This is a genomic window from Bacillus sp. 22475, assembly GCF_052044835.1.
GTDB lineage: Bacteria > Bacillota > Bacilli > Bacillales > Bacillaceae_G > Bacillus_A > Bacillus_A cereus.
This window is the reverse complement of the sequence record NZ_JBQENW010000023.1, coordinates 1-57,671: the sequence shown is the minus strand read 5'-3', so window position 1 is coordinate 57,671 and position 57,671 is coordinate 1. Positions and strand designations below refer to the sequence as shown.

Here is a 57,671-nt window from a genome sequence, read left to right as displayed (position 1 = left end):
CCGCGAGACTTTTTTGAAAAAACGATCTGCAGTCATATGATCTTTTCTTTTTTATTAGTAAAAGTTGATTGTATCCCCATCCCCTACTGACTCAGAGATACGACATAGATATTCCTCATTCCCTTAACTTTACATATGTTTCATCAAATCTTCAGGAATTTCTTCTTAATCTAAAATGGATATTGGTTAAAGCTTTTTCCATAAATCAATGCTTACTTACTTTATTTTTTGCATATAAAAGGTTAAGAAGCTGCATATATTCATCTTCTTGTCCAATATCAAATCGTTTACCCTCAATCATTTTTCCATATACTTTTTTAGTCATAATTAAAGAATGTATCGCATCTGTTAATTGATATTCCCCCCCAACACCAGGTTGAAGCTTTTTTAATAATGGAAAGATATCCGGTGTGAAAACATATCTACCAATTACTGCGAGATTAGATGGAGGGTTTACTTTTGGTTTTTCAACAATATTTGTAACATCTATACAATCTTCTCTTACAATATTCCCTTCAATAATACCATACTTTTCTACACATTCATTTGGTACCCTATGAATGCCTATTACACTATTTTTCTTCTCTTTATAAATTTTAATTAACTGGCTTAAAGCGTTTTCTTTATCAGAAACTACAATATCATCTGGTAAGAGTACAGCAAAAGGTTCATTACCAATAAATGTTTCACCTAATTTTATTGCTTCACCAAGCCCTTTCGCATATGGCTGTCTTATATAATGAATTTGAATCTTAGGAACAGTAAGCTCTTTTAACAGATGAGATTTTTTCTCTTTTTCCAAAAAAGCCTCCAATTCTAATGATTGATCAAAGTAATCAACTATTAAATCCTTTCTGCTAGAAAGTACAATTAATATTTGCTCAACACCTGACTTCACAGCCTCTTCCACAATATAATGAATTGCCGGTTTATTACCTATAGGAAACATTTCTTTTGGAATTACCTTTGTAATTGGAAGGCTCCTCGTGCCGTAACCAGCTGCTGGAATAATTGCTTTTTTAATCACTAATCTCTCTCCTTTAATTGTTTATAACAATGTATTCAGCACCCTCTGTACCTGCGCATAATGAAATTAAAAGAGGCCTTTACCTTCTGCCTACTTTCATTGCTTATATGAATAGGCCCTTTTACTTGTCACCAATTCAACTTGTCCATCAATATACTGTTACAACTAGTACTAAGTTTAGAAAGGTGATTAGCATATGAAGATATGTATTATAGGCTCTGGTTATGTTGGTATTACATCAGCAGCAGTATTAGCAGACTTAGGTCATGATGTTATATGCGTAGATAAAGATCAAGATAAAATTTACTCTCTCCAAAAGGGAGAATGCCCCATTTATGAACCAGATTTAAAAGACCTTATTCATAAAAATCGAAAACGATTACAATTTAGTTGTGATATTGATAGCACTATTCGACAATCGCCCATTATTTTTATTGCTGTAGGAACTCCTTCTACATCAAGTGGAAAGACGGATTTAAAATATATCTATTCTGTTATCGATCTACTAGTTCCAGCTATAACATCATATAAAACTATTATTACCAAAAGTACAGTTCCACCAGGTACAAATCAGCAAATATGTGAAAAGATTATTAAATCTGGTGTTTCATCATCCTTATTCAATATTGTTTCTAATCCTGAATTTCTTCGTGAAGGTTCTGCTGTTCGTGATATGCTCAACCCAGATAGAACTATTATAGGAACCCAAAAAGGTGACAAAAAGTCGTTAAAAATTATGCAGAATATATATAAAGGAATTAGTGCTCCTTTCGTTTGTACTGGTCTAAATGAAGCAGAGATGATTAAATATACATCCAATGCATTTTTAGCTACAAAAATATCATTTATAAATGAAATCGCTCGGATTTGTGATGCATATAACATTGACATTGTTGAGGTGGCAAAAGGAATTGGCCATGACTTTCGAATTAACCCTCATTTTCTTCAGGCGGGAATGGGATATGGAGGATCATGCTTTCCAAAAGATTTACATTCACTCATCTATACAGCAAGTGATAAGCACGTAGCGGTTCCTATTTTACAAGCTGTACAATCCATTAACTCCACACAAATAGACCTCTATGTTGAAAAGATTCAAAAAGCTATAAAAAATCCCTTTTCAAAAAAAATAACGGTGTTAGGAATTGCATTTAAGCCAAATACGGATGATATTCGTAGCTCCCTTGCCGTAATACTTCTTGAAAAATTAATTCCTCATGGCTATGATCTACATGCTTATGACCCCAAAGCTCTTCTTCCTCCACATTTAAAAAGACAAGTTACACAGCATGATAACCTAGAGTCTTCAATCACAAATTCCGATTGCATTATTATCGCAACGGAATGGGATGAATTTAAAACACTTAATTGGAAACAAGTCAAACAAGTTATGAAGGGACGCACAATCGTAGATGGACGCAATTGCATTGAAAAAGATGAAATAGAAAAATACGGATTACAATATATTGGAGTGGGTCGGTCATGAAAATACTTGTAACAGGAGCCGCTGGTTTCATTGGCTCACATTTGTGTCAAGCGTTACTTAAAAATAGTGCATATCATGTAGTTGGAATTGATCATTTCATCGGTCCTACTCCAGCCACTTTAAAGACAGATAATATACAATCTCTCGAATTGAATTCACGTTTTCAATTCATACAAGAAGATATTTTAAATATAGATTTATCAAAACTATTACAAGATATAGATGTTGTTTATCATCTAGCTGCTATTCCTGGTGTGAGAACAAGTTGGGGAAAAGATTTTCAGTCTTATGTTTCAAATAATATAATAGTTACACAGCAGTTGCTTGAATCCTGTAAACACATAAAATTAGATAAATTTATTCATATATCAACATCTTCTGTTTATGGTGAAAAATCTGGCGCAGTTTCTGAAGATTTATTACCTACCCCCCTATCTCCATACGGAGTTACCAAATTAAGTGGTGAACACTTATGTCATGTTTATCACAAAAATTTTCATATACCAATTGTTATTTTAAGATATTTTACAGTTTATGGGCCAAGACAACGTCCTGATATGGCATTTCATAGATTAATTAAACAACTGTTAGAAGATAAACCTCTCACAATATTTGGTGATGGAACACAAACACGCGATTTCACCTATATTGATGACTGTATACGAGGAACGGTGGCAGCTTTAGAGACAAAAAAAAGTATAATAGGTGAAGTTATCAATATCGGCGGAAAAGAACAAGCTTCCATTTTAGACATCATTTCTATTTTAGAAAAAATATCAGGGAAATCAGCAACCAAAAAATTTCTAAAATCAGTTCCTGGGGAACCGAAGCAAACATGGGCAGATATATCTAAAGCCAATACATTACTGCAATATTCTCCAACAGTTTCTCTATCCGATGGGTTGGAAGCAGAATTTCATTATATAAAACAACTATACAAAGGAGATTAGTTTATGAAAATTGCATATATATGTACAGAAAAATTACCATCTCCAGCAATTAAAGGTGGAGCAATTCAAATGATGATTGATGGGGTGTCCCCCTATATAAGTCAAGATTATGAACTTACTATTTTCTCTATTTCAGATCCAAGTCTTCCAAATCAAAAAACACAAGATAATGTCAATTACGTATATTTACCTCAAAAAGAATATGAACAGCATGTTATAAGAACACTCCAAACCAATACCTTTGATATTATACATGTCTTTAATCGCCCTAAAAATATACCTCTATATAAACAAGCTTCCCCACACAGTAAATTTGTATTAGGTCTTCATAACGATATGTTTGCTGAGCATAAACTATCCATTTATGAAGGCAATCTTATTCTTGAAATGGTTACCGCCATTGTGACCGTTAGCAACTACATTAAACAAACTGTGATTAAAAGATTTCCACAAGCTGAAGAAAAGATTTCTATTGTTTACTCTGGTGTAAATTTAAAACAATCCCCCTCCATCTGGACACCAACAGGTCAAAAGATAAGAAATGCATATCGTACAAAATACGGTATCCAAGATAAAAAGGTGATTCTATTTGTTGGCCGATTATGCAAAAATAAAGGACCTGACTTACTCATTCATGCTATGAAGAAAATTATTCAAACACATAAGGATACGGTACTTGTAATTGTTGGTGGTAAATGGTTTAGTGATAACCGAGTAAATAAATATGTTAAAAGGCTATATAAAATGGCTAGGCCAATTAAAGAACACGTAATTTTCACCAAATTTATTCCTGCAGATCAAATTCATAATATTTTTCTAATGGGGGATATATTTATATGTAGCTCACAATGGAACGAACCATTGGCACGTGTTCATTATGAAGCAATGGCTGCTGGAATCCCAATTATTACAACAAACCGTGGGGGAAATGCTGAAGTTATAACAGATGAATATAACGGCTGCCTAATAGAACAGTATAATAATCCAATGGAATTTACCAGACTTGTCCACGCTTTGCTATCCCAACGAGAATTTGCACAATGGATTGCTGAAAACGGAAGAAAGGTTGTAGAAGAAAACTTTACATTTAAACATACAGCCACAAAACTTGATCAGGTATATAAACAAGTCGCTGAATCTACAAATCAACCTTCTAAAAACTTATTACGCCCTCTCAAAATTCAAATCATTTAAACCACCATTATTATCCACTTTGTTTAGGTCCACAAAGTTTAAACATAGAGCTAAATAGAATTAAATATTTTTGATACAAATACACTTTTCTTTCCGTACAAAATTTTTTATAGGATAAACTCGATGGAGTAAGAATGCTGCGTTAATCTTTTCCACGTTTCTTTAACCAGATGATTTAATATAGCAAGGAAACGATAAAATACAAAATGACTACAAATAATTGTTCTCGCAATTAAGATTTTTTATCCTTGATTCGGCCAAATGAAAATTTATATACCTTATCGATTAATATGGATTGCATCTCCTTTCCTTGTGAAATTTCTGTACTATAAAATAAAAATATAGGCTAATGCCTACCTAGGGTCAACCTATTCCTATATTTAGAGGTTCACATTTTCACCTATTATATATGTAGAGGGAAAAAAACGCTTGGGGAAACCAAGCGTTTTTAAGTATCAATTATTTTATGCGTCTTCTTCTTCGCCCTCTTCGTCTTCCTCGTCTTCTTCGTCTTCGTCTTCCTCGTCTTCCTCGTCTTCTTCGTCTTCTTCGTCTTCTTCGTCTTCTTCGTCTTCTTCGTCTTCCTCGTCTTCTTCGTCTTCTTCGTCTTCCTCGTCTTCTTCGTCTTCTTCGTCTTCCTCGTCTTCTTCGTCTTCTTCGTCTTCTTCGTCTTCTTCGTCTTCTTCGTCTTCTTCGTCTTCCTCGTCTTCCTCGTCTTCTTCGTCTTCCTCGTCTTCTTCGTCTTCTTCGTCTTCTTCGTCTTCTTCGTCTTCCTCGTCTTCTTCGTCTTCGTCTTCTTCGTCTTCCTCTTCTTCTTCGTCTTCCTCTTCTTCTTCTTCGTCTTCCTCTTCTTCCTCTTCTTCTTCTTCTTCTTCTTCTTCTTCTTCTTCTTCTTCTTCCTCGTCTTCCTCGTCTTCTTTTTCGTCCTCCTCTTCATCTGTAAAAGTAATTTCTGTTTCATCAACATATTGAATTTCAACCTCTACACCATTATGCGTGCCTGATTGTATTACTTCAGCTAGAGATTTTAGAACTTCTTGTAAATCATCACCAGGATTAACACTAAAGCCATTCTCAACATCTAGTTTTATTTTTGCTCTTTTCACATCAGCCATTTACCTAACTCCTTTCATATAGATTTATATATACTATGTTGAAAGAGTATAAAAAGATTAATATATTTGCGGAAGTTTCATTAATCGTTCTCCTTAGCTTTATCTACCAATTTTGATACCCATGGACCTTTTAATGGATGATCCGGAGTAATAATAGTGACTTTTATTTTTGGCTTTTCTATTTGCGTTAAAACGATCTCATTTAATTCCTCACTTTGTTCTTCCAGCTCTATAACATCTTGAATCTCTTTATCTTGTACTTCATCAATCATTGTAGTTTTTGGTGGTAACTTCTCTTCTAAATCTAGCAATCCGATTTTGGGTAACTCCTCTAATTCCACTTCCTTAATAATCGCTAAATTCTCTAGTACCGAAGATTCATTTAGTACAATATTTTTTTGCTGCTCATACTCTGACAATTCCCATCCCATTGGCCCAGGTGGAGAAAATACAAATTTCTCTAAATCTAAAATAGGGATTACTATCTCTTCTTGTTCTGAACTCATTTTATTTCCCCCCACCATTGCTCTTGATTTCATGATAAATATCAGAAAAATTTCGTAAAAATTCTTCCTTAGAATCTTCAAGTGCAATAATATTTTGCAATGCCCAAATATACTTTTCGTCAGACCACGAACGCTTTTGTCCTAAATAGTATTTATGTGCAATTGAACAGAATAAGTGAGGAAACGATAAATCAGTCCAAAGAACACGAAATTGTTTTTCTGAAAAGGAATTTTCCGAATTATATGCACTCAACATATGAATAGCTAAATTAGTATCCCAAACTGACATTTTTTTCATTACTTTATTTAAAATAATACGTAGGTCCCTCACTGGTAAATCACTTGTAATAGAATGTAGCTCTTTCATAAACATAGCATCATCTATTTCTGTAAACCTCGCTAAGGTAAAATCTTGCTGACAAAAACTATTAGATGCAATAACTTCTTTTGTCCATTGGTCATAATATGGATCATTTAGTTCTTGTAATGCTTTCTTTCCACGTGCTAACATCTTATCAACATACTCTAAAAACATAGTTGAAAATACATCATCTGGAAAGGAAAGTGCAATTCTTTTGTTTCCTTCTAACTCTTGTAATTTCCATCTGTATAATTTATGCCATTTTCCTAATCGACTCCGAATTTTACTTTCTTTCATCGGAATATATCCTTCCGATGCTTGATGGAATTTACCTGCATATATTAGTACCTTCTCTAATTGTTCTTTATTATAATAAATGACTTCTTTCCCTTGATGCTTATCATATAGTACATACGCATACTCATTAGATCCAATACAAAAGCCCCCTCTTTTTGTTTTATGAATTTTTGTAATTGGCAATCCATTTTGAAGGAGATGTAAATGTGCTCCAGCAATAAATAGCATCCTTTTGGGGTGCATTTGTGCTTGTTTTAATATTTTTAATCCTTCTTCTGTTTCAACTTCCCACATTGTTCTCCCACTTCTGCTTGATTGTAAAATAATATTACTTATTTCAAATGGATAAAAGCTAAGGACCTTTTTTAAATGTTCACTCTCTAATCCAGTTGTTTCTTCCACCTTTGATCATCCCCTTCTTAAAAATTTATAAGATTTCCCCATACACTTTCATTAAATCCATAGCAACTCGGTTCCAATTAAATTCTTTTTCAACCTTACTACGTCCATATTTCCCTAACTGTTTTCTTTTATTTTCGTTATTTAAAAGATTAATTATCTTTTCTGCATATGCATCAGGGTTTTCAAAATCATTGACAATATATCCATTTTTTCCTTCTTCAATTACTTCCGGATTACCACCTCGGTTACTCGTAATTATTGGTAAACCTGCTGCCATTGCTTCGTAATGCACCCTAGCAAGGGGCTCTTGCCACTGTGAAGAGCAAACAAAAATATCTGACATAGCATAAAGTGTTGAAATATCCTTTGGCTTGACAAATTTAATAAAGACTACATGTTCTGGAAACATAGCGCCTAAGGTATATAAGTGTTTTACATAATTATTTACATTGTTATCCCCAAACCATTTTGAACCAATAAAAACCATTACTATGTTTGGATTTTGCTCAATTATTTTAGGAAGAGCTTGTAGCAAAATATGAGGACCTTTTACTTTACTCAAGCGTCCAACAAATAAAACTATTTTTTTATTTTGTAAATCCAACTGTTTTTGCACATGACTTTTAACTTTTGTTCCATTCACAGTCCACGAAGGATAGTACTCATTTACATCTACACCAGAATATACTGTTCTCGTCTTTGCTTTTGCGGCTTGAAAGCGCGAGGTAATTGTTCTTCCTATATAATCACTAACTGTTACAATTTTTGAAACAGCTGCAATACATGCTTCTCCCTCTTCATCACTTATCTTTTCATATGCAAACATTTCATTATGCACACTTAACACGAATTTCGTCTGTGGTGCTGCCTCACTTAAAATTGTAATCCAATTTGGACGATTGCATAAATGAACTACATCATATTTTTCCTGTTTCAAATGTTTAATAACATAAGGGAGATATTCCTCTTCTGGAAACCGTAAATACCTTACGCCTTTGTTTTTTTCTTCTGGTTTCAAATTTGGATCTGTTATAGAAATAACTGTCACATTTTTTCCATTTGAAGCAATAATGGAAGCAACAGAATCTATATAAATTTGAATAGCTCCACCTCGTACAGCTGGTACAGGTAGCTTTTCAGTCGAAATTATGGCTATTTTCATTAAAGCGCCTCCCTGTTTCATAAAAATACAACCTTCTTTATATGTTACGAAAAAAACTTTGTGTTTGTGATTTATCGACCATTTTTTCATCCTTTATTATGAAAATTAGTCAATAGTACTTTTTCTTCTTAAAGGCAAATGGCTAGAACAAAAATGGTCATGTACCATACAGTAATAAGAGAGTATAAAAGGATGGTGATATATGTGGAGAATAAAAACGAAGAAGCGGTGTATACATTATCGCCCGAAGAGGAACAAAAACTAGTAGAATTGGCAGCGACAATGATTCAGTATTGGGATATTCAAGCAACTACAATCGAATTAATACAAGGTGGACAACTGGCCTTAGTATGGAAAATTCAAACTGCAGATGGACCATTTTGCTTAAAGAGAATTCATCGCCCCGAAAAAAAAGCTCTATTTTCCATTCACGCTCAAGATTATCTAGCCAACAAAGGCATGCGTGTTCCGAGCATAATCCCAAGCAAATTGAATCAGTTGTATACAAAGCACGGTCCATTTTTATTTGTCGTTTATGATTGGATTGAGGGAAGACCATTTGAGCTTACAATGCAAGAAGATCTTGAAATGATTATGAAAGGGTTAGCAGATTTCCATGTAGCCTCTATTGGCTATAAGCCCCCACCAGGGATACCTATATTCACCAAACTAGGACGTTGGCCCAATCATTACATTAAAAGATTTCAGCAGATGGAGATTTGGAAAACCTTATCTGCAACTATGCCAGATGATCCATTTTCACAGCTATATTTGGCTGAAATTGATGCGTTTATTTTAGAAGCAAAACAAACGCACCAAAGACTATTGGAATCTGAATATACTAAATGGACTGACGAATTACAAGCATCCCCAAATTTATGTCATCAAGATTATGGAACAGGAAATTCCTTATTAGACCCAAGTAATCAGATTTGGGTAATTGATTTAGATACGGTTTCTTTCGATTTACCTATTCGAGACTTGCGTAAAATGATTATTCCTCTATTAGATACAACTGGTGTTTGGAATGAAAATCAATTTCAAATTATGATTAACGCATATGAGTCAGTTTCTCCTTTAACAGCTGAGCAGAAGAAAATTATGTTTATTGATATGTTATTTCCATACGAATTGTATGATGTAATTCGCGAAAGATATGTTAGAAAGTCGCCTTTACTTGCTGATGAACTTGCTGGGGCTATGGAATATGAAAGGATTAAGTCAAAAGCTTTAAATATATTAATAGAGGAATTTTAATACGCAATACTAAGAGTTCTAGTGTAAAAATTACCATTATTATTAATAAAGAAAATAGTTTTGTTGCATGCATCATTTTATAGTGACATAGAACTTATAAAGACGGTTCTGGTGCAAAAAGAAAATAAAGCGCATAGATTCCTAACGTTGTTCTTAACTCTTTCGGAAGAACAATCCGCCCTAATTCATCTATTCTTCGTGTAACACCTGTTGACTTTATGTTAACTTTTATTTTTAGTTATTACTCACATATGAACAAGCGGATTAAATGATGCTTTTCCGGTATCATCTGCATGCAATATTACAATTAGGCCTTTGTGTTACAATGGAACCAAATCACGCTATAAGCATTAGCGGACATTAAAAACGACGAAAATGACTAAAATTATATAGATTTTTGGGTACACAAATGATTTTTGACCGCACGCTTCTCGTTTTTTGATTTCAGAATGTCCTATAAGGATCATTAGCTGACATCATAACACTCAAAATCGGTCTTTTATATCCACTAATATACGAAATGAATATTCGCTAATACTTAATGTAAGTTTTGGTTCCGTTGCTACACAGACAACTATATCCTATCTAATGACTGTGGTTGCATTGTCAAACACTAAAAGTTAAAAATCTATTTATATTGTTTTAGTGATTTTATTTCCTCGTATTCCCTCATTCTCTTGTGAATTTTCTCTTTCTTCATGCCAGCTTTGTCCATGAACTCAACAGCTTTAATCTTTCGCCTTCCATTCCTTGCTTGTTATCCTCTTTCATGTACCAAGCATTAGAATTGAAACATTTGAGATTACTGTTTCCTTAACCGCAAAGAAAACGCTAAACTTCATATATACTTTTGAGGATGTTATGTAATACTAATTGGTTTTTATGATCATTATTATACATAACGCTACCGGATGAGCTTTGGACCTTAATACTTGCATATGTACTATTAAAGTAAGAATGCGGTACGCCAGCTTCTAATTTGATTTTCAGCTCTTCTGCTGTTTTATTATAATCTACTTTTGCAATCTCTCGATCACTATATCCTTTTAATGACCATGCAAATTGTTTTCCATCTAGAATTGTTGTCTCGGGCATTTTTTCAACTTTCTTTAATCCCTCTTTTGTAACCTGATACCTTGCTGTCTTTCCAATAGTCTCATTTTTGTTATTTTCAAGATTCGTTAATGTTGCACGTGTATTTCCCTTTACTGCGTCTCCTTCTACATGAGTTAATTCAATGTAATCCCCCACTTTTACAGACACAGTTTGGGTTTCGGTATTTTGTTGTCTATTCCCCACGATTTCCTTATTGTATACTACGCTACCCGATGAGTTTTGGACCTTAATACTTGCATATGTGCTATTGAAGTAAGAATGCGGTACACCAGCTTCTAATTTGATTTTCAGCTCTTCTGCTGTTTTATTATAATCTACTTTTGCAATCTCTCGATCACTATATCCTTTTAGGGACCATGCAAATTGGTTCCCTACTAAAATATCAGAATTTCCATTTGTAATTTCTACTTTTTTCACTTCAGTTCGATCAAATATGTCTGTTAATGTAATTTTAGCAAAAGCCGTTTGAGGCAATTGCATAGTTTGGCTTACTTTAGTTTGGTAGGACTTAATATTATCAATTACTTTCAAAGGTTGTCCCATTAACTTTTCATTGTCATAGATTTCGATTTTCCCTTTAAACTGTGGGGTACTTTGTTCTTTCAATTTCCAAGACACATTTAATTTTTCAGCTTCAAAGCTAATATTTTGAATATCATAATCTAAATTTCCCATTTCTGGTTGACTAGGCTGATTTATATTAAAAGTTTTTCCAGTACCAATCGTTGATTGAGTATTTCCTCCTGCCTTCACCCATATATATTCTAAAGTTGCTCCTCCATCGTATTGATAAGATGTATCATGTTGCCCACTGATACGCTGATGATTCCAAGAATTCCATTGTTTATCTGAAACTTTTCTACTGTATCCATTTTTCAGGCGTGCTTCTCTTACATCTTGTCCATTACCAGCCCAGTCCTCTTGGAACTTCGATAGACCATAGTTAAATGCAACATTCGCAACTGGATGGTCCATAATAGCAACTAACTTCCATTGATTTAACTTATTATCTTTTATCCACTGGCCAAACTTCGTATGACTATCTTCTTGCCAAGAACGTAGAGTCATTCGATACCATTCACTATCTTTCCAATTATAAGTTGTTTGTACCTTTAGACCTGTTCCTTCTCCACCAAATCTACTGGCTTCTGAAGTCGGCGATAAATATTCAGCTTTTATTGGTTGGTTTGATGCTATTGGATCCCAAAGCGCAAAGTGAAGGGTTCGTTTACCGAATTGATCAAAACCATTTTGTTGTTGGAAGCCCGCATAACCACCACCCTCTCCCCCTGGTTCCAGTTATGCACAGCCCAATACGTATAAGGTGCTGTTTGGACTGGTGACCAGTCTATGCTAATAATATCTGAAGTAGCAGTATTTTGTGGTGTTACATAAACTGATGGGGCATGAGATCGGGTTGCTGCCTCTGTACTAGAAATTGGTGCTCCATACATTGACAACATGGTACAAGCCATTGAAACCATAACAATTTTCTTTATTTCCCCCCTTGTTTTTACTTTAAACATAACTTCCTATCTCCTTTTAAATTATTTTAGTTACATTGAATAATAACCTTATATATCCCTTTAAACAAATTATGTAATAAAGTAACATTAACTTTAAAATCTAGATATATTTAATGTTTTTTTCACTACTATTACTAATCAAATTATAGTTTTTTGTATTAAAATCGTATGATTTAGGACTAAATATAAAATTTCATAAATATGTAGTTTTAGATATTTATGATGAAAGACGCACTAAATAACTTAATTGATTTCCTTCCTTTATTGATCACACTATTAGACCCAGAATTGTTTACCAGAAAAACGTTATGTAAACTTTCATTTTGTCAATTAGACAAAATAGTTTATTTGCTGTTACCTTATCATTAGCTAGAAAGAGCCCACTAAAAACGTAGACTCCTTTAGGTATCTAAACATTACATATATTTCAAACATAAAAAATAACATCGAATTCTTCTGTTAGCTTATTTAATATTTAATGAAGTAGATAATGTATTCCAAGGTGCATTTGTAGATGTGTTTTGATATTTGAATTGTCCATTTTGCTGTCCTGAAGCATCCCATTTATATTCCCAGCCATCAACTGTTCTATCACCATTAATATCAATCATCTTAGAATCTACTTTTTTTAGTTTTTGCCCACTCATTTGAGCAATTGGATTTCTACCATATCCCATTTCATTTGTATAAATGTATAAATAGCTTCCTCCATGATTTTTAACCGTACTTAAATTGTTTGGACCAATAAATTCAACTCCGCCTAATTGAGATTCAACTTTTACTACATTTAATGATGTTAATGGTGGTGCAGGTGCTGCAGATACATCTGTCGCTAAGCCAACTGTTGCTCCCACTACTAATGATGAAACTCCTAAAATCATTCTTTTTAGCATATACTCATCCCCTTTATATTTAATATAAATTGATTCTATCATACTAAATTCATACCTTTCCTTCTCTGTGAAAGAGTTAACAAAAAGTACCTATTACATATGAAATTGTGCATATTCATTGCATTTTTACTATTTACACTTACTATTAATCCTACTACAGCACAATTGCTTCTCTACCTTGATTGACTTAATACATTTGACCTCGTTTCAAGCTGGTTTTTGTAAGAGCTAATAAATGGTGCGTAGTTCGGTGGTTTAACAAATAAAGAATAGAGTTGCAAATCCAACTCTATTTAAATCGGCTTTTCCTCTAGCATTATAAGCAAGATCCACCACTTGCATCGATTAACTCACCAGTTATCCAACGACTGTCTGATGATGATAGAAAACCTACAATATCAGCTATATCATTAGGTTCTCCCCACCTATTAAAAGTCGATAAACCTGCAGCATATATTTGTCCATCTCGGTTGCCCAATGTCTCAGCGTTCATTTCTGTATTAATTATGCCTGGGAGAATCGCATTTACTGTAATACCACGAGCACCAAGTTGTTGTGCTAAAGTATGAGTGAGTGTATTTATTGCCCCCTTAGATATACTGTAGGCAAAAACACTTGGGGAGGCGATCCGTGTGACAAATGACGAAATATTGATAATCCGTCCTCCATCTTTTAAACGTGGCAAAGCCTTTTGAATAATGAAAAATGGAGCTTTTACATTAATATTCATAACCTCATCAAAAGACTCCTCTGTAGATTCCTCTAACGTTAAAACCTGCCCAATTCCAACGTTGTTTACAAGGATATCAAATGTAATATCACCTATATATTTTTGAAGAGATTGATCCATCATTGAATACAATTTATTAATGCCGTTAAAGGTACTTAAATCTGCACTGATTGTAAATGCGGCACCGCCATCTTGTTTAATTTGATCCACTACACTTTCTGCTTCTTCTTTTCTTTTACTATAGTGAACAACGACTAACGCACCAGCTTGCGCCAAATGTAAGGCGATGCTTCGGCCTATTCCTCTACTAGCCCCTGTTACTAATGCAATTTTCCCCTTCAATTTATTCATCTCATCATCCCCTTGTTTAAAAAATTCTACTTAGTTATATCACAAGATACCCTTTGAAATGTTGCTCTCTCATTTGGTTTCCTTAAAGAACCTAGATAGTATTGCTACTAATTTTATTTAATACTAAACATCTAATTTTCTTTTGATGATATAGTGCCCCATGTCAGTTAAGCTAGGAAAGTGAATACCAAAAACTAAGAAAATTATTAGGTTAAGGTTGTAGTACCTGAAAAATATTTAGTTTTTAAACCCTTGTTAAGTAGCTACGATGAGCAATTATACTAAACTAATAATGAAAAAAGGATCTGATATGAATATCAAATCCTTTTTTACTATGTATAATTATTTCACAGCTTCTTTTAATTCTTTTCTAGCTTTAAATGCCGGTGCTTTAGAAGCATCAATTCACATTAATTTAACATAATTATATACAGTTTTAACGAATTATATGTTGAACTTATTACATTCCAAGAAGTCCTTTACTTTTAGAATCGACAATTCTTCAATACCCTTAGACTTACTCTACGTCCCCTGTAGGGATTTTTTCGATAAACTAACATACTTCTTGTACGCTTACTGAACCTTATCTCTACTATTTTGTATCCACTTCAATGTTAAATCTTTTATCAAAATAGAAGTAAAAAAAGAGCATGAAATAATACATATAAAATTGAATGAATATTAAGATACATTCCCAGAGTCCTGATACATACTCTATTTAAATTGGAGAAAAGAAATCCTTATTTACCCAGTTTTTAAGCGACTTATGGTTTATTTTTTTCAAAAGAACGTGCACAATTCATACATAAAAAATATATGGGATCTATTTTCAAGTCCATTACACTTATTCCTTTCTTAATTAACCCTTTTTAGAGTTAATTTCGAATCTTGCTTTTGAGTTCTAAACCCTAATGCGATAGCCGCTCCAATACAGCTTGAAAAACATCCAACAAACAAATATAGGGATGGATCTGACTCACCGATTAAAACGGAAGCTATCCCTCCAATTACAGGGAATAGCGCAACCATATATCCACTTCGAGCTCCTCCGATTTTTTCTACAAGCTTCAAATAGAATAACCATGCTACAAAAGAAGCAAATAGAGTTAAGTATATCAACATAGATACATATGAAAACGATGTAGGAAATGCAAATTCCTGTCCTTGAAATAATACAATTACTCCCATCAATAAACTAGCTACTGTAAATCCAATAACATTTGCATAGATAGGGTTCACCTTATAGCTTGCATTTCGTGCCGAGCTCGCATCACCTATTGCTGTAAGAAGCGTACCTAAAATTGCAACCATAATTCCTTTTATATCATTGAACCCTTGAAAATCATTCAATTTCGGATAGATAAGAATACATACTCCTAATACCCCTAAAATCCCTCCAACCAAAACCCGTGAATGTAACTTTTCTTTTAAAAAAATTCGAAGTGCGATCGGAGTCAAAAATACCTTTAATGAAAAAATCAATGTTACAATTGCCGCAGAACTCAAAATTGTAGCGTAATAAAGGCATAAATAGCTTATTGCAAAGTTACATATACCAAAAACTATTACAAATGGGATATCTTTTTTTGTTGGCATCCCATTTGGTCGAAGAAAACAAACAAGCATCAAAAATAAAAAAGCTGTCATAACCAGACGGTAAGTTAAAGATAACTCTAAGCTGACAGGAGTTCCTTGAATTTTCACTGCAATAAAGTTAAGTCCCCATACAATCAAACAAAATATGTACATAAATATTGTCATAATTCTCCTCCTAAATTAATTTTTTTATAAATTCATTATTTATTTATACTGTCATTTCTAAAAGGTACAGTTTACAATAAATACAAATGACAGATGGGGTATTAAAATAATGAAGGAACTAATATTTAATATAAATCGAAAAAGTAAAAATCCTATGTATCAACAAGTTTATCAATATATACGAACTCAGATTTTATCTGGTAAATTAGAACACGGTAAAAAGTTGCCATCAATTCGACAACTTGCTAACCAATTAGAGGTCAGCAGAAACACAACTCAAGTAGCCTATGAACAACTGCAATCAGAGGGGTATATTCGAAGTGAGAACAAAAAAGGATTTTTTGTAGAGGCTATTACATCGGATGAAACACTTAATTTTGAACCTATTAGAGAACAGCATTATGAAATAAATCATACTACCATGAAAACTATTGATTTTAAGATTGGGACAGTGGATCAAGAAAACTTCCCTTTAAAAAAGTGGAGAATGATTACAAACAAAATTCTTAAAGACTCTAGCATGTTTTCATACGGAGAAAAACAAGGCGACATTAAATTAAGGAAAGCACTAGCAGATTACTTATTTCAATCAAGAGGAGTTACTACTTCTGCAGAACAAATTATTATTGGCAGTAGCACACAACATTTGTTATTAATTTTGTCAATAATGTTAAAGCAAGATCATCATTATATAGCAGTAGAAGATCCTGGATATAACGTGGCAAGGGAGCTTTTTGTTCTTCAATCATTTATTATTGATCCAATTCCTGTAAAAGAACGAGGCATTCAAGTCGATTTTCTTTTAAAATCGCCTTCTAGACTTTTATATGTCACTCCTACTCACCACTTTCCGTATGGAGTGACCATCCCTGTCAATAAAAGACTAAAGTTAATTGGATGGGCAAAAAAAGTGGAAGGCTATATTATTGAGGATGATTATGATAGTGAATTTCGATATATACATCAACCTATACCGTCTCTTCAAAGTTTAGATTCAAATGATAGGGTGGTTTATTTAGGAACTTTTTCAAAGGCACTCCTCCCCTCTATCCGTGTCAGTTATATGGTTTTGCCTAGGCGGCTAATAAATGAATATAAAAAAATACTCCCTTTACTTGAACAAACATCCTCATCTATTCATCAGCGAACATTGGCAACTTTTATGAATGAAGGATATTGGTACTCGCACTTAAGGAAGATGAAAACTTTGTATAAACGTAAAATGAATCTATTAAATAAGGAATTATCAAAGCATTTTAAGGAATACGTCAAGATTAAAGGTGGTAGCTCCGGTATTTTCGTTATTATTGAAGTGAAAACAAAAATGAGTGAAAAAATGCTAATTGAAAGAGCACATGATCACGGTATTATAGTTTATCCTTGCTCAAAATATTTCTCGGAATATTTACCAGAATATCCTCATATTCAACTTGGATTTGGTGATTTATGCGAAGAAGAGATAATAAAAGGAGTCTCTCAATTAGCAAAAATTTGGTTCTAATAGGAAAAGAGATAGAATAATTAATTAATCAATGAATGATTTAATTTAATTATTAATAGAAATCCCTTTAGTACTTTGAATCTTTTTACACTAAGTGATATTTTATTTTTTATACATATAAAAAAGACACCTTTAAGGTGTCTTCCTCCAAATTAATAACTGCATGTTAAATCATAAATTTTCTCAATAATTATTAATTTAATCTTTACTTTTAAATATATCCTTTTAACATATTTTTTGAGAAACGATTTGGATATAGAGCAATAAGCATTTCATATGGACTTCCTTTCCAATAGCATTTTAACGGCGTCCATAATTTTTGTTTTATTAGCCATTTTTGATTAAATACTTTTAATAGCTGTTTTTCATCCAATTTTTCTTTCTCTTCAATAGTCCACCTTAACGCCTCTAATGCTTTACGTTTAGACCAATATCCAACAGGAGTAACTCTAAATTCCCATTCTTTAAAACGGTCTCTATATAAATCATTAATCATTCTAAACGGACTATTCCCCCAAATTATTTGACATGCTGATGCTAATCCATGGGTCTTTAACCATTTTACATTGTATATATCAAGCAATTGTTTAGGGGTTAATCCCTCTTTTTCTTCAATGGTCCATTTCAATGCTTCTAATGCTTTTTCTTTAGTCCAGAAGTTATTAGGGGTCATGCCAAATTCCCATTCTTTAAAACGGCCTGGATAAAGATCATTAATCATTGCATACGGGCTACTATTCCAATACATAGCCAGAGGTGCACTAAGCTTATTTTTTTTCAACCATTTTTTCCCGTATAATTCTAAGAGCTTTTCTTGTGAAAGGCCCTCTTTTTCCTCAATAATCCATTTCAAAATTGTTAATGCTTTTTCTTTAGTCCAAAAATTTAAAGGAGTCATACCAAATTCCCATTCTTTGAACTGATTTGGATACAAATCATTAATTGCTTTAAAAGGGCTATTTTCATACCTATGTTTGAGTAATCCTCGTAGCCTATACTTTACAAGTAATTTTGTGTTCCACTTTTTTCTTATGTCTTCCTTATTCCATTTTAAAATACTGTTAAGCAAATATGTTAATACCCTCCGCGCCATTTTATTATCTATATCTTCTTTCCATGTATTTGGAGGAAATCTAATTCTTTTTCCATCTAATATTTCCTGATAAATATCTTCTATAGAAACTTCTTTTTTTAACAATATATAAATCCTCCTACAGTTTGTATTAATATTTATACACTATCATCATCTTCAATCAATATATCTATATTAAAAAATATAATTAAAATACCCATTAAAATCAACAAGAAAATTATTTTTTAAAAAATTTCTAATAATTAACCAAGTAAATATTTATTTTAATTTTCTAATTATTAGTTTATACTAAGTTAGTATTATTATATTTATATATAAGGAGTGTATTCGTATGGAGAAGATTAGTAAAAGCGATATTATTCGTACTGTTCCGCAAAGCGGTTTTTTCGGACACCCTAAGGGGCTGTTCACCCTATTCTTTACAGAGTTTTGGGAGCGATTCTCTTACTATGGGATGAGAGCAATATTACTTTACTATATGTATTATTCAATCTCACAAGGTGGTTTAGGGATGGATCATGCGACCGCAGCGTCAATTATGGCCATCTATGGATCTCTCGTTTACATGTCTGGCATTATTGGTGGCTGGATTGCAGATCGTCTACTAGGTTCAAGTAGAACAATTTTTTGGGGTGGAGTTTTAATTATGATCGGTCACCTGATTTTAGCACTACCTGGAACTATAAGTACTTTATTCATATCTATGGTGTTTTTAGTACTTGGTACAGGTTTATTAAAACCTAATGTATCTAGCATTGTTGGTGATTTATATAGTGAAACAGATACTCGACGTGACTCAGGTTTCAGTATTTTCTATATGGGTATTAATTTAGGTGCACTTTTATCCCCTTTTGTTATAGGAACACTTGGTCAAAAGTATAACTTCCACCTAGGTTTTGGTGTCGCTGCAATTGGTATGCTATTAGGCTTAATTATTTTCGTTCTTACAAAAAAGAAAAACCTTGGTTTAGCAGGAACACAAGTACCAAATCCTTTAACAGACATCGAAAGAAAAAAAGTTATTATACAGTTTAGTATTGGTACAATAGCTATAGTACTATTTTGTATTTTAACGATACCAACAGGTATTTTAACTATTAATCGATTCACTTTATTAGTAAGTATCTTAGGTATTCTCATTCCAACTGGTTACTTTATTTTTATGTATCGTAGTCCGAAAACTACAAAAATTGAAAAGTCTCGTTTAATTGCTTACATACCATTATTTATCGCTGCTACAATGTTTTGGGCCATTCAAGAACAAGGAGCTATCATTTTAGCTTCATATGCTGATCAGCGTACTCAATTAAAGTTGGCCGGGTTTGAACTTCAATCTTCATGGTTTCAATCATTAAACCCTATTTATATTGTTTTGTTAGCACCGGTATTTGCTTGGTTATGGGTAAAGCTTAATTCACGTCAACCAAGTACGGCTAATAAATTTGCTATTGGTTTATTATTTGCTGGTTTATCCTTCTTAGTTATGATTATCCCTGCATATATCCATGGTACAGAATCCCTTGTAAGCCCTATGTGGTTAGCGATTAGCTTCCTGTTAGTAGTAATCGGGGAACTTTGTTTATCACCTGTAGGATTATCAATTACAACCAAATTAGCACCAGCTGCATTCTCTGCTCAAACAATGAGTCTATGGTTCTTAACTAGTGCAGCTGCACAAGCTATAAATGCTCAAATAGTTCGATTATATAATCCTGAAACAGAAATTATTTATTTCGGTGTAATTGGTGGCCTTTCAATCATTTTAAGTGTAATTTTATATTTTATTGCCCCAAAGATTCAAGTTTTAATGAAAGGCATAAAATAAAAAAACTGTGCTAAAAACTTGTTATAATGCAAGTTTTTAGCACAGTTTTTATATATAAATAAATAAATTAATAATAATTATTTATCTATTAATCATTTCACGGTGAGAATTAATAATAAATTCTGCTGCATATCCTCTGCACACGTGGTCTAGAGCATACATTATTATATTTTGGTGCAAAATGAAAAGTTTCCTCTAATTCAATATTTTCTTTTTTACTTTTAAATTAAAATATTCCAAAGTATTTCTCATTAAACGGCAATTATAAATGTAGGGTTCTACTTATATTTGTGATTTATATAAATAATCTGATTTATTAACTTATCTATATCTTGACTTAAACTTAGCACCTGCTGATGTCTAAATCCATATTTATCTACAAGTTTAATTAATTCTACTTTCTTGTCTTCAATTAGTTTTTGTAAGTTTCTCATCTCCATATCTATTAGAACTCCTTTTTTACGATTTAGCAGTTAAATTATAGTATAGATATAAAAATAAAGAAACTGGAACTTTTGGAAATCGAAAGAAATTCAGACGTGTCTAAAATATAATAAAATTATATATATGCATAAATGCATTTAAATTCTTCCATGATAATGTTATAATAGAATTAACCAAGAAGTATCCAACAAATTATGATTAATCACTACACTTTCTTTCAGAATAAGTCAACATATAAAAAGACACTATACATACTATAGTGTCTTTTTATATGTTCTAATATTAATTGAACGCCTCCCACCTACTCACTGGACTGTGCCCCTTCACACTCCTTGAGAAAGAAGTCTTCTTAGCTAAAATGATAAAAAACACTAACAATCTTATTATTTATTTCCGAAATATTATGTTAACAAAGAAGGTAAAGGGTTTGTTGTTTCCATTCCTAAAAATCCTAATTTTTAAATAAAAAAAGAAAAACACTCCCGAGAGTGCTTTTCTTTTTAATAAATATCATCTATACTGTTTTTACTAGGAGTTGATTTTAGAATATGATCTCCTAGGCTTAGGTAATACTTTTTATTTAATAAACCGCAAAATTGGCTGATTTTGTGGTTTATTTTTATGGGCGATAAAATTTAACATGGCCACCATCACGATCAAACCAACCTCTAAATGCCCAGTTAATCCATCCGCCATCACCTTTATTCGTGAATTCCCCATCCTCAAATACCCAAATTCCAAAAGTGATTCCATCATATACTGTTGTTCCGAAGAATTTAACACCGTTAAAACGATCCTCATAGTTTTGGTTTAAGTTAAAAACCATAACATTATAACGTTGACCTGCAGAATAAAATGTTGATTCCATTACACCTTTTACAAATCCTGAACGATTAGTTTGACTATTAATAGCATTCCTAATCAAATTAGCGATACCTAATACATCTATACTTACATCTAAATTTGCACTAGCTTTTGCTGCATTTGGTAACTTAGACTCTACAAAATTAGTAGGTAATTCAGTAGATAAGTTAGTAGAAATATTAGTTTTAGCAGGAGAGACCTCAGCTGCACTTGCATCTGTTGGTGCGAACGCTCCCACCCCTCCTAAACCGATAGTTCCAGCTAAAGCAATGTTCACTAACTTTTTCATTTTTTTCATAAAAAAACCTCCTTTAAATTTTTATAAGGTATTAACCCTTACACCTCAAAGTATATATTTCTTATACAGAAGAGGCAAACGATTTTATTGAAAAATTTTTAAAGTTTTAATAGTCTAAAAGTTAATAAATATGCAAATAAAACTATTATAAATGCATATAAACAACTGAATTTAATAGATATATACATTAAAAGGAATAAAAAAATATTAACTGAATTTTTTGTAAATAAATGAAAAAACTTTTATTTGTTTTAGTTCCTTAGACTCTTGTGGAAAAAATACTTTCATTGTGTACAACGAGGTAGAGCCACATCGCTATCAAGCTAAAATGTTATACAAAAACTCACAGAGAAATATACTAGAGCATTTGATGAAAAAAAGAGCCCCCCCCCATAAGTTGCGTCATATATACGCAACTTATCATTATAATGAAAATAAAGCTTTGGTTCTGTTGGAAAATCAAATGGGGAATAATTCGATGGAAACTACCTCTCTTTATACGAATATTGATGATACTAAACGTCGAGCTGCAATTGAGCGTTTAGAACAACGTCAATTAGAAGAAAGTGATGAAATTAATACATGACATGAACTATCTCTCTAAGGGATAAGAATTTAATATGTTAATCTATCTATAGCAAAAATCCATTATAATTTATAAACGAGATACAGTGGCTTTTTTACTATAGATAGAGTGAAGTGTATATTTTCTGTTCGTTAAGTACACTTTTAACGAATACTTTTGCTTATATTAGTTTGAGGTTGCATAGCAATTTTGTTGAATTCTTCTTCAAAAATAGGGGTATTCGCATGTCTATGATTAGGTTCTTCGGAAGTAGCTGTTACAATAAGAGAATAAAACTTATCGACTCCTATATAGTTATGAACTGGTTCTCTGCCAGTTAAAATGAAATATAGTAGTCTTCCTAAAGAATATATATCACTTTGTTCAGATGCATTATCTACTTGTTTAAATACGATTAATATCTAACTTTAAATTTTTTTAAATTATACTCACCGTATCTCGCCCCTTTTTATCCGAATATTTCAAACGCTCTTCCATTTTATCTTTTTTATTGGCAGGTAAAAAAGGGGCCAGACACAAAAACAGGTTGTGGAGAAAGTCTTCTTCACAACCTGAGAGTAAGTTATATATCCAAATATGACCTGTTCTTTTAACTATTAAGTCTTTTATAATCTGTTATAGTTAATATAACTAGAGTCATAATAAATCCACTGCCCTGTTCCAATTCTTAGCCAGCCGTTCTTTTCTTCATATACTGTAACTTTTTCACCTTTACTTGTCTTTCTAACAATAGAATAGTTTGTACCTGATCCGCTTCGAACATTTACTCCAATACCATTAATTTGAGCCGTTCCAATTCCATTTTGAATATTACCATTTTCAATTACTTGAAGCATGTTTAGAATGAATGTTGCTGTTTCACCACGAGTTGTTGTTCCTTTAGGAACGTATTGATTGTCACCCTTACCTTTTACAATACCTAAGCCATACAATCTTTGTACGTCTTCTTTATAGCTAATTTGGTCTTTGTCTGAGAATGGTAAGTTTGCAACTGGCCCCCGTATACCTTTATACTGTAAAGCCTTGTTTACAATAATTGCTGATTCTTCTCTTGTAATAGGTGTGTTTGGGTCAAAATAACCATCTCCTCTACCTTGAATGATACCTGCACTTGCAGTACGTTTAATACCATCTCGTAAAGTTGAATTTGCATCGTTTAGGTCTTTAAATGAAGCATCTCCAGCTGGCAGGTTTAGAGATTTAGAGATTAATTGAGAAAATTCGGCTCTTGTTATCGCTCTATTAGGTGCGAAAACCCCGTTTCCTTCTCCTACCATAATACCCCTTCTATTCAAATCACGAATAGCTGACTCATACCAACCTCCTGTTATATCGTCTGTTGGTTGATTAAATTTATTATAATAACTTTCAACACCATTTACGAATGGAACCCATTGTCCACTTTTTATCATAATAGCAGGACAGTTTTTACCACTCCATCTTTGGTGTTTTACGATGTTATTTAATGGTACACCCGTTTCTTTCATTAAATACGCTACAAGTTTCTTAGCGTTATTTACTGCCTTATTGTAGTCACCATCCCTGTTAACTGCAATTTCAATTGCAATGGATTCCCTATTACCTGGACCGTCACCGTCTCCAGCGTGCCATCCGTTCTCGTTTAATGGTAGGTGTTGATAAATCTCTTTATCATCTACTGTAAAATGCCATGATGCAGATCGGTCTGTGTTCCCTACCGCTTGGTTATATAGGTATTGAGCGTGGTTTTTAGCACCTGCTCCTACACTTGTATTATCAGTCTCATGAATTGTAATGTACTTTGGACTCATGTAGTTTTGAGGACGAATATTATCGTTACCTACTGGAACAATCCATTCAGTGAATGGAACACCGTTTATTGTACTAGAGGTTCTAGATGTTGTGGAAGATAGACTACGTTTTATTCTGTTTGAATTGCTAGGAACAGTTAATGTACCTGTTTCTTCATGAATACCTTCTGAACGTTGAAGACTGTCTGTTTTCTTATTGTCGACAGTACCTCCACCACGTCCGTCTACCCCTTCAAAACTAGCTTCAATACTTTTTAAAGCCTGTTCATCTGATGTTGTTTTACTTTGTTCCTGAATACTTGTAGGTTGCTTATTGTTTACCGATTGTTGTTCCTCTGCAAACGATACCAATGGTGAAGATAATACTGTTAATCCTGCCGTGAATGCTACTACTTTTTTATTAAATTTAATATTCATTTCTAATTTGGTATATCTCACTATTATAATAGATACACCTTCCTCCTTGTACTTCTTTTAGTGTAAATAATAGTTTAAATGCTGGTAGCCTGAACCCAAAAAATAACGGCTTGATTTTTCATTTCATATGGGGGTCCCACCACATGCCCATCAAGCTGAAATTTCGTTTTGGGGTAATTCTGCAATCTAAAAATTTATTGCAAGTTGGTAGATATGTTATTTGAGTAGTTAAGTTCTAAGAAATATGACCTAGTTTAAAGGATAATACATTGAGTTGGTATTGTTACTATATTGCAAAAAAATAATAGTTTACTAAATTAAACTATTGTTTCGAAAAGAATCCACGGTCATACACTTATTGTAAGAAACTATTTAATATATTTAACAGCATTGTGTAACAAGTATAGTTACTTATATATACGAGTGTCAACCAAAAAAATCTTACATTTTTGTAAGATAAGTAAGTTAATAATATAGTAAATAATTATTATATAAACTAAATAATTTTGTATTTATAATAAAGTAGTTCATAAACAAATAAAAAGTAACTTCATCTATATCCGCGGATACTACATTTATCTTTTTGTTACTATGATTTATGTAAAAAGTATCTACATCTTTAAGTGAAACCACTTGAATGCCTTCACCTTCCGAATGTGCCGTACAGGCACTTAATGACCATAAAGTTTTTCATTTATTAGGTTTAATTGTAAAACCAGTACTTAAAGCTTTATCTAAAAGTAAATTTGAAATCCCATAAAAAAAAAATCCCCTTCTGCATATGGGTGCAAAAGAGGATTTTTTTAAATTATTCTATTCGTTCTACAGACACTACTTATAGATAAATAAGAAACGGTGTATATTTATACTAACATTTATAAATTCGGAAATCAAGATATAATTATCTACCTATAGGATCAGATAACATTTTTTGTTCATAAAAATCCTCTTTTTCTTTATTTTAAAATCTGATATGGATGGTGAGATTTCCACACCAACAGAGAGGGGCTTTTGAAATGGCTTATATCCTTTGGTATAAAACAATTGGCACTAGCTCAACCTGACGGCTTTCATTCCTACTTTCAATCAATCTGTTTAATGACTCTCCCATTTTGTGTTTACATACTTATAAGGAAACGTGTCGCGCAAAAGATTATTTTATTAAACTCTTCACGAGCAATAACTTTGAAGTCTTAGATCCAAATGAACCTCTAGACGAATACACCATATACTAATTCAAATACCTTCTAGGAAAGTAGGTGAGTACTATGCCTTCTGTTGTTGGAAATCTCGTCGTTCAAAACAGTAATGGTGCTTTCAATCTAGGGGATTTTTATAACGTATCTCCGAAAGAAAATACGAAAGCTTATAATGGATCTGGCGCTTCCAATGTTGGATTTGTCGTAAATACTTTTAACGGGGTTAGCGCGACAAACACATTTGATGCTGATGTTGCAGACCAAAACCAAGTTGGAACAGCCTAAATTTATTCATTTACCACTACTCCCACCCTGAATAAAATTCAATATTCCGCTCATATTATAATTACATCTAAAGTTTCATCTCTTATTGGAGCAGCCAGTTTTTATTAGCCGCCCCTTTTATTTTCCATCACCTTTTTATTTAGAGATACATACCTTGTATTGAACACTTTTCAATATACCTCCATTGGGCTTTCATTTATATTATGTACATTTGATTAATCACTCCGAGGAAGAGCGCTGCTCAAAGGTGCTCTTTTTATTTTGGCTGGACGGAATGTTTTTCAATATTCCGCAAATTTTATACATAGTCGATAAGCTAGAACTCTTTTACCTGTCCAATCTTTCTTCTCTTTTCTGTATCGAGCAGTTAGCTTATGCTAGCTGCTCTTTCTCTGTATAAATTTCTCAAGAGTTCTGCATACAATATAGTCAGTCCTATCTGATAGGGTTCTCGCCACACTCCTATCAGATATTAGTTACTACTCATAAAATATGGAACCATAATTCACTTCATCACAAACATTAATATATCCATATTTATGAATAAAATTAAAAAATTTGATAATATATAATATTTTAAAATCAGAAAAGAGGGTTGGATACGCCCTCTTTTTTCTTACTTCACATATACATAGACTTCATTTGCAGTTACATGATAAATCATCCTTTTAAATAATTTAGAGAATTCCAGTTGATTCAATTAATTTTTTTGTGTAAGCATCTCTATCTGCATGCATCCACTCCTTTGCTACAAAATAATCAACTATTTTCCCGTCTTTAAGTACCAGGGCTACATCACAAAATTCTAAAACAAGCGAAATATCATGTGAAACGAAAATAATTGATAATTGCTGCTCTTTACCAACTCTCTTTAGTAGTTTCATTATTTTTAACTGTGTTGTCATATCAAGGCTAGTAACTGGCTCATCACATACAAGAATTTCTGGATTAGCTAACAATGATCGTGCAATACAAATTCTTTGTGCTTGTCCCCCACTTAATGAATTACTTTTCCTTTTTAAAACGTCAGGTTGTAAATTCACCTCTGCTAATAGTTCCAAAATTTTTTGTTTGCGTTCTTTTTTAGTAAATGAAGTGAAATTAAGCAATGGCTCTTCTAAAATTTGTTGAACAGTCTGCTGAGGGTCCAGTGAGGAAATTGGATTCTGAAAAACCATTTGTAACCTTTTGCTTATCCATTTTCTATCTTTAGCGGTTGCTTTAATTACTCGATTTTGTATTTGTACCTTTCCATTTGTATATGGATGAAAACCGGATATAATTTTTGTCAGTGTACTTTTTCCGCCTCCAGACTCTCCTACAACGCCTAATTTTTGTCCTTTCTTAAGTAGGAAAGAAACACTATCAAGTATCTTTTTTTCTGAGTGTTGAAATGATGCAGAAATATTTTTTACTTCTAAAAGCATGTAGAACCTCCCTCGCTCCCCTGAGAATTAGGGAGTTTATTCCATAAGTCTCTTGTATAACTGTGTTGTGGATTTTCTCTAATGGTAGAAAGCGGTGCTACTTCAATAATTTCACCGTTCTTCATCACTGCCACTTTATCTGCAATTTGGTCCGCTAGGCGTAAATCATGTGTAATAAACAAAATGGACATTTTATATTTTTCTTTTAACTCTAAGAGTTTTCGAATAACTTTTTGTTGGTTAATTGTGTCTAAACCAGTCGTTGGTTCATCAGCAATTAACAAACGAGGCCGTAGTAACAATGCCATACTAATCATGACACGCTGATTCATACCCCCACTTAACTGCGAAGGATAAGCAGCTGCTATTCTTTCGGGATCAGAAAAATTCATTTCCAATAGTTGTTGAAATACTTCTTTCTTTGCTTCTTTTTTTCCTATTGACTTTTTACTTCTTAGCACATCCAACATTTGGTTTCCAATCTTTAAAAACGGATGTAATGCCAGTGTGGGGTGTTGATAAATTAGTGCTATTTCCTCTCCCCTGATTTTCTGCCACTCCTTTTCTGACAGCATTGTCAAATTGTTTTTTTGTTTATCTAACGTTATGACACCATCTACTTTTATTTTTCTCTTGTCTAATAATCCCATTATTGTGCGAGAAGTAATTGATTTACCGCTGCCAGATTCTCCAACTAAACAAAACATCTCCTCTTTGCAAATATGAAAAGAAATATTTTTTACTAGTATATTCTCGCCTGATTTGATGGAAAGTTTCTGCACGTCAAGTAATATATTGTCAGTCACTTACTTTTAGCCCCTTTCCAATAAAATAAAATAACATAACAAAAATGGTAATACAGGAAGCAGGAATCAAAGTAATCCATGGTGCAATCTGGAAATAACTTTTGCCGTCAAGTATCATGCCACCCCATTCTGGCATTGGTGGTTGCGCTCCTAAACCAAGAAAAGATAGACTAGATATCATCAGAATAATGGTCCCCATATCTAAAAAAAACAGTTCACGAATAAGAGGTAATGTGTTCGGTAACAGATGTCGGTAAATCAATTTGATTCCAAATGTTCCACTTAATTGTGCAGCGAGAATAAACGGTTGATTTCGTGTAACAACCGACACGTTACGTATGATTCTTGCATATTGAACCCACCAGGAAATTAGAACAGCTACTAACGTATTAACAAGCCCTGGACCCAAAATACCAGTAATGGCAACAACAAAAAGCAAATTCGGTATAGAACTGAAGGAATCCATGATAGCAGTCATTATAGTATCTATTTTTCTCCCCCATAAACTACTAATAAGTCCAAATAATGTCCCTAAAATAAAAGAAAGTATTAAGACGATGGCCGGAAAAAGCAAAGTATAAGGTGCTCCAATAACAAGTCTAGTTAATATATCTCTCCCTAAATGATCCGTTCCAAACCAGTGAAGGGAATTTGGTGGCTGTAATTTCTCTGACGCATTTACTTCATATGGGCTATATGGAGTCAATAAAATCCCTATTATTATTAAAAAGATTAACAAAATAAAACAAGTTATCGGGAGAATCCATGCTGCTTTTTTCATCATTCTCTTCCCCCTTCTTTCCACTTTTGACGTGGGTCTATACATCGTAAAAGCATATCAATTATTAAATAGATAAGCATGGTAAAAAACGCCATTATTAATGTAAACCCTATAATAACTGGATAATCCCTGACAGAAACTGCATGAATAATATAATTCCCTACCCCAGGCCAAGCAAAAATAGTTTCAATCACAATAATCAACCCCCACAAACTACCAATATTAGCAGCTATCACCGTTAAAAATCCATGAATACAAGGCAGATAGAGAGTTCTACTGTATAAAACTACATTTTTTAAACCTCTTGCTCGAGCCGCTTCAAAATAAAGACTTTCTATTACTTCCCCTATGATTTGCCGGAATAGTTGCACAAAAACTGCACTAAGGGATAAGCTAGCAGTCACAATAGGGAGAATGAAATGTAACCACGTATCATTACCATATACAGGGGTAATTTTCCAGTGTATAGAAAATATTAATACCAATAATAGTCCAACCAAGTAACTTGGCAGTGATGATAGAAAAATAGATATATTGCCAATCCATTTGTCCCATCTACTTCCGTTATAAAGAGCGGCATAAAAAGAAATGATGATCCCAGCCAACGTTGAAATAGCTAGAGAAGGCCCAGCTAATAAAAGTGTGCCATTTATTCGTGAAAATATTTCTTCTACCACAGGGAGGTTCGATTGGTAAGAAACACCAAAATCGAACCTTATTATTTTCATTGCCCACCCAATATATTGATTAAATAATGATGTATTATGACCAAGTTCTTCTCTTAGATTAGTCAATTCTTCGGTATTTATAATTCCTCCACGCTGTAATAGTATGACCATTTCTGGTGAACCGGGAATTATTCGAACAAGAAAAAACAAAAAAATACTGAGAAAAAATAGAGTTAAAAAAATGATAAATAATCTGTTTACAGTAAAACGCCACATCTTCTATTCTACCCTTTCTAGGTTATTCCAAATGACCGGGTCATCAATGATTGGTCCCCAAGTAAAACCTTTAGTATCAGCACGATGTACAAAGATATCATTTGGATAGAAAAGAGGGACAGTCACTGCATTTGTATTCATATAAGAAAATACTTTGTCATATGCTGCCTGACGTTCATCATTAGTCATAGCTTTGCCAGCTTCTATAATATAATTTGACAGATTTTCATCCGTATAAGCTACACCTTTCCCATCGTTTCTTACCACAAATAGGGAATCTAGAAAACCTTGTGGATTAAGACTATCCGCATAGGTTCTATAGATTAATAAGTCATAATCTCGTTTTTTCCATAAATTATTATAATAGGAGGTTGACTCCATGCTATTAAGTAAAATTTCAACTCCGGCTTCTTTCAAATTACTTTGTATAGTTTCTGAAATTTGTTTCCATTCAGGAAATTCTTCTGTTTGAAAAGCTAGCTTAAGCTTTAAAACCTTCCCGTTTTCACCATATCCCGCTTCTTTCAATAATTGTTTCGCTCTATCTAGGTTATAGGTATAACCTGAGTTATTCGATTCTGTCACAAAAGGGACAGTCCTAGCAAATAAACCTTTAGCTGGTAATCCGTTTTTGTCTAATACCTTATCTGCTAAATGCTCTTTATTAATGGCATAATTCAACGCTTGGCGAACTTTAACATCTTGTAAAGCTTCTTTTTGATTATTGATTGCAAGAAAATAACTCATTGTACCCGGTTTGGTTTCTACTTTATAGGCATTATTATCTTTAAATACATTTAAGGCTTGATATGATATCTTGCTCATCTCTCCTCCTGCTATTTGAACGCTTCCTTCTTGCAGTGCTAAAGAACGAGTTTGCGCATCAGGGATAACTTTCCAAATCATCTTTTTATTTTTAAAATTATATTTCCAATAATGTTTATTTGGAGTTAGTACCGTCTCTTTCCCCTTTTTGTGAGAGTCGATTTTCAATGCGCCACTGCCAATCGCTTTTACAAACTTACCATTTGGATCTCCAGCAGGTTCCACAGAATTTGGACTCATTACCCGGAGCGGACGAGCTGCTGTTAACTCATTAAAAATCAAAACACTTGGTTCAGAAAAAGTCATTTTAACAGTATAGTCATCTATTTTTTCCGCCCTATCCAAAGTCGCTGCTGTTTTTAACCAAGCATGTTCTTTTTTGCCTTTCCATCTATTAATAGAAAATAGAAGAGCATCTGCATTGAGATTAGATCCATCAGAAAACTTGACATCATTGCGTAAATGAAAAGTATATGTTTTCCCATCTTCCGAAACCTCCCATGATTTAGCCAATGCAGGTTTTATCTCCCCATTTTCTCCGTATTCTACTAAAGGATCATACACCGCAGTATATAATGGCATGGATCCATCATAAGAAGCTGCATCTAATTTATCTGCACCACTATCAGATGTTAGCGCCACTTGAATCGTATCTTTATTTTCCTTAGTTGTAACTTTACTGCCTTCACTGCATCCTGCTAAAACAAAAACTAACAAAACAGTCAACAATGAAGTGATTATCTTTTTATTCATTACAAACCCTCTTTCTAATTTTATATTGCAAATCGTAATGATTACGATTATCATATTAAAGGTGGGTTTAGTTTGTCAATATTTTTTATTAGGAGGAGTAATATGGAAGAAATAAAAAGACATCAAAAATACTGGGACAACAGTGCTGAAATATATGATGGCATTATTCAGGAAGAACTAAGTGGATTTAAAAAAGAAGCGTGGCGACGAATTTTAGAAGAACATATTAGTATGAAAGGTCCTCTTAAAATTTTAGAAATTGGTACTGGTCCAGGTTTCTTTGCTATTTTATTAGCTCAGATGGGACACGAGGTTACTGCTTTAGATTTTTCAGAATATATGATTAAAACTGCAAAAAAAAATGCATTACAATCAGGAGTTTCTGTAAATTTTATTCATGTTTTAGATGCTTCTCCTTTCGATGATATAGAGTCATATGATGTTATTGTTTCACGTAATGTAACTTGGACGCTTCATTATCCGGAAAGAACATACACAGAATGGTATAATTGGTTAAAAAAAGATGGTCAGTTACTAATCTTTGATGCGAATTGGAATATCACATTAGCTAAGAAAATGCATGCCGAAATTTATCAAAACGATATTGAGAAAGCAAAACAATTGGGATTTCCAGTTTATGATGAAAAAATATTATTTAGCGAAGGAGATGCGATTGCTAAAAATTTACCACTCACTTTTGCTATGCGACCAGAATGGGATAAGGCAGTACTATTCCAGTTAGGATTTCGAGATATTCAAACAAGACAAGATTTTCACGAATTAATCTACACAAAAGCTGAGCAAATTGCTTATGCTTCTATACCGCTTTTCTCCATTATTGCTGTTAAATAAACAAAATTCCTTATGATGTGAGTCCTGAAAATGGGATGCACATCATAACATCTAAACTATCTGTTTCTTATATTCTTTTTGAGATAGGTAGTTTAATTTCTCTTGAATTCGCACACAATTGTAGTAATGAGTATATTCTATTACTATCTTTCGCACAGTTGTGTTAGTTACTTTTGTTAGCTTTACTGAGTAGTTCAAAAGTAATACAAAAATACTATCTCCAATTTGGAGATAGTATTTTTGTATTACTCTGGAAAAACAATCGATACATCTTCTTTCTCTTTTTGGTTTAAATCTTCTTCTGGGAATGTTATAGTTGAGCTTTTGTCCCCGTTACTTGTTCTTTCTTCATCTGGAAATACGAAAGTTGAATTTTCTGCTTCCTTATTTTTTTCTACTTTCTCTGGAAATGCCATAGAATCATTTGTAGTCAAATCACTTTTAAATCCAAGATTAGACAAGATAGCTTTTAAATCTGGTAAAACCCCTATTTTATCAGATGATGGATTATTAGATTTCGTTCCTGTATTTGGGTTACTTAAAATAGCTCTTAATTCCTTTGGTGTATACGCCTTACCTAAGTGTTCTTTGGCAATTCCTTGAATAGATACAGCAGCGCCTGCGATTATAGGTGAAGCGCTAGAAGTACCACGAAAATTAGGAGTGTAACGATTTGTTATCTTCTGATCTGTAATCTTGTCCCCTGCGCTATTTTGATTTTGATATGTATCTAGTGTATCAACATACTCTCCCCAACCATATACATCAATCCTACTACCATAGTTAGAGAAATCTAAACGTTTATGGGGAACTCTTGCAGTAGATGCACCAACCATAATAGCTCCGGAATCTTTAAAGTCGGGACTATTGCGATTGAAAATTCGCTTACCACCAAAATCTTTAAATTCATCTAAATCATTCCCACCATTTCCAGCAGCTTCTATAATAACGATGCCTTTATCTGTGCCTTTGCGAATTGCGTTGAAAATACTTGAATACGCTTCTACTGGTAAAGGTTTATCTCCATATCCAGGATATTTGAAAGATTCCTCTATTAATAGAACATCTCCGGCATGTAATGAATCTACAGCACTTAAAATAGCATCTCTTACATCAACTTTTCCATTGTTTCGAATATCTGAAATAACTTTTACCTTTGCTTTGGGTGCTATTCCAATGTTTCCAATTCCATTATCGGCCGCAGAAACAACACCTAGAACTGAAGTACCGTGAGAAAGGTCATTACCCATTTTTCCAGACATAAATTCAATATTTTGACTGACTAAATCCTCATGATTTAGTAACCATCCTGCTTCTAAATCTACAAAAGTAGCTCCTTGACCATCGCCTCCCTTAATTCCCCAAGCATAAGGTGCATTAATTCCTAAGGGTGCCTCTTCTAGGTAGCCTTGTCTTGAAAATCTAGGTTCATCATAGGGATTAACTGATAAGAAAGGAAATTTTGAGCCAATTGCTGTATCGTTTAAATTCTTATTGGAACGTACTTGTATTTTTGTAGAATCATCATTAGCAGCGTGTACTGTATTTGTTAAAAATGTAGTACCTATCCCAGTAAAAGTTGTAAGAGCAAGTGAAGATATTAACATGCCTTTAAAAATTTTCATTTTGTCCACCTCTAGTTTTTTTATACGAGTTTATAATAAAAATAATTTAAATATATATCTCTATTAAAAAAACATATTTAATAATGTGTATGAATTCGAAAACGTTTTATCTTATTATAATTATTTAAGGATATTTATCACTTTTTTCTATATTTACATAACCTATAACAACTCCATTCATATTTGTAATTAAATGTAGTACATATATCTATAAATCCACCTTACTGTAACTATTATAGTTACAGTAAGGTGGATTTTCAACTATGAAATACAAATTTTTAAAGAATAAATTTGTAGTGCTTTAATAAACTATTTCAAAAAATAATAAAGTTTTACCAGTTTAACTACTAAATTATCCTTTATCCAATCAGAATAACTCTTCATTTTAAAAGAAATTAAATGAATTTGCTATTTTCCAAACAACTTCATGAGATGGGAGTAGACTCCTTCCCCCATCTGTATAAGTGTAGAAAGAAACGAGAATGGATAAAGTATACCTCTTGATATGCAATGAATTGAACTACCCCCACTTTCACTTCGTTTAGAAGTAAAAGTGGGGGTAGTTCAAGCCATGTCCGTCATATTCACTAGAAGAAATACAAGATATTATTCTATGGAGCATAGAGATGAACAAACAAAACAACGCAAATAATATTGCTAAATTCAATCTTTCTATTTTTGAAAAATCCTCTCAAAAGTTTATCGGATATTGTGGATTAGGTCCTTTAGACTTCGAGATTACATCTACAGAAATGTATTATGCTTTATCGTATGATAAATGGGGAAAAGGTTATGCAACAGAAGCCACATACGCCCTTTTACAATACGCATTTTTAAAAATAGGGATAGAGCGTGTTGTTGCTGTTGTATTCCCTGAAAACAAAGCATCTATTAGAGTTTTGAAAAAGCTTGGATTTCAATTTGAAGAAAAAATCAAATGTTTAAATGAGGAATTCAAAGAATTTGCAGGTATGTATTCTTTCTACATCACGAAAGATGTATTTTCAAAAAATTTAACGAATAATCGATAACTAACCAATTTATAGCGATCTCGCCATATCGTTATTAAGCTAAGCAATTCATTGTTTCCTAAAACGAAAAAAACAACCTGAATTCTCATAAAAAAAGACTATTGTATTTTATAAAAATTACAATAGTCTTTTTTATTACTTTTATATCATATTCGATATATATTATTTCTTTTTTTCTTGCTCCTCAATAATAAATTTCGAAACTAATTCTGATAAAGCTTCTACTTTTTCTTTTATTTTGTTAGATTGATTCGATAGCTCCTCAATTGAGGTCGCTTGTGATTGGATTGACTGTACAGTATGAGCTGTTTCCTTAGCTACTTGCGTTGCCGTTTCAGAAACAATCGACATAGAGGCATTCACTTCTTCTGTACCGGCAGACATTTCCTCTGTCGCTGCAGATACTTCTTGAATTTGGCTGGTGATTTTATTTATATCCACCATAATAGACGAGAATGCTTGATCTGCTTTATAAGCAGCTTCTTTTCCCTCTGCAGCCTTTTGTTTGCCTTTTTGCATCACATCAACTGTATCTTGTGTATCTTGTTGAATAGATTTTATTAAATGATTGATTTCATTTGCGGATGCTTTAGACTGCTCAGCTAAATCCCTCACTTCTGCTGCCACCACTGCAAACCCTTTTCCATTTTCTCCAGCACGTGCAGCTTCAATCGCAGCGTTTAAGGCAAGAAGGTTTGTTTGTTCAGCAATATTAGTGATAGCATCTAGGGCTTTATCAATTTGCTGTGTACGTGTTACAAGCCTGTCTATTACTTTGGATGTTTCTTCAACAACATCATGAACACTATTCATTTGAAGTATAGATTGTTTTATTACTTCACTACCAGAATTGACTTGTTCTGTTGTTGTGACGGCCACTTCAGTGACCATTGCTGAAGATTCAGCTACTGTTTGAACTCCAGTCGCAATTTCTTCCATTGATGAGGAACTTTCTTGAATACTAGTAACTTGTCCTTCTATTTTTTTATCTACCTCAGAAATAGTTTGAACAACCTCACTTGATATATGAGATGCTCGCTTTGTATCTTGCAACATACCATCGGTAGAAGAAATAACCTCTTGTGTGGTAATTTTTACTTCTCCAATTATTTGTTGTAAGTTATCCAACATACTATTAAAAGACTTCACAATACTTCCCAATTCATTATTTGATTTATAAGAAGTACGTATCGTTAAATCACCTGCAGATACCCGCTCCATATCTTTTTGTAATAATACAATAGGTTGATTAATAGCACTTTTAATGATATAGCCAATAAAGATAACGATTGCAATTGCTATAACGGAAATACTAACAAACAGTATCATTGTGTTTGTTGCACTGTTGATATTAGTTTTCTGTAATTGCTCTGCATTATTATTATTATATATGATAAGTTCACGAAGTACCTGGATTTCCTTTTTCATATTAGGGTCAACCTCTTTTAGATAATAAGCATATGCTTCTTCATTGTTAGATTGTCCTAAATCTTGCACTTTCTTCATCTGTATTCTTAACTCATTAAATATTTCATGAAATGTTGTATACAATTCTTTTTCTTTATTAGAACTAACTCTAGCCTCAAACTGCTTTAATAACTGATCAGTTTCTGTACGAGTTTTCTCTATTTCTGTCATAAGCTCTTTCATTCTTTTTTCATCTTTTGATATCATAATTTCCATTACATTCATATTAACATGATAAAAATTAGACTCTACAGTTCCTATCCACTGAATTGGTAATAAACTATCTTCATACATAGTTGAAGAAGCATACTCACCTTTCTTAAGGCCACTAAATCCTAGTATAGATAGTAGTATACAAGCGATACTTGATATAACTACCAATACGTTTAATGTTGTGCCAATTTTACTGTTTTTCAAAAACGACAATTAAATACACCTCATTGTTATATATTGATTAAGTAATAAATTATATAACAATAACTGATAAAATGCGATATTTGGTTATTTGCACCTGTTAAAAAAGTTATATATAGTTTGCTAGAATAATGTAACTATTTATTTTATTATCGATAAATAGTTTAGAATAAATTAATTTCTGTAGTGATAATTTATTCGTTAAATGCGAATTTAACGAACACTTGAGTGGATGTGAGTTAAACTCCCCCTCCTATCTTGTACAAAGACATGAAAATGGATACTTTTTAGACAAGAAAGTGGATACTTCTATTCCTCTCATTGTTTTAGGAAAAGAAAGTGGATACTTTTTATAAAGGAATTGCTTTAGTTACATATATCTATGTGCATCTTTACCATGATTTTCAACAGCAAATCTATTAATTAAAAGAGAACTTTATTTCTGTACAGCTGCGTATAACGATTCTTTCTAAAATAAAAATACATCACCATTTAATAGTGATGTATTTTTATTAATCATAAGAGGCTATTGTGTTGTAATTCGCTTCTGCTGGTAAATATTAGTTCAAAGATCACTAGTGTATATTTGAGATGAATTTTACATTTAATTACCCTTGTATTGATTAAAAAACTGCTAGTTAAAGAATTTATATTGATTTTTTTCCTTCTTTTTAGTTGCTCTCATGTATCTTCTGCACATATTACTTAGTATATTTCTCTTATAATTTATTTCTAAAGCAATCTCTATTATAAATTCATTGTTTGTACATTGGAGGAACAGTTATTTTTTTTTCGAACGATTTATTCTTATTCGTTCCCTTCCTTACTAATTTATCTATATAATTTTTTTGCTGTGAAGAATCGGGGCTGAGTGCATCAAATACTGAAATAAAGCAGTACATTGCAATACAAAATATCAATAGAATAATACTAAAAGTAATAGAATCTTCAGGCATAACACCTTTACCAAATATCCATTTTATTAATCTGTCATAGATACAGAAGAATAAGAATCCAAATGATAATAACGTCAAGGAGTTAACTGTTTCTTTTAAAAGTCTGATTACTTCATAAAAGAATCGTACAAACATATTTTTATCTAGACTATGTAAATACCATCTATATTCTTTATATAAGGTGTAAAAATTATTCCAGTATTCATTTTTAATCGCATTATAAAAATAGTTTAATTCAATCCAAAATTCCTTCCACTCCTCCTCTTTCTGTTTCTTTTTAAATTCCTCATATAGTCCCTCAACATAAAAAAGTTTGTCTATTAAATCTTTATTACCTATTTGATATATCCCTTTTTTTTCAAGAAGATACGTTTTAAACAAGTCATCAAGTAACTTCTTTCTTTTAAAAGCACTATCTTCTTTCATAATAATTTTTAAACTTAAAAATAATGGTTCAATTACATTTTTTAAATTATTTTCATTTTGAGTGTAAAATCGATTAATTTTAGTCGTTCTTTGTCCAAAAATATAGCCAAGTGTAGCTGCCAATATAGGAATTATGAATGGTAAATATTCTTTAATATTATTCATATTAATTTTTTCCCTTCTTATTTGTTGTTTTTATTTTCATTATATTACAATATACAATTATTAACTTTAAATTATATAAAAAAATTAGGGTATTTCTAAATAATATTAAAATTCCTGCTGATCATTTAATATGTTATTTAATATTTTATTTTCCGGATAAATATTGCGGTTGAATTTTTAATCATTTCCTCAATGAATCGCATAAAAGATTTGAGATATTCCTATCTTTGATTGGTTAACAATATAATTTTACGATTTAATTAGCTGTTTATATATTTAAAACCCCAAAAAGTACCCCCAATTGTTAGATACAGTCTAACAATTGGGGGCACTTCAAACCTTGCGAGTCTTTTATTAAATTAAAACAACAGATTAAGAAATATATGACATACTATAATCACTATAGATATCAATGGAATTAAAAAAAGATGGCTCCTGTTGAATACAGAAATCATCTCCTTGATGTTGCCTAGCTTTTTTTATATTCTTTACAAAGGGTGCAGAATATTGTTTATCCCCATTTTTTATACTCTCTAAATTTTCTTGGAGGAAATTAAAGTATTTAGTTTTAGCTGAGTTACCAATATCTTGCCACCCCAAATTTTTGTTTACACTACCAATTTCATCATTAAAAAATGGTAGTGTAATAGCTTTAAGGAGATTACTTTTCCCACTATTATTCTCACCAATAAAAATTACTAATCTATTTACTTTAATATTGATATCGTTTAAATTCCGATAGTTTTTTATTTGTATTTGTGAAATTTTCAATACTACGCACTCCTTCTAAATGTATACATAAAATTTATGATCTTTTATAAGATTCACATATTGTATCTCTGAATGATTTAACTCACAATATAAGTCATCTCTTTCTTCAAATTTCTATGGCTTCTTATCTTTTTTAAATCTCCACTATTTAGTTAAAGTTTCTGACGTTTTGAATAGATTGGTTTCATATATGCAACGTACAAGTGTATCAAAAAATAAAAAAGCACGTAACGAATGCTCCACTGTTGCATATTTTAAATCAACACCGTGTACAACTTGATTACGACTAAACGTTTCAACTTCTTCTCCAATGTTACGAAAGATTTCTCTTTGCAAATATCCTTGGACAATTGACATAAGTTCTTCATTTGAAACCCGTTGCTGAATTGCTTCTTCCATAGATTCCCGGATTGTACTTTGTTTCATCCACTTTTTCGGAAAACTTTCACGGATGATACCTTCAGAATGAATAGTAAACAAAGGAACACTTACATAATAATTCCCAGATAAATGAGCTAATGCGGCTTCTTTTACAATTGGATATCGATTTTCTAAATAAATTTCCCATTGATTAATTTTTCGCTCCAACAACTCAGGAGTATAGTATAAAAGTAATTGCTTAGTTTCTAAAACAATTCCTCCTGTTTCGGTTTCTATATAAAAGAAATCTAGAAGGTCTAATGTTTTAAAATCTAAGAAAATGAACCAACCTTGCTGAACAAAATGTTCTAAGGCTTCTAGGCACTTTTGTTCAGCTTGAGATAACAGTTCTGATACATTTAAATTTCTCATCGTTTCATAGACATTATTAAAAGATTCTTTAATTGTTGACATTATTCCATCAATGGATGATGCAATCCCCTGAAAAATGGGTGTTATATCACGCAGCATATGGTTAACATCAGAGAATAGTTTTACATTTTGGTCATTTAACTGATTGATACTCTTTGTAAGATTCGGCAAACGTATTGATTGTTTAATGGCTGTAACAGTTTCTTGTAGCCTTTTATATGCTTCACGAATATAAGCATCTAAAGAAATCATACAGTCATCAATTGTATTTCCAGTATTAGGATTATACTCTTGAATTCCTCTCATCTGTTTTAGCATCTCAGATGCAACACGTTCTAATTCATCATCAGTAATTTGAAATGGAGGAAGTGCTTCTTCTACGTCCCTTTCTTCACTTAGCTTTTTAAATTCGAAAATTGGGAGCGCTTCCAGTAATCGCTCTTTATTTGTTTTTGCAGATAATAAAATATACTTCCAATACCAGATACCCTTTTTCAATGAAATTATCGTATCGATTAATTTAGTCTCCCCAGAATTTGTATGGACAGTGATTAAATTCTTCGCCATAATTAGCATTCCTCCGATCCCAATGTATAACAATTATTATACAATATTTTTTAGAGTATCATCACATGCTTCATTAGTTCAATCAGAAATAAGAAGCAGCCTATATAGGTTAGCTTCCATTTGACCATTACATCTTCTCTTTTTCATCATCATTGGAGGAACACACATAATCAATAATATCTGCAGTGGTTTTCGAAGCACATTAGCCTACAATATCACATACATCCTGAATGTTAATCGTTAAACGTTTTTATAAATCTTTTACTCTTATTTAGAAAATAACCACTTTCATGTCTCTATTTTAAGAAGTATCCACTTTCATGTCCAAGTGCACAGACAAGAAAGTGGATACTAAATACATTAAATTTGTTGATAATTCAACATTTCACGTTATAAAAGTAGTTCCCACATTTCTGTCTTTCTACACTATCTGTTTTGTACAATGTACAAGGACATAAATCTCTAAACAATTTAGACAAGAAAGTCTAAACTTTCGTTTTTAGATATTAGGTGTAACAAGACATTCTAAGCTGAAATTTTATATATTTCCAGAACTAAACCCATTTAAATGTTTCATTCAGATTATAGTAAAAGGATAGATTTACATATTGTTTTAACTTACAGTTGTCTTACATTTTGTTACCTTTCATCTTAGTATGAAGATAAATAATGAAACTAAAATTTATTATTATGCAAAATTGCATTTCAATTTTAGTTGATAATAATTCTCGTTGTAACTATAATGATTACATGATAGGTGATATACGAAAGTTATTTACGGATTAAACCTAACTGTGCATTTAAATACAACCGGAATGGAGATGTTATAAGGTATGAAAAAAATCATTTTAGCTGGTGCATTAGGAATTGCAGCTCTTGCAGGAACAAATTTACCTGGATTAGAGGTAACCAAAGCAAGTGCAGCTGTTGAATCAAATGTTTCATCAATAAAAGGACGTGTAGTGGAAGTTTCAGGGAATACTATCTATATTGAAGTGAAAGGGTCCAATACAAATATTGATAATACTAATCGTTTTAGTATTACTACAACTAACTTTAATCCCCATGTAAAAGTTGGTGATGATATAAAAGCTACTGGTGCGATGATGCGTAATTTTGAGAGTTATATGATTGCACAGTCTATTGAAAAAGTTCAAGGGACTGATACATTGCATCAGGGAGAATATTTAGAACATGTTTTCGCATACGAATATGAAATAGGATATATTAAAGAAGTAGGTAAAGTTCAATCATTAGATTATGTAATCGTTCAATATACTGGAAAAGATGGGATTCAAAAAAAGAATGTTACGGTTTATTTGACAAAAGGACAAAAATTTAATGCAGATGAAAAAGTGAAAGTGCATATGGCGAACGCTGAAAGAAGTAATGAGTGGTCGGTAATGGACGAAATTGAAAAAGTTAATGATTCTCAGGCACAAAGTAACCCTATTTTGAATCGTGAAGTAAATGGCCATGTAACAGGTGAAATCATAGAGGTCGGAAATAAATTTAATGAGTTTAATTACGTAATAGTTCCTTATATTAATCAATATGGTCAAAAAGAAATTATTGAAGTTCGTTTAACTCAAGGACAAAAATTTAAACTAGGCGACAAAGTGAAAATTAATATGGAATTGGCTTTTGGACGCGGTAATATCGATGCAGATGTAACCGTTGTAGATAATATTCAAAAAGTAGATGAAACCAACACTCAAGCTTATCAAAATGATCAGTGGGTTTGGTCTTAATTATAATTAGAAATTCAATTTCTCTCTTTAATGTATATACCAATTCAAAAAACCTTGCAAAAATCTTGCAAGGTTTTTTGATTTTTTTAACGGATTATCTTTTGTTTTATTAAAATCTGTGAAAATTTTCTTTTTTATAATACAAAAATCATTTTGTATAGATTCTATATCTTCTACTGTATACATTACTTTTGATACTGACTTTAGATAACTTGAACGAATGAGGAAGAAATATATATCTTGCATAAATAAAAAACTTATCAAGACTATAGTAGAGCTGCCTAGAACAGATATATTTCTACCAATGCTTGTAGATTTGGATATATGCTGTAATGCCATAAACGCCACACTACTATGAAGCATTGCTATTAATATAGGTAGGAAAAACAAGATCACCATCTGTCTTGTTACAATTCTTTTTAATTCAATTTTACTTAATCCTATTTTTTCAAGCATGTTGAAATATTGATAATCTCGATCTAAATCTGTAAATAAGCGGAAGTATAAAAAACTTGTAGAAAAAAAAGATACCTACCAGTATACTCATAATTGACTATAGCCCATTTTGTTGCTTCATTTTAGTCCATATTAAGCTAAGAGAATCAAAATAAAAAGATGGATTCCCACTATTTTCATCTGCTTGTATTACCAGGGTTAGTTTTTTTGCAATATCAGTTGTGTGAATCCAGTCTTTGATTATGAAACCCTATAAGGTTGATTCTATTGGTGTTTTATATGTCCCTAAAAAGTACTCATTCACGACTTGATTATATATTAAATCTTTTACTACTAATATAGAATCATAATCCTGTCTTAGTTCTTCAATTTCTACATTCTTTTGAATAGGAAGATTTATATGTAAATTTCCTTGTGTAATTTGCCTATTTTTCTGCTTTTCAATTTCTTCATTACTACCCTTCTTTGCTTTCTTAAATGTTATTATCAAACTTTCTTTATCATTTTTTAAGCTTTCCACTGGATACCCCAGCTTTTGAACATATTCATTATAATCCGTTAATCTGATTAAGGTCCTTCCATTTTCTGTTGTTATAAACTTTGGAGAAACTAAGATATATTGAAAATGGGCCTTTTCTAGTTGTTTTTTTATTTCAGCTACATGTTTTTCTTCATTTACATTTCCTTGAAATGATACATATTTAAATGCATATGGACTTTTTCCTTCAGCCAATCTAGAATTACCTATCGCGGCGCAAATCCCAATTGCAGTAAATGCCATAGCTGAAACAATTGAGACAATAAAGAATGTTTTTGCATTGTCTTGTAAACGATATATTAAATCTGAGAATGTTAACAAATTTGTTTTTTTATAAAACAAATTTGATCTTTTCTTAAGTAAACGCATTACATAGACACTTAATTGTGTAAAGAAGAAATATGTGCCGATTACAACAAGGGCGACGCTTACTCCAGTCAATATAAGTAATTGATAATCATTCATATAATCTTTTCCGATTGATATTTATAATGTTGCGAAATACCCTAGACCAATCAAAATAATCGATAACACTGTCAATGCAATAGAACTTCTAGGCTCTGGTTTAGGCTTTTCTTCGGATTTTAATAGTTCCACCACTAAGGTTACTTTTACCAACCTAGAAGTAACTATCGAAATTAAAACAAACAAAATTATGAAGGCTGCCCTAGTAATAGTAATTGCTTTAATTGAAAAATAAAATGGCAGTCCATCATTGTTTTGGTTTCTTCTCACCAATCACAGCTAAGTCAAACCCATTCTCTAAAAAGATTTGGCTAGGACCTTTTCCTTGTTGATTTTCTTTTACCGCTCTTATTTTGAAATCTGGACAATAGCTAATCGAACGTTCCGACGCTTTTAATACATTTTTATTTTTTTCTAGCTGTTTCATTTGAATCTCGTCAAAAATAATTTTACTCATTCTCCGTACCTCATTTCTATCGTTGGTTCCATTATAACGAGATTTTTTGATAAAAATACACAAAAACCCCGAATCATTGGGCTTTTTTTAAGTGTCCATGATTCGGGGTACAGTTCACTAGTTAGGTAGAGGTGTGTCTTTTATATAATGCATTTGAGTTGTATTTTTGTATTCTAGTAAACTTTATATTATAAAACAATAAAAATTACTTAGGTTCTACTTGTACTCGCATTACTTTATCAGATTTTGAGTTCATAATTCTAACCCTATAATCTCCTTTTAAATAGTAGTTATTCATAGTATGTTTGTCTACTGCTTCTTGAATTTCTTGATTTAAATTTAATTCAGGAACTAATAAAGTAACCCATTTTTTTGTAAGTTCCACAACTGCCTCATTATTATATAAGGATTTAATTTCAAAATCATTTTCAGCTGGTCCTTCAACAAGGAATTGCCCGCCAATTGAATCTGTTGGAAGATGCATATCCTCATCTAACAACTTAATGCCTAATCCAATATTACTAAATTTCAAATTAGTATTATATTTTTTATTAATATCACGGACTAAACTTTGTGCTTGTTCTGAAATTGAAATTTGAGAAACTGGTAGAATGTTTACTGCAATTCGATTATAAGTAACATCATTTGTCACTAAAGATTTATCTAGGTTTGCTGGTAAGTTAATCTCCGACGTTGTTTCCTTCGTCGCCTCAATTTTCACTTCTGGCCTCACTTCTGGTTGCACTTCTGGTTGCACTTCTGGTTGCACTTCTGGTTGCACTTCTGGTTTCTCTACTTTATTGATCGCATTATATAAGAACTGCGAATATTGTTCACGTGTTACAATTACTTTAGGTTCAAACATACCATTTCCTGTACCTGCACTTAATTTATTTTCTTGCAGCGCACTGATTGCTTTCGTCGCCCAATAATTTTTATCTACATCTTTAAAATTAGTGGTTGAATTCGCTTTTAATTTAAATGCATTTGCAAGAACTACTGCCATTTGTTCACGAGTTAACATATCATTTGGTCCAAATTTATCATTTCCATATCCAATCATAATTCCTGCTTTTACAATTGCTAAAATTTCTTTTTCAAACATATTACCTTTTATATCTGTAAATGGAGTTTGAAAACTTGTGTCTACATCCTGTGGTTTTAAATAATTGTATAACATTCTCGCTACTTGACCACGTGTTACTTTATCTCCAAATCCAAATTTATTATTTCCATAACCATATACAATTTTTCTATTTGCTAAATCATTAATTGCTTTTTCAGACCAATGATTGACTGGAACATCATTAAATATTTTTTTCTCAGCTTGTACACTGTTCAAAGTCGTTAACGTTGCTGTAGTTATGACAGCACCCGCCAAAATAATTTGTTTAAAATTCATAATTAAATCTCCTTTATTTTATGAAATGGTACTTTATATATTGATTCATCATAAGAACTCCAAGATACAAACGAGGAGCATACTGAGCATACTATAACTTTATTTTAGTTCATTAAGATATTACGTTTAATATAAAATTATTCTTTTATGTTAATTTCAAGTTCTCCAACTATCCATACGAGATTATGACTAATAAGACTGTACCCTATACAAGTAAAGGCATTTCAGATTGTAATAGTTACACTTACTGTTGTTTTTATATAGATACACATCTTTTGAAAGTTGAAAGTATCAGTATACACAGCTCTTACATAGGAATCGCTGTTGCGTAACTAGTATAGTTACTTATATATACGAGTGTCAATCAAAAAAATCTTACATTATTGTAAGGTAACTATGTTAATAATATAGTGATTAATTATTATATAAGGTGAATAATTAGTCACTTAAATAAATATAATAGTTGATAAAAATGAATCTAATCTTATGAAACAAATGGATTCTTAGATTAAATAAAAAAATTTTTCTGTATTAAAATAAGCTACTTTAGTACCAATCTTTATTTTTGGCACTAGATAAAATTTAGAATGTTACAATTGTTATTTACATATATATCCATTTTAGGATTGGAAGTATCAGTATGAACAGCACTTACAGATGAATCACTATTGTCTATGCGGTTTTGCATCAAAAGGCTTACAATCAAATTTACTTTCTTACTTTGCGCTTACTGCATTGTATAAAAACTATGTGTATTGTTCACGTGTTACTATATTATTTACTAAAAAATTATCAGTCACATCATCTTATATAATTCCTATTTGTGCTACTATATTACTAGCTTTCTCAAACATATGCCCTTTTGTATCTGTAAATACCCTCTTCTGGTTAGTCGTTTCTTCTAATTTTAATTATTGCTTAACTCAAGAAGCAATTTGTTCACTAGTAACATAGTTTCCAAATCTAAATTGTGATTTCCATACACTTCAAAAATTCCCCACTTCCTTAAATGCAAAATAATTTGCCCTGATCAACGTCTTTTTGGTACATCTTTAAGCCAAGTCTGTTCATCCTCTATTTCATTAATATCCTTTAAATTCTAGATGAGCCTGTATGTTTAACAATAAGTTTATATAAACTTACGTACCTTAATCACTAATTTTAAATAAATAAATATAGTCTCAATTATGAGCAATTCTACATTATATAAATTCATTAAACTATTATTACACTTACTTATATGAATTACATTATATATTTAGTGCGTTTTTTATCAACAAATCACCTACATATAAACGATAATGAAATTCACTATCGTTATCGGCGCTAATTTTCATCCACACATTTTTTTATAAGGACATAAAACCCTAAGCCTATAGAAAACCTTGTATTCTGTCGTTTATATATATCCGATTGGCAAAAATCCTACGTTATTACTGATTAATTACCTTTGAATTTTTGTCTTGGTACAATACTCAGCAGTAGATTGAAATAGTTATATTAACTTGAGAATGAAAGACGAAAAGAGACATGGACTTTACCATGTCTCTTTGTTTAAATTTGTACCTAACCTTTTCTTAGTATATCTTTCCTCACTTCCAGTGAGGCTATGTCCTTCATCATTTTAGCCAAGAAGACGCCCTCCTCAATTTGTATGAAGTTGTGATAACACCAGCAAATAAGTGAGAGACTTCTGTCGATTGGTATAAGCCAAAATGTTTGCTACCACATACTTGTAAAGATTAATCTTTGTAAACTGAAGATATGAGGTTGGTTTTAGAAATTTCATTGCAATCCTAAAATTTTCAACTTTCTATCGTCCCATATTTGCCGAAGTTGTGAAAACCAAGCTAAAGTAGGAAGCGTAGTGAGACAACGTACAAGACATTTCAATTCTCACCGTATGAACTATGAACAAATCCCTACTAAGATAACTGGTGGATACATCAGTAGTCACAGGAATCTCCCAATTCAAACGACCTGCAAGATCGTTAAGTGGGAATAGTTCAATGAAGGATGTCTTGATATTTATTCATATAGCTTACTTTATATGGGTCTGGCAAAACATTTATTGCCATCCATAAATGTTTTTTCGCTTCTAATTGTTGCACAGGACTATCTTTTAAACTAGGATTGTTTAGAATCACTGTTGCTGCATTATCAATCCGTTTCATAAGGTCTTCTTCTGGTTTGTTTTGAAGAGAATCATTTTTCAATCCCCATTTTGTCATAATGAAACTGTTTGTTTTAATCGAAGAATTAATGAGCTCGCTTTCACCGGTTAATCTTTTTTTTATTTCATCATGATAAATCTTGATTTGATAACCTTCTTTTAAAGGGATAACGTCTTTCCCAATCATTACATTTGTTCCTTGCATTTCTTGTGTGTAAATTTTTTCTCCTTTATCATTAAATACTTCAATCGATGCGTATTTTTCTCCTGCATAGTAGCTGTGAGGAGTTTTAGTAGTAATTGTAAAAGTAGCTTGTTGCTGATTCAAATCTGTATTTAATTCAGCAAATTGATTATCTGCTAACCCTAAAAAATTAATGTTCTGGTTAATTAGATTACTCACTTCAATTTTGTTAATATCAATCGATAAAGCGTTATTCTTTTCCTTTACGTAAGCGTAATGTTGTTTGAAATGATACTTTCCATCCTTCCCATCTGGAATATCAACGGTATAAATACCGTTTGGTATATATTGGAATTTGATATTTTCTGTTTCAATCTTTTGCTCTTGAATTACCTTATTTCCTTCTTTTAACTGAATTTTTTCCCCTTTAAAGCTTTCTATATGATCAGTATTCAAATGGATGTTTAAGTTTCCTTTTAATCCTAGTGGAGCTATTTGCTGATTTGTAACCATTTCAAAATTAGAATTGATTAAGATTTCTGGATCTACTATCGCTCTTGCTTCAACTAATTGCGATTCAGGTACTATATCAGCTAATGGGCTAATTGCCTGATAGCCATTTGCTCGGTTCATCTCTGTTTGATTATAATTAAGGTTTAGCCCCCATCTTTCGAAAACAGGTGTAAAATCAAACTGACTATGCTCACTGTAATACTGGTTCATTAAATCTGGTAAAGGATAGTCCCTATTATTGAAACCAGCTTGGCTAGCTAATTTCCGATAACCTTGATACATTTTTGTAAAAGCTTCATTTCCGGCCTTTTGTTTTGCCATAGACAGAAGAATGAGCTTTTGCCTTAAATCTAAATCATCATATTCTTTATTTTCCTTCATTACAGCATTATATAAATTTTTCTCAACGGCTTGTTTTTTCCCAAAATTAAACAACCAACCAACTTGATCTGCTTTCTTGCCGTATTTACTGTATTGATATTGGACACCAAACAAATTATTGGAGACTTCTCCTGTATATATTCCTTGATTATCAAAACCAGCTTGGTAGCCATGCGCAATCTCATGTAACGTTCCCCAACTCATTTTGTCTAACCACATCTTTGTATTAGCTGAACTATTCGCTGTCAAATTGGATCCATAGTAGGCACCACCAGCACCATGTAAATCTGCCTTTAAAAAGTAACGATTATGGCTTTTTTCATTTTCAGGTGTTGAGCCATCCAAACCAATAATCGAATCATACATAGCAAAAATCTCTTCATAATAGTTGATTAATTCATTTAAAGATTGAAAGTCCTTTAAATTTCTTAATGATTCTTTGTCTTGTTTAGGTACAAATAATTGAAAACTTTTTCCTTGAATTAATGCGTATTCTCCATCAGATTGATCCCATGTTTCAAAAAACTGAAAAGCACTTTCTTTTTCCTGATAAATTGGAAGAGGTTTCTGAGATTTTTCACTCTCCACTATATACTCCAATTTTGCCCCATCTTCTTCGTAAGGAGTATCTACAAACGGAACTAAGGGTACATTTGCTTGAACCGTTACCCATTCATTCCCTACTTGAATCGATTTCTCCTCATTTGAATCATTAGATAACAAACGTAATGTTAACTTTTTCTTAAATTGGGGATTTGTCTGTCTTACTTTTAGAAGCGTGTTTTCTTGTAAAATAAAACCTAATTCTTGTCGATCATGGTATTTCCCTTTACTTATTCCGGCCTTAAATATCCAGATTGGCTCTTTCAAACTAAAAATCTCTTTTATATTTGTTTGCTTAACTTCCTTATATCTGTCCTTTTCTACCTTACTTAGATTTTCAACAGGGGCTACTACTACCTCTGGCAGTTTCTTCTCTTCCTGTTTTTCTGTCTTATCTTTTCCTTCTTCATTACTTGCATTTTCAACAGGGGCTACTACTACCTCTGGCAGTTTCTTCTCTTCCTGTTTTTCTGTCTTATTTTTTCCTTCTTCTTTACTTGCACTTTCAACAGGGGCTACTACTACCTCTGGCAGTTTCTTTACTTCCTGTTTTTCTGTCTTATCTTTTCCTTCTTCTTTACTTGCATTTTCAACAGAGGCTACTACCTCTGAAGCTTTCAACTCTTCCCGTTTTTCTGTCTTATCTTTTCCTTCTTCAGTTCTACTCGTCTCTTTCTTATTCAATTTCATTGAATTAAATAAAAACTGAGCATATTGTTCACGTGTTACATCTTGTCCACCCATAAAATTCCCTGCTCCGTCACCTTTAGATATCCCTGCATCCGCAATTGCTTTTACATATGGTACTGCCCAATGCCCTTCTTGGATATCTTTAAATCCATGTTTATTACCATTCACACCATCTATTTCTAATTTCAAAGTATGCTGCAATACTACTGCCATCTCATATCGAGTTAAAATACCATCTGGAAGAAAATTACCCGAACCATCCCCACGCATGATCCCTGCTTGTGCCACAATTTCAATATCCTTTTCAAAAAAGTGTCCTTTCGTATCTAAGAACTTACTTCCTACATAAACATTGTCCTCTAATTTTAAATAACGTTTTACTAGAGCGGCTACTTGTCCCCTAGTAATCTTATCTCCAAAGCCAAATAGACCATTTCCGTATCCTTTAAAGATACCCTGGCTCGATAAATACTGAATCCCTTCCTCTGCCCAATGTCCCTTTGGTATATCTTTATAAATTACTTCTTCTGCTTTTACTCCTCCTGTTGAAAGCAGAGCTGTTACAAATACTGCACCTGTTATTACTACATTTTTCATTTTCATTTTTCGTATCCTTTCTTTAAAAAGTAGGCTTACACCTACCGACATTCATCCCCCACCTAAAATTGATGTGTCACCCCTTCACATTTTTGAGAAGTGAAGAATCTTCTGTCGGAAAATGATAAATTACCATAATTCTTTGCATCCTTTTTCTCATAAAATGACACAAATACGTCTAGTACTCTAGCCTGCTTACAAATGAATTGGACAATGCTAACAACATAATTCCAAAATTAAAAGATTACAGAAGGTTCATACTGATTTGATGCATTAAAAATTATCAGTAAATCATTTATTTATATCTTTATAAACAAATTTTACGAAATTAAGTGTATGAACAGAATTTCCAGTCATAAGAATATACACAGAACCATCATTATATAAACATGTCTCTCTGAGAAATTATAAAAATGTAACATATATCCAATAGATGTAACAATTATAGTTACTTGTATACACGAGTGTCAATGAAATAAATATGACATTTTTGCAAACAGCTAATAAAAATGAAATAAAAGATAATGTTTTAAAGTAACTAATTCAAAAAGCCTTGTAATATATTACAAGGCTTTTTGAATTAGTATATACATTATAGATGGATAATTTTATTTTATTAAAATCAAGACCAAACCCATTGCTCTTTATTTGTATTCTGTTTTATTTTATCGTTAAATTTTTGAATATGGTCATACGTTGTTTTATCAGGTCCATGGAAATTAGACCCATCATGAAACTCTACTCGAACCATATCACCCATATTAAATTGTTGACCCTGTGTTAACTCCACATAAACAAGATCATTTTTCCCATTTTTAGAAGGGTATGTGACAGATACATAATCTGTATAATCTTTATCTATTTTTGTGATTTCTCCAATTACAAAATTAGGCTGACCATCTTCTTTTTCATACATTCCTGGTTTCAATGTTGTACCTTTTTTTTCTAAAGACCCAGTACTAGTACTATTTATTGAATCATTAACTTTTTCAATTCCATCTTGCATAGACAATACATCGCTTCTTGAAGCCCTTGCCAAATGCACTTTAACTTTATCCCCTACATTAAATTTCTGTCCTTGTGTCAACTCCACTCTAACATCTCGTTTACTGTCATTTATTCCAGTATATTGAACAATCACATAATTAATTTCTGCTTTTCCAGCTTTAAACTTACCTGCTTTTGTAACATATCCTATTTCATATTCGTATCCAAAACCATCCTCAATATAACTTCCCTGGTGTAATGTATCAGTACCTTGAACTTTTTCAATAGAATTTGCAAGCATATATTCAGCAAAATCACGCATCATTGTACCATTAACTTTTACTTCATCTCCTATTTTTACATTTGGTATAGAATTTAAATAGACACGAACAGAATTTGTATACTGTTTTGATTCAACAGAAATTACATTGTTATCAATCTCAACTACACGACCTTCAATTGTTGACATATTCGTTTCAATAGAAGCTGCACTCGCTTTTGTTGCTTCTAATCCTGGTAAATTTGTTCCTGCAAGTGCTGCAATTCCTAATGTACCAGCTAAAATGATTTTTTTCATACCCATTTTAATAACATCTCCATTCATGTTGTAATTTTACTTACAGTTAACATCAAGCTAACTGTAATCAGTATAGTTACAATGATAATGATTATCAACTGTATTTGATATGCAATCTTACATATTTAAGATAAAGATACTTCTTTTCACACTTTTTTCACATTTAGCATGGCAGACACTTTTCCTCCAATCTTCTGTGTCCTTCTCTTATATGAATAAAAAAAGAATGGAAATAAGTATTATCTTTAGTTGCCGAAGATACTATTAGTACATGGCTTCTGGCATACAAAAGTCCAATAAAACCCTTACAAATACATACGGAAATTTCCCAAAATGTAATAAGACAAATTATTAATTACAAGCAAATAAGATCCACTCAAAGTTGTGCAGACCTTTTTTGGTTACATACTTAATTTATTTTTTAATGTCCAGTATTTTTCTCCATTAGCTTCAAAAGAGAATTCAACCCATTCATTTGGATCTTCACGATAAATAATGATGTTTGTTCCAGGAGTTAATGTCGCAACTTTGTTTTGCTCAATACCTGGTTTACTTTTAATCTGTAAATCAAATGAATATGGTACATGGTAGTAAGCAGCTGAGGATACAACGTTTGCTTTTGACCCATCTGCATACAATTTATACGGAATTTCATTAGATAACGCTTCAACATCTAATGTTTCTGGATTCTTTGGTAATTTTTTCGCTGATGTATAATCTTTTGATTTGAACGGTTTAATACGTCCCATTATACTAGCAATTTTCTCACCCCAGCCTTTATCTGATGCATATTTCACATTCATACCAGCTAACGTTGGTCCGTTATAATGCATACCACTTTCTTCTAAATATCTTTCTCGTACATAATTAGCGTTATAAGCAATACTGTCGCCGTAAGTTGGTAAATATTTCGCATGTCTAAACGGATCTCCATCATACGCACGTAATCCAAAGAGATTATGTTTGCGGTACGCTATTTCTGATTTTCCATAACCAGATTCTAAAATTGCATGTGCTGCTAAATAAAGGGCGTTAACACCATATTTATTTTGCGCAGTAATAAAATCTTTCCCATGTCCAACTAATGGACTATCTGAATGGTATTTTGCAATAAAACTATCAATCTCTTGAGCAGTAATATTTGAAGCCAATGTTAAATCAATCTCTTCATATGAAGTAGCAACAATATTATTTTCAGGATTTTTTATCTCTAAAGGTTTTGTTGATTTATTAATCATGTTCTCATTACCTACTACACGTAGCATTCTATTTAAAAATGCTGCCGCTTCTGCACGTCTTGCTGTCCCTTTTGGAACAAATTGATTGTTTTCATTTCCTTTTACAATACCTAATTTATAAACACGTTGTAAGGCTTGCTTATCATATGTTAAATCTTGGTCTGAGAACGGTACAGATGCCAATGCCCCAACAATGCCTTTATACTGCAAAGCACGATCAACCATAATTACAACCTCTTCACGTGTAATCGTATCATTCGGTGCAAAAATATTGTTACCACGACCTTTAATAATACCTGCAGTGGCTGCACGATTAATTCCATCTACTAATGATGAATGTGCTAAGTGAAGATCTGTAAAGTTTGCTTTTCCTATAGGTAACTCCAATGCTCTTGAAATTAAAGTGGCAAATTCAGCACGTGTTACAAGACGCTCTGGCCAATAGGAACCTTTTCCGTCCCCCACCATAATACCTTTAGATGCTAGTTCTCTAATTTCCTGTTCATACCACATGCCAGATATGTCATCCGTTTGGCTCACTTGTATTTTATTATTTTGATCATAATACCCTTGTGCACCATTTAAAAAATCATTCCAAGTGCCTCGTGCAATCATTTTTGCTGGACATTTTTTATGATATTTACTGAAATATTGATGTTTCTTAACGTTATCTAGAGGAATATCTAATTCTTTCATTAAGTACGCTGTTAATTTACGTGCGTTTTCTACTGCTTTTTCATAATCTCCGTTCACAGCAATCTCAATTGCAATTGATTGTCTATTTCCTGTTCCATTTTCTCCATCACCAGCATGCCATCCATTTTCATTTAAAGGCAGATGCTGATAAATCTCTTTATCATCTACTGTAAAATGCCATGATGCCCCGTGGTCTGTGTCTCCTGTTGCCTGATTATATAAGTATTTTGCAGGATTTTTTGCACCCGCACCTGAACTTTCATTATCAGTTTCATGAATTGTAATATAACGCGGATCCATCGCATATCCTGGTCGAATGTTATCATTTCCTTTTGGAACAATCCACTCTGTAAGAGGTACGTCATATATATTACCAGTTTTCAGTGTTGCTCCTGGCACCGCATAATACTTCGGAAAAGTTAATGTACCACCATTGGAACTTTTAACGTCTTGACTTGCAGATTTAGATGTAATCAGCGAAGATTTTGTTCCTTCAAACTTTGCGGATGATGAATGAATCCACTTCAAACCTTGTGCAAGTTGAATTTGGAACCATTCACCAGCTTGCGCTACAGCAGTAACAGTTTGAGGTTGCAGACTCTCCTCTTCTTTAAATGCATCAAATGGAGAAGAATACATGAATACTTTTTCATTAACTACTAGCTTATTTGCTTCATTTGTTAAATGATAAATATCTCTTACTTCTAATGAATGACCATTGTTATGTATCCAACCGTTGCTTATATTGGTTTGAACATAATACCAGTCTCCTTTTTTCTTAGTAGCTTTAACTACTTGTTGGGAAACTTGACTTATCACTGTAGTCTGTAAATTAGTAGATTCGTAGAGCGGTGTTTCATTCTGAATATATACAAGAAAATCACCTTGTATTTCCTCATTCGCTTCTACCTTATCATTTTTTCCATCTTCATCTTTCATATGCCTTTCAATACTTTTAATGGCTTGGATATCAGATGTTGTTTCCCCTACTTTTTCTACTTTTTCCACTGGTGCAGCAAATGAAGTAGTTGGAACCAGTGCAGCTTGTAGTGCTACAGTCATTGCTAAAACGTTTCGCATTTTTTTCATACTATCAATTAACACGTTATATCCTTTCTAAATACGTGTTATCTTGCCTCCTTTTTCTAATAAAATGATACAAATATACCTAGAAAACTAGCATATTTACAAATAAATTGGATAATACGAACAACGTGATTTCTAATCCATACCGTTCCTACTCTTTTTATGTTATATCGCCTATTCTATAGTCTGTATTTTTCCATTACATTATTTTATAAAATTTAGTATTACCCCCAAAAAACTATACCTTTTTGTATAACCATCCCTATAACACTATTATTAACTTCTACTCCCTTCCTGGTACCAACAGTATATGAAAGCTAGACTATAATTTTTTTACAATAAAGTATAGTTATGTTTATACTAACCAGATACATATAAAAAATGATTGGTATTATATTTTTTTATTGTAATAATTAGATTATATAAATAGAAATGCAGAATAGCTCCATTAATCAAAAACATATGTTATATAAACATAAATATGTATCTCTATGGAAATTTACACATGTAACATATATCCAATTGGAGTACCTATTATATGCACTCGTACATACAAGTGTCAACAAAATAAATATCACATTTTTATGAACAACTACTAATGCCTAGCTTCACAGTAAATAACTTGTAAATAGTGCTAAATATTCCTCTTTTATTTAATCTAGAGAGCCTTCTCATTCCATAAGATTAAAAACACTTTTATCAATTCTTATAATTATTATAATGAGTAATCATTCACTTTGTTTAATAATTACTTACTATATTATTAACATGATTATCTTACAAAAATGTAATACTTTTTCAATTGACACTCGTATATATAAGTAACTATACTAGTTACACAAGCGTGGTAAATATATCAAATAGTCCCTTATTATAAGTGTATGTCTTTAGATTCTTTTCGAAATAATAGTTTAAATTAACTAATTATTATATACCTGTATTATAGTGAAATTGCCAACCTACTCTATTGTTTAAACTAAGTCATATTACTTATAAGATTCACTATAAATGATAGATTTACCAAGCTTTAATATTATTTTAGGAGTGTTACGTTTTGAAATATAAATTAATTGCTACAGGAATTCTCGCTGGAAGTCTACTTTCCTACTCATCTAGTACATTTGCAAATACTCATAAATTTCCGGATGTCCCAAATTGGGTAAGCCCTTCTGTAAATTACCTAGTTGAAAAAGGTGCATTACACGGAAAACCCGATGGCACTTTTTCTCCATCTGAAACAATTGATCGCGGTTCAGCTGCCAAAATAATGGCTATTATGCTTGGATTAGAAATTAATAAAAATGCTAAACCATCTTTCCAAGATGCTCAAAACCACTGGGCGGCACCTTATATTGCAGCTGTTGAAAAAGCAGGTGCTATTAAAGGAGATGGAAATGGTAACTTCCTTCCAACGGGTTTGATTAATCGTGCATCCATGGCTTCAATGGTGGCAAACGCTTATAAATTAGAAAATAAAGTTGCTGGAAATAGCGTAACTACATTTGAGGATTTAAAAGGACATTGGGGAGAAAGATATGCAAATATTTTAATACAAACAGAAATTTCTAAGGGTACTGAAGATGGAAATAGCTGGTCTCCTAATAGACCAATCACTCGTGCAGAGGCTGCACAATTTATTGCAAAATCTGATCAAATCCACCACCAAACAAAACAAGAAGAAAATGCTGTAGTTGGTGTAATAACTGATGCAGAGGCTGACTATGTAACTGTGGCATATAAAGATCTTGATGGAATTAGTCAAGAAGTAAACGTAAACTTCTCAAATGGTAGTAACTCAAAATTCAAAAAAGGTGACACAGTAAAAGTTGCTAATAAAGA

General features: G+C 32.2%; 37 protein-coding genes and 9 pseudogenes. 13 read left to right on the top strand and 33 right to left on the bottom strand.

What is annotated here, in order from left to right:
- Nucleotides 1-205 precede the first annotated feature (205 nt).
- On the bottom strand, nt 206-1,027 hold the full coding sequence (gene galU / locus ACTJJY_RS24910; RefSeq protein ID WP_166695721.1) for a UTP--glucose-1-phosphate uridylyltransferase GalU: 822 nt from the start codon (nt 1,025-1,027) through the stop codon (nt 206-208).
- A gap of 196 nt (nt 1,028-1,223) precedes the next feature.
- Between galU and ACTJJY_RS24905 the strand changes: the two genes are divergently transcribed.
- From ACTJJY_RS24905 to ACTJJY_RS24895, 3 genes are read left to right on the top strand one after another with little or no spacing between them, the layout of a single operon-like run.
- The gene (locus ACTJJY_RS24905) at nt 1,224-2,513 is read left to right on the top strand and encodes a UDP-glucose dehydrogenase family protein (protein ID WP_440606835.1); all 1,290 of its coding nucleotides are present in this window, start codon (nt 1,224-1,226) and stop codon (nt 2,511-2,513) included.
- Complete coding sequence (locus ACTJJY_RS24900) at nt 2,510-3,463, top strand: NAD-dependent epimerase/dehydratase family protein (protein WP_087965556.1); 954 nt, start codon at nt 2,510-2,512, stop codon at nt 3,461-3,463. Before ACTJJY_RS24905 ends, ACTJJY_RS24900 begins: the two co-directional genes overlap by 4 nt.
- A gap of 3 nt (nt 3,464-3,466) precedes the next feature.
- Entirely contained in the window at nt 3,467-4,657 is a 1,191-nt protein-coding gene (locus ACTJJY_RS24895; RefSeq protein ID WP_440606834.1) for a glycosyltransferase family 4 protein, read from the top strand.
- A gap of 464 nt (nt 4,658-5,121) precedes the next feature.
- Here the strand turns inward: ACTJJY_RS24895 and ACTJJY_RS24890 are convergent, their stop codons facing one another.
- From ACTJJY_RS24890 to ACTJJY_RS24875, 4 genes are all read right to left on the bottom strand, one after another.
- On the bottom strand, nt 5,122-5,772 hold the full coding sequence (locus ACTJJY_RS24890) for an AAA family ATPase (RefSeq protein WP_440606833.1): 651 nt from the start codon (nt 5,770-5,772) through the stop codon (nt 5,122-5,124).
- Nucleotides 5,773-5,852: 80 nt separating this feature from the next.
- Nucleotides 5,853-6,278, bottom strand: a complete 426-nt coding sequence (locus tag ACTJJY_RS24885; RefSeq protein ID WP_440043563.1) for a hypothetical protein — start codon at nt 6,276-6,278, stop codon at nt 5,853-5,855.
- 1 nt (nt 6,279) lies between these two features.
- Nucleotides 6,280-7,338 carry a spore coat putative kinase CotS gene (gene cotS, locus ACTJJY_RS24880; RefSeq protein WP_166695725.1) on the bottom strand — a complete coding sequence of 353 codons (1,059 nt, stop codon included), beginning with the start codon at nt 7,336-7,338 and terminating at the stop codon, nt 6,280-6,282.
- A 25-nt stretch (nt 7,339-7,363) separates the two neighbouring features.
- Nucleotides 7,364-8,500, bottom strand: a complete 1,137-nt coding sequence (locus ACTJJY_RS24875) for a glycosyltransferase family 4 protein (protein WP_166695726.1) — start codon at nt 8,498-8,500, stop codon at nt 7,364-7,366.
- A gap of 153 nt (nt 8,501-8,653) precedes the next feature.
- On the opposite strand from ACTJJY_RS24875, the gene ACTJJY_RS24870 reads away from it, so the two are divergent.
- Nucleotides 8,654-9,757, top strand: coding sequence for a CotS family spore coat protein (locus ACTJJY_RS24870; RefSeq protein ID WP_440606848.1), 1,104 nt, complete (start codon nt 8,654-8,656; stop codon nt 9,755-9,757).
- A gap of 136 nt (nt 9,758-9,893) precedes the next feature.
- On the opposite strand, the pseudogene ACTJJY_RS24865 reads toward ACTJJY_RS24870, so the two are convergent.
- The 5 genes and pseudogenes from ACTJJY_RS24865 to ACTJJY_RS24845 all read right to left on the bottom strand — a co-directional run.
- Nucleotides 9,894-9,977, bottom strand: a pseudogene (locus ACTJJY_RS24865) (sporulation protein); the annotation flags it as partial.
- 665 nt (nt 9,978-10,642) lie between these two features.
- A pseudogene (locus ACTJJY_RS24860) lies at nt 10,643-12,399 on the bottom strand (DUF3472 domain-containing protein); the annotation flags it as partial.
- A gap of 464 nt (nt 12,400-12,863) precedes the next feature.
- Nucleotides 12,864-13,292, bottom strand: coding sequence for a DUF4879 domain-containing protein (locus ACTJJY_RS24855; RefSeq protein WP_440606832.1), 429 nt, complete (start codon nt 13,290-13,292; stop codon nt 12,864-12,866).
- A gap of 316 nt (nt 13,293-13,608) precedes the next feature.
- On the bottom strand, nt 13,609-14,373 hold the full coding sequence (locus ACTJJY_RS24850; RefSeq protein WP_440606831.1) for an SDR family oxidoreductase: 765 nt from the start codon (nt 14,371-14,373) through the stop codon (nt 13,609-13,611).
- 855 nt (nt 14,374-15,228) lie between these two features.
- Complete coding sequence (locus tag ACTJJY_RS24845; RefSeq protein ID WP_440606830.1) at nt 15,229-16,134, bottom strand: DMT family transporter; 906 nt, start codon at nt 16,132-16,134, stop codon at nt 15,229-15,231.
- Between the two features lie 109 nt (nt 16,135-16,243).
- Between ACTJJY_RS24845 and pdxR the strand changes: the two genes are divergently transcribed.
- Nucleotides 16,244-17,635 (top strand): MocR-like pyridoxine biosynthesis transcription factor PdxR, encoded by a 1,392-nt coding sequence (gene pdxR, locus ACTJJY_RS24840; protein WP_440606829.1) that lies wholly within the window; start codon nt 16,244-16,246, stop codon nt 17,633-17,635.
- 211 nt (nt 17,636-17,846) lie between these two features.
- Here pdxR and ACTJJY_RS24835 read toward each other — a convergent pair whose 3' ends face one another.
- Nucleotides 17,847-18,833: a DUF4046 domain-containing protein gene (locus ACTJJY_RS24835; protein ID WP_440606828.1), complete on the bottom strand. Its 987-nt coding sequence runs from the start codon at nt 18,831-18,833 to the stop codon at nt 17,847-17,849.
- A 226-nt stretch (nt 18,834-19,059) separates the two neighbouring features.
- Between ACTJJY_RS24835 and ACTJJY_RS24830 the strand changes: the two genes are divergently transcribed.
- Nucleotides 19,060-20,553, top strand: a complete 1,494-nt coding sequence (locus tag ACTJJY_RS24830; protein WP_440606827.1) for a peptide MFS transporter — start codon at nt 19,060-19,062, stop codon at nt 20,551-20,553.
- A gap of 278 nt (nt 20,554-20,831) precedes the next feature.
- On the opposite strand, the gene ACTJJY_RS24825 is transcribed toward ACTJJY_RS24830, so the two are convergent.
- Nucleotides 20,832-20,993, bottom strand: coding sequence for an aspartyl-phosphate phosphatase Spo0E family protein (locus tag ACTJJY_RS24825; RefSeq protein ID WP_061667301.1), 162 nt, complete (start codon nt 20,991-20,993; stop codon nt 20,832-20,834).
- Between the two features lie 623 nt (nt 20,994-21,616).
- Nucleotides 21,617-22,159, bottom strand: a complete 543-nt coding sequence (locus ACTJJY_RS24820) for a stress protein (RefSeq protein WP_440606826.1) — start codon at nt 22,157-22,159, stop codon at nt 21,617-21,619.
- Between the two features lie 327 nt (nt 22,160-22,486).
- Between ACTJJY_RS24820 and ACTJJY_RS24815 the strand changes: the two are divergent.
- Nucleotides 22,487-22,745: pseudogene (locus ACTJJY_RS24815) on the top strand (tyrosine recombinase XerS); the annotation flags it as partial.
- Nucleotides 22,746-23,350: 605 nt separating this feature from the next.
- On the opposite strand, the gene ACTJJY_RS24810 reads toward ACTJJY_RS24815, so the two are convergent.
- Nucleotides 23,351-24,952: an S-layer homology domain-containing protein gene (locus ACTJJY_RS24810; protein WP_440606847.1), complete on the bottom strand. Its 1,602-nt coding sequence runs from the start codon at nt 24,950-24,952 to the stop codon at nt 23,351-23,353.
- Nucleotides 24,953-26,220: 1,268 nt separating this feature from the next.
- On the opposite strand from ACTJJY_RS24810, the gene gerPF reads away from it, so the two are divergent.
- Nucleotides 26,221-26,436, top strand: a complete 216-nt coding sequence (gene gerPF / locus ACTJJY_RS24805) for a spore germination protein GerPF (RefSeq protein ID WP_053513850.1) — start codon at nt 26,221-26,223, stop codon at nt 26,434-26,436.
- Nucleotides 26,437-27,113: 677 nt separating this feature from the next.
- On the opposite strand, the gene ACTJJY_RS24800 is transcribed toward gerPF, so the two are convergent.
- The 5 genes from ACTJJY_RS24800 to ACTJJY_RS24780 are packed head-to-tail and all read right to left on the bottom strand — an operon-like array spanning nt 27,114 to nt 31,972.
- Entirely contained in the window at nt 27,114-27,863 is a 750-nt protein-coding gene (locus ACTJJY_RS24800) for an ABC transporter ATP-binding protein (RefSeq protein ID WP_440606825.1), read from the bottom strand.
- On the bottom strand, nt 27,854-28,669 hold the full coding sequence (locus ACTJJY_RS24795) for an ABC transporter ATP-binding protein (protein ID WP_440606824.1): 816 nt from the start codon (nt 28,667-28,669) through the stop codon (nt 27,854-27,856). Before ACTJJY_RS24795 ends, ACTJJY_RS24800 begins: the two co-directional genes overlap by 10 nt.
- Nucleotides 28,662-29,453, bottom strand: a complete 792-nt coding sequence (locus tag ACTJJY_RS24790) for an ABC transporter permease (protein WP_440606823.1) — start codon at nt 29,451-29,453, stop codon at nt 28,662-28,664. Before ACTJJY_RS24790 ends, ACTJJY_RS24795 begins: the two co-directional genes overlap by 8 nt.
- A complete protein-coding gene (locus tag ACTJJY_RS24785) occupies nt 29,450-30,394 on the bottom strand; it encodes an ABC transporter permease (protein WP_440606822.1) in 945 nt (314 codons plus the stop codon). Before ACTJJY_RS24785 ends, ACTJJY_RS24790 begins: the two co-directional genes overlap by 4 nt.
- 3 nt (nt 30,395-30,397) lie before the next feature.
- On the bottom strand, nt 30,398-31,972 hold the full coding sequence (locus ACTJJY_RS24780) for an ABC transporter substrate-binding protein (protein ID WP_440606821.1): 1,575 nt from the start codon (nt 31,970-31,972) through the stop codon (nt 30,398-30,400).
- A gap of 102 nt (nt 31,973-32,074) precedes the next feature.
- Here ACTJJY_RS24780 and ACTJJY_RS24775 point away from each other — a divergent pair, with 102 nt between their 5' ends.
- The gene (locus tag ACTJJY_RS24775; protein WP_440606820.1) at nt 32,075-32,824 is read left to right on the top strand and encodes a class I SAM-dependent methyltransferase; all 750 of its coding nucleotides are present in this window, start codon (nt 32,075-32,077) and stop codon (nt 32,822-32,824) included.
- A gap of 51 nt (nt 32,825-32,875) precedes the next feature.
- Here the strand turns inward: ACTJJY_RS24775 and ACTJJY_RS24770 are convergent.
- Both ACTJJY_RS24770 and ACTJJY_RS24765 read right to left on the bottom strand, forming a co-directional pair.
- Nucleotides 32,876-33,016: pseudogene (locus ACTJJY_RS24770) on the bottom strand (IS3 family transposase); the annotation flags it as partial.
- 53 nt (nt 33,017-33,069) lie between these two features.
- A complete protein-coding gene (locus ACTJJY_RS24765) occupies nt 33,070-34,449 on the bottom strand; it encodes a S8 family peptidase (RefSeq protein WP_440606819.1) in 1,380 nt (459 codons plus the stop codon).
- Nucleotides 34,450-35,075: 626 nt separating this feature from the next.
- Between ACTJJY_RS24765 and ACTJJY_RS24760 the strand changes: the two genes are divergently transcribed.
- Nucleotides 35,076-35,480, top strand: coding sequence for a GNAT family N-acetyltransferase (locus ACTJJY_RS24760; RefSeq protein ID WP_440606818.1), 405 nt, complete (start codon nt 35,076-35,078; stop codon nt 35,478-35,480).
- Nucleotides 35,481-35,642: 162 nt separating this feature from the next.
- On the opposite strand, the gene ACTJJY_RS24755 is transcribed toward ACTJJY_RS24760, so the two are convergent.
- Both ACTJJY_RS24755 and ACTJJY_RS24750 read right to left on the bottom strand, forming a co-directional pair.
- The gene (locus tag ACTJJY_RS24755; RefSeq protein WP_440606817.1) at nt 35,643-37,373 is read right to left on the bottom strand and encodes a methyl-accepting chemotaxis protein; all 1,731 of its coding nucleotides are present in this window, start codon (nt 37,371-37,373) and stop codon (nt 35,643-35,645) included.
- A 743-nt stretch (nt 37,374-38,116) separates the two neighbouring features.
- On the bottom strand, nt 38,117-38,908 hold the full coding sequence (locus ACTJJY_RS24750) for a hypothetical protein (RefSeq protein ID WP_440606816.1): 792 nt from the start codon (nt 38,906-38,908) through the stop codon (nt 38,117-38,119).
- Between the two features lie 329 nt (nt 38,909-39,237).
- Between ACTJJY_RS24750 and ACTJJY_RS24745 the strand changes: the two are divergent.
- Nucleotides 39,238-39,381, top strand: a pseudogene (locus ACTJJY_RS24745) (IS3 family transposase); the annotation flags it as partial.
- A 40-nt stretch (nt 39,382-39,421) separates the two neighbouring features.
- On the opposite strand, the pseudogene ACTJJY_RS24740 reads toward ACTJJY_RS24745, so the two are convergent.
- Both ACTJJY_RS24740 and ACTJJY_RS24735 read right to left on the bottom strand, forming a co-directional pair.
- Nucleotides 39,422-39,679 (bottom strand): annotated as a pseudogene (locus ACTJJY_RS24740) (AAA family ATPase); the annotation flags it as partial.
- 144 nt (nt 39,680-39,823) lie between these two features.
- Nucleotides 39,824-41,038: a hypothetical protein gene (locus tag ACTJJY_RS24735; RefSeq protein WP_440606815.1), complete on the bottom strand. Its 1,215-nt coding sequence runs from the start codon at nt 41,036-41,038 to the stop codon at nt 39,824-39,826.
- Nucleotides 41,039-41,871: 833 nt separating this feature from the next.
- On the opposite strand from ACTJJY_RS24735, the pseudogene ACTJJY_RS24730 reads away from it, so the two are divergent.
- Nucleotides 41,872-42,468 (top strand): annotated as a pseudogene (locus ACTJJY_RS24730) (hypothetical protein); the annotation flags it as partial.
- A gap of 348 nt (nt 42,469-42,816) precedes the next feature.
- Here ACTJJY_RS24730 and ACTJJY_RS24725 read toward each other — a convergent pair.
- The 8 genes and pseudogenes from ACTJJY_RS24725 to ACTJJY_RS24690 all read right to left on the bottom strand — a co-directional run bounded on the left by ACTJJY_RS24725 (nt 42,817) and on the right by ACTJJY_RS24690 (nt 55,835).
- On the bottom strand, nt 42,817-43,245 hold the full coding sequence (locus tag ACTJJY_RS24725) for a hypothetical protein (RefSeq protein ID WP_440606814.1): 429 nt from the start codon (nt 43,243-43,245) through the stop codon (nt 42,817-42,819).
- Nucleotides 43,246-43,495: 250 nt separating this feature from the next.
- On the bottom strand, nt 43,496-44,248 hold the full coding sequence (locus ACTJJY_RS24720) for a hypothetical protein (RefSeq protein ID WP_440606813.1): 753 nt from the start codon (nt 44,246-44,248) through the stop codon (nt 43,496-43,498).
- 253 nt (nt 44,249-44,501) lie between these two features.
- A pseudogene (locus ACTJJY_RS24715) lies at nt 44,502-44,705 on the bottom strand (IS3-like element ISBsp3 family transposase); the annotation flags it as partial.
- Between the two features lie 205 nt (nt 44,706-44,910).
- Nucleotides 44,911-46,107, bottom strand: a complete 1,197-nt coding sequence (locus ACTJJY_RS24710; protein WP_440606812.1) for an S-layer homology domain-containing protein — start codon at nt 46,105-46,107, stop codon at nt 44,911-44,913.
- Between the two features lie 2,006 nt (nt 46,108-48,113).
- Nucleotides 48,114-50,327, bottom strand: coding sequence for a putative mucin/carbohydrate-binding domain-containing protein (locus ACTJJY_RS24705; protein ID WP_440606846.1), 2,214 nt, complete (start codon nt 50,325-50,327; stop codon nt 48,114-48,116).
- Between the two features lie 321 nt (nt 50,328-50,648).
- Nucleotides 50,649-51,185: pseudogene (locus ACTJJY_RS24700) on the bottom strand (S-layer homology domain-containing protein); the annotation flags it as partial.
- 685 nt (nt 51,186-51,870) lie between these two features.
- A complete protein-coding gene (locus ACTJJY_RS24695) occupies nt 51,871-52,812 on the bottom strand; it encodes a hypothetical protein (protein WP_440606811.1) in 942 nt (313 codons plus the stop codon).
- A gap of 401 nt (nt 52,813-53,213) precedes the next feature.
- Nucleotides 53,214-55,835, bottom strand: a complete 2,622-nt coding sequence (locus tag ACTJJY_RS24690; protein ID WP_440606810.1) for an S-layer homology domain-containing protein — start codon at nt 55,833-55,835, stop codon at nt 53,214-53,216.
- Between the two features lie 1,051 nt (nt 55,836-56,886).
- Here ACTJJY_RS24690 and ACTJJY_RS24685 point away from each other — a divergent pair.
- Nucleotides 56,887-57,671 (top strand): S-layer homology domain-containing protein (locus tag ACTJJY_RS24685; protein WP_440606809.1); only part of this gene is annotated, 785 nt, incomplete at its 3' end.

Bases quoted from the DNA above. Each gene is read 5' to 3' on its own strand.
- ACTJJY_RS24785 (WP_440606822.1), bottom strand. From the start codon at position 30,394: ATGTGGCGTTTTACTGTAAACAGATTATTTATCATTTTTTTAACTCTA.
- ACTJJY_RS24765 (WP_440606819.1), bottom strand. From the start codon at position 34,449: ATGAAAATTTTTAAAGGCATGTTAATATCTTCACTTGCTCTTACAACT.
- ACTJJY_RS24845 (WP_440606830.1), bottom strand. From the start codon at position 16,134: ATGACAATATTTATGTACATATTTTGTTTGATTGTATGGGGACTTAAC.
- ACTJJY_RS24690 (WP_440606810.1), bottom strand. From the start codon at position 55,835: ATGAAAAAAATGCGAAACGTTTTAGCAATGACTGTAGCACTACAAGCT.
- pdxR (WP_440606829.1), top strand. From the start codon at position 16,244: ATGAAGGAACTAATATTTAATATAAATCGAAAAAGTAAAAATCCTATG.
- ACTJJY_RS24905 (WP_440606835.1), top strand. From the start codon at position 1,224: ATGAAGATATGTATTATAGGCTCTGGTTATGTTGGTATTACATCAGCA.
- ACTJJY_RS24780 (WP_440606821.1), bottom strand. From the start codon at position 31,972: ATGAATAAAAAGATAATCACTTCATTGTTGACTGTTTTGTTAGTTTTT.
- ACTJJY_RS24800 (WP_440606825.1), bottom strand. From the start codon at position 27,863: ATGCTTTTAGAAGTAAAAAATATTTCTGCATCATTTCAACACTCAGAA.
- ACTJJY_RS24775 (WP_440606820.1), top strand. From the start codon at position 32,075: ATGGAAGAAATAAAAAGACATCAAAAATACTGGGACAACAGTGCTGAA.
- ACTJJY_RS24900 (WP_087965556.1), top strand. From the start codon at position 2,510: ATGAAAATACTTGTAACAGGAGCCGCTGGTTTCATTGGCTCACATTTG.
- ACTJJY_RS24895 (WP_440606834.1), top strand. From the start codon at position 3,467: ATGAAAATTGCATATATATGTACAGAAAAATTACCATCTCCAGCAATT.
- ACTJJY_RS24760 (WP_440606818.1), top strand. From the start codon at position 35,076: ATGAACAAACAAAACAACGCAAATAATATTGCTAAATTCAATCTTTCT.
- ACTJJY_RS24830 (WP_440606827.1), top strand. From the start codon at position 19,060: ATGGAGAAGATTAGTAAAAGCGATATTATTCGTACTGTTCCGCAAAGC.
- ACTJJY_RS24720 (WP_440606813.1), bottom strand. From the start codon at position 44,248: ATGAATGATTATCAATTACTTATATTGACTGGAGTAAGCGTCGCCCTT.
- ACTJJY_RS24885 (WP_440043563.1), bottom strand. From the start codon at position 6,278: ATGAGTTCAGAACAAGAAGAGATAGTAATCCCTATTTTAGATTTAGAG.
- ACTJJY_RS24850 (WP_440606831.1), bottom strand. From the start codon at position 14,373: ATGAATAAATTGAAGGGGAAAATTGCATTAGTAACAGGGGCTAGTAGA.
- ACTJJY_RS24750 (WP_440606816.1), bottom strand. From the start codon at position 38,908: ATGAATAATATTAAAGAATATTTACCATTCATAATTCCTATATTGGCA.
- ACTJJY_RS24695 (WP_440606811.1), bottom strand. From the start codon at position 52,812: ATGAAAAAAATCATTTTAGCTGGTACATTAGGAATTGCAGCACTTGCA.
- ACTJJY_RS24875 (WP_166695726.1), bottom strand. From the start codon at position 8,500: ATGAAAATAGCCATAATTTCGACTGAAAAGCTACCTGTACCAGCTGTA.
- ACTJJY_RS24855 (WP_440606832.1), bottom strand. From the start codon at position 13,292: ATGCTAAAAAGAATGATTTTAGGAGTTTCATCATTAGTAGTGGGAGCA.
- ACTJJY_RS24825 (WP_061667301.1), bottom strand. From the start codon at position 20,993: ATGGAGATGAGAAACTTACAAAAACTAATTGAAGACAAGAAAGTAGAA.
- ACTJJY_RS24725 (WP_440606814.1), bottom strand. From the start codon at position 43,245: ATGCTTGAAAAAATAGGATTAAGTAAAATTGAATTAAAAAGAATTGTA.
- ACTJJY_RS24870 (WP_440606848.1), top strand. From the start codon at position 8,654: ATGGTCATGTACCATACAGTAATAAGAGAGTATAAAAGGATGGTGATA.
- ACTJJY_RS24890 (WP_440606833.1), bottom strand. From the start codon at position 5,772: ATGGCTGATGTGAAAAGAGCAAAAATAAAACTAGATGTTGAGAATGGC.
- gerPF (WP_053513850.1), top strand. From the start codon at position 26,221: ATGCCTTCTGTTGTTGGAAATCTCGTCGTTCAAAACAGTAATGGTGCT.
- ACTJJY_RS24710 (WP_440606812.1), bottom strand. From the start codon at position 46,107: ATGAATTTTAAACAAATTATTTTGGCGGGTGCTGTCATAACTACAGCA.
- ACTJJY_RS24820 (WP_440606826.1), bottom strand. From the start codon at position 22,159: ATGAAAAAAATGAAAAAGTTAGTGAACATTGCTTTAGCTGGAACTATC.
- ACTJJY_RS24735 (WP_440606815.1), bottom strand. From the start codon at position 41,038: ATGGCGAAGAATTTAATCACTGTCCATACAAATTCTGGGGAGACTAAA.
- ACTJJY_RS24810 (WP_440606847.1), bottom strand. From the start codon at position 24,952: ATGAATATTAAATTTAATAAAAAAGTAGTAGCATTCACGGCAGGATTA.
- ACTJJY_RS24790 (WP_440606823.1), bottom strand. From the start codon at position 29,453: ATGATGAAAAAAGCAGCATGGATTCTCCCGATAACTTGTTTTATTTTG.